We start from the raw sequence: 57671 nt of genomic DNA, 5'->3' as shown, positions 1-57671 counted from the left end.
GATCATGCGCAGCGCGGTGGACTTGCCGCAGCCCGAGGGGCCGACGAGCACCATGAACTCGCCGTCCTCGATGTGCAGGTTGAGGTCGTCGACGGCCTTGACGTCGCCCCCGTAGACCTTGTCGACGCCGTCCAGAACGATGTCGGCCATGGATCGTGCTCCGTTTCCGCTGGGGGTGGCGGAGCGCGCCCTCGTGGCTGATCAGGGACCTCCGGCCACCGCTTTTGAAGTTGATCGAAAAAGCGGCTATCGCTGATCACATCAGACACGATCTTGATCAAAATGTCCATGGGGGCGCCGGTTTCGGTCCGCTCCCGGCACACCCCGACCCCAGGTCACCCAACTGGCGTGCGTCCGGCAGGTGCGTTAGCCTGTCCGACGGTTCGCCACGTTCTCCCCATCCTCCACTCGGCTGCGTGGCCACGACACGGCTTCGTAAGTTGAACCACCGGGTCGGGGAGTCTGGGTAACCTGACGACCAGTCCAGCACTGGACGGACCGGTTCTGCGGCCCCCGCTCGTCCGATTGGATGCTGCACCACGTGCCAGGTGCGGTTGGGATCGGGTGAGGGGCGGAGTACCGCGACCGGGCGGGGGGTTGGACCCGGAAAAGGCCCGAACATCCAGTAGACAACGGTTTTCCGAGCTCGCCGCCGACGGGACGGAGCCGGTCCGAAGGGTGGCTCGGGCCTTTTCCGCGTCCCCCCATACCCCCCATATGCTGGTCGGCGCACCCCGTCCGCCAGCCGAAAGCGAGCGCGCCACGTGGCCGCCGAGTACACCGGGTCCGACAGCGTCAGCGAGACCCTCCACCCCCCGGCCGAACGCGCCGAAGAACCCGCGAGACCCTCCCTGGGAACCGTCTTCCTCCCCGGGCACCACTGGGGCCGCTACGACCTCCTCTGGCGCGTGCTCGCCGCCCTCGGTTCCGGCCTCGCCCAGCTCCTCGCCCTGCCGCCCTACGGCCAGTGGTGGCTCGGTCCCCTCAGCGCCGCCCTCCTCTTCTTCGCCGTCGCCGGGTCCCGGCCCCGCCGCGCCGCCTGGCTCGGCGCCCTCGCCGGCGCCACGCTCATGGTCCCGCTGGTCAGCTGGCAGGACATCTTCGGCGTCGACGTGTGGCTGGCCATCGCCGCCGCCGAGACCGTCTACTTCCTGCCCATGGCGATCGGCCTGGCCCTGGTCGGCCGACTGCCCGGATGGCCGGTGTGGACCGCCGCCCTGTGGGTGGCCCAGGAGGCCGTGCGCGCCCGCTGGCCCCTGGGCGGATTCCCTTGGGGCAAGCTCGCCTTCGCCCAGCCCGACACCGCCTTCTCCGGATACGCGGCCCTGGGCTCCTCCGCGCTGGTCTCCTTCGCCGTCGCCCTGACCGGCGCCCTGCTGCTGTGGACCCTCCTGCGCACCGTCGCCGCCCGCGGCCGCACCCGGCTGTTCGCCGGAAGCATCGGCCTGGCCGCCACCGCCGCGATCGTGGCCGGCGGGGTCCTGGCGCCCGCGATCGGCCGCCCCGCCGTGGACGAGCAGGTCACCGTCGGCATGGTGCAGGGCAACGTCCCCAACGTCGGGGAGATGTCGGTCCTGGGCGAGCGCATGCAGGTCCTGGAGAACCACGCCGACGGGGTGCACGAGCTCGCCGACTCCGTCCGCGAGGGCTCGGTCCCCGAACCCGACATGGTGCTGCTGCCCGAGAACGCCAGCGACATCGACCCGTTCCGCGACCCCGCCGCCCGCGAGACCATCGACGCGGCCGCGGACGACATCGGGGTCCCGATGCTGTGGGGCATCAGCAGGTTCAACGACGACGGCACCCGCCACGTGCAGAGTGTGGTCTGGGACCCGGAGGAGGGCCCCGGCGACCACTACGACAAGCGCTACCTCGTGCCCTTCGGCGAGTACATCCCCTACCGCGACTTCTTCACGCAGTTCGTCGAGCGCCTCGAACAGGTCAGCTCCGATGCGATCCCGGGAACCGAACCCGGCGCCCTCGACGTCGCCGGCACCACCCTGGGCGTGGGCATCTGCTTCGACGTGGCCTTCGACCGCCCCGTGCGCGAGGCCGTCGACGCCGGCGGACAGATCATCGTGATCCCCACCAACAACGCCAACTACAACTTCACCGGCCAGTCCGACCAGCAGCTGGCCATCACACAGCTGCGCGCCGTCGAACACGGCCGCCCCGCCGTGGTGACCAGCACCAGCGGCATCAGCGCCGTCGTCGCCCCCGACGGCACCGTCGAATACCGTTCGCCCGAAGCCGAACCCGACGTCCACGTCGCCGAGGTCACCGCCATGGACGGGCCCACCGTCGCCACCCGCCTGGGCGCGGGCCCCGAAGCGGTCCTGGCCGGACTGGGCCTGGCCGCCGTGGCCGGGGCCGTGGTCGCTACCCGGCGCCGTGCGGCCCGCGCCACAGGCACCGCGGCCGTACCGGACGCGTCGAACGGGTAGGACGACCCACGAGGGAACCATGTGCGGCCCGGGAGCGTTCTCCCCGCAGGGAGGTCCTCCCGGCCCCGCCGATGATTGGATGGATTCGCGATGCCGCTGCTGACAGTGCTGGCGCTCATGGCACTGCCCTTCGTCGAGGTGTGGCTGATGATCGTGGTCGGCGGCTCGATCGGAGTGCCGTGGACCCTCGCCGCACTCGTGTCCCTGATGATCCTGGGTGTGGCCGTGCTGCGCCGGGCCGGGACCAAGGCCTTCCGCGACGCCGACGAGGCGATGCGCACCGGCCAACAGCCCCGCGGCGGGCTGCTCGATCCCCTCATGCTCATGGCCGGCGGTGTCCTGCTGGTGATCCCCGGCTTCCTCACGGCCGCCCTCGGGCTGCTGCTCGTGCTGCCCTTCACCCGGCCGCTCCTGCGCTGGGTGTTCGTGGGCTGGGCCGAGCGCCGCATGCGCCGGATGCAGGACCGCATGGAGGAGCGCATGGCCGACCAGGGCATGCGCGTGCCCAGCCAGGGCCCCGCGAGCCCGTTTGGTGCCCGCCCCGGCGCCGACCCCTTCGGCTCGCGTCCCGGCGGCGGGCCCGCCCAGGGGCAGGACCAGAGCGAGGAGCCGCGCAGCCCTCAGGAGGGCCGCGTCATCAAGGGCCAGTTCGAACCGGTCGAGGACGACGACAAGAACTGACCCCCACGAACCCCCGGGGAGGCGCGCCCCCGGGTCCACGACGGGCCCGCCGCGGAGAGGTATCCGCGGCGGGCCCGTTCTCTGTCTCCGGGGGCCGGCCGAACAGCGGCCCCGGGTGCCTCACACGGTCTCGGCCTCCGCCTCGGCCCGTTCCTCCGCACGCCGTTCGGCCTCGCGCCGCGCCTCGGCCCGCGCCGTCATCCGGTCGTCGACCACCCGCACCACCGTGATCGCCGCGATCGCCACACCCGCGACGACCAGGGCGGTCACCACCTTGGCGGGCTCGCTCACGTCCAGCGCGAAGAACCACTGCCCGGCCGGGGTCACCATGGCCAGGGTCAGCAGCCCGGCCATCGATGCCACCAGCACGACCTTCCACCACACGTACGGTTTGGCCACCAGCAGCAGCACCCACAGCGTCGTCGCGCACAGCGTGATGACCACGGCCGTGCGGTCGGCGTCGGTGGGCACGCTCTGCCCGCCGAGCACCAGCAGATAGGTCGTCACCGCCGCCAGGCCGGCGATCGCCCCCGAGGGGATCGCCAACCGCAGCGTGCGTGTGACGAAGCCCGGCCGCGCAAGGTCGGTGTTGGGCGCCAGTGCCAGGAAGAACGACGGGATCCCGAACGTGACCGCGTTGATCAGCGTGGCGTGCCGAGGGAAGAAGGGGTAGGAGACCGCCAGCAGCCCCACCACCGTCGCCAGCACCATCGTGTAGACGGTCTTGGTCAGGAACAGGCTCGCCACCCGCTCGATGTTGCCGATGACCCGGCGCCCCTCGGCCACCACCCGCGGCAGCACCGCGAACCGGTTGTCCAACAGCACCAGCTGCGCGAGCGACCGCGACGCCGGGCTGCCGGAGCCCATCGCCACACCGATGTCGGCCTCCTTCAGCGCCAGCACGTCGTTGACCCCGTCACCGGTCATCGCCACCGTGTGCCCGCGGTCGCGGAGCCCGCGCACCAGCTCGCGCTTGCGCTCGGGCGTGACCCGGCCGAACGCGGAGGCCTCCTCCGCGCGCCGGGCGAGCTTGTCCGGGTCCTCGGGCAGCTCGCGCGCGTCCACCGGGTCCTCTGCCCCCGGAAGGTCGACCTCGCGCCCGACCGCACCGACCGAGGCCGCGTGGTCGCCGGAGATGATCTTGACGTCCACGCCCTGGTCGGAGAAGTAGTCCAGGGTCGGGCCCGCGTCCTGGCGCACCTTCTGGTCCAGCACCACCAGCGCCACCGGCTGCACGGTGCCCGGCGCATCGTCGGAGTCCACCCGGACCGAGGCCCGCGCCAGCAACAGCACACGCAGGCCCTGGGCGCCCAGGCGGGCCGCCTCCTGCGCGGCCGGGGAGTCCGGATCGGCGAGCACGTCGGTGGCGCCCAGGACCCAGTGCCGCTCGCCCTCCGGGGTGGCCACGCTCGCGCCGCTCCACTTGCGCGCGGACGAGAACGGCGCCACCGCGGTGACCGTCCAGTCCGGCACCTGCCGCCCGGAGGCCTCGCAGCCCTGTGCGATCGCGGCCATGCTCGCGTTGTGGTCCGGGTCGGCCGCCGCCAGCGCGGTCAGCACCGACGAGGGGTCGTCGGCAGCGACGCCCCGGTGCCCGCCCAGGTCGCGGATCTCGGCGAGCTTCATGCCCACCTCGGTCAGCGTTCCGGTCTTGTCGGTGCACACCACGTCGACCCGGGCCAGGCCCTCGATCGCCGGCAGCTCCTGCACCAGGCACTTGTGCTGCCCCAGCCGCACCACACCGACCGCGAAGGCGATGCTCGTCAGCAGGATCAGGCCCTCGGGGATCATCGACACCAGCGCGGCCACCATCCCGCGCAGGGCGTCGGCCAGCGGGCCGGTCATCTGCCCGTTGGCCGCGGGGGCGTCCATGGCCACGTGCCCGCCCATGAACAGCTGGCTGTAGATCAGCAGCGCACCGATGGGGAACATCGCGTACGTGATCCAGGCCAGCATCCGGTCGATGCCCGAACGCAGCTCCGACCGCACCAGCGAGAACCGGCTCGCCTCCTCGGACAGGCGGGCGGCGTAGGCGTGCCGTCCCACCTTCGTCGCGCGGAACCGTCCCGTACCGGCCACGACGAAACTGCCCGACATCACCGTCTCGCCGGGCTGCTTGACGACCGGGTCGGCCTCACCGGTCAGCAGCGACTCGTCGACCTCCAGGCCGCCCGACCAGGTCACCACGCCGTCCACGACGATCTGGTCGCCGACGCCCACCTCCAGGACCTCGTCGAGCACGATGTCCTGTGTGGCCACCTCCACCGTTTCCCCGTCGCGCACCACCCGGGGCCGGGCCGCGTTGACGATCGCGAGCTTGTCCAGGGTGCGCTTGGCCCGCAGCTCCTGGACGATGCCGATCAGGGTGTTGATCAGGATGACCAGCGCGAACAGGCCGTCCTGCACGGGCCCGATCACCGCGATGATGGCGAACAGCACCGCGATCATCGCGTTGATGCGGGTGAAGACGTTGCCCCGCACGATCTGGCCCACCGAACGGCTGGCCCGCACCGGCACGTCGTTGGTGCGGCCGGCGGCGACCCGGTCGGCGACCTCGGCGGCGCTCAGCCCGTTCTCGGGGGGAGGCCCCGCCAGGTGCGGGGGAGCGGCCCCTCGGACCGCATCGTCCACGGCACGCAACGACCCGGGCGTCCCCGTCGGCCCGGTGCTCGGGGCACCGTCGTCGCGATCGGCATGTTCGGGCACGCACACTCCCCGGTGAGTACGAGATGAGGATGTCCGAGGGCGGTCCGGGCCGGTGGGACACCGGCCGGTCTCCGCCCCATGACGCCTTGGTCACAAGGTGGAACACAAGGGTAGAGGACCTCACGAGTGCACCGGCGCCCCCGCGCGTTCCCCGGCACACGTTGCGACGTACCTCCCCACAGCACGCACCCCGCCCGTAGAGTGTGCCCATGTGCACCGTCGTCGTCGGTTTCGATCCCCAGGCGCACACACCCCTGGTGGTGGCCGCCCTGCGGGACGAGATCCGCTCGCGCCCCTGGGACCGGCCCGCCCACCACTGGCCCGAGCGGCCCGGGCTCGTCGGCGGACGCGACCGCCTCGCCGGTGGCACCTGGCTCGCCGTGGACCCCGCGCGCTCGCGCACCGCCGCCCTGCTCAACGGGTGGCCCTGGGACGGCAGCATGCCCTGGGAGGGCTCCTATCCCGCCAGCCGCGGCGACCTGCCCCTGATCGCCCTCGCCGGCCAGGGGCGCGACCCCCTCCAAGGGCTGGACCTGACCCGCTACGCCCCCTTCCACCTGCTCGACGCCGACCCCTACCGCGCCACCCTGCACAGCTGGGACGGGCGCTGCCTGGACACCCGCCCCCTGCCCGTGGGCGTGGCCACCGTCGTCAACACCGGCCTCGACCCCGCCGACCCGCGTTCGGTACGCCACACACCCGAGTTCGCGGCCACCCGACCCGACCCCGACGACCTGTCCGGCCTCAGCGACCCGGAGAGCATCTGGGGCGCCTGGCCCGCCCTCATCACCCGGGCCGCACACGAGCCCACCCGTTCGGCCGGAACCGACGACAGCGGCGACCCCTCCGGCCTCATCGCCCACGCCGACCTGGGAGACGGCCAGGTCTGGGCCACCGGGTCGGTCACCCTCGTGGCGGCCGACCGCGACACCGTCCGCTACGCCTTCACCTCGGATCCCGCCGACCCCGCCGCCTGGGAAACGGTCGACGTGCAACGCCCCGCACCCCACCGCTGAAAGCCGACCGAAGGTCCCGTGTAGGCGCGATGGGACAGGGTGAGGTGAACGCGGAGGCCGAGGCGTGCGTCAGACCGCATGACCCCGCTTCGGCGGTGACCGACCCCCGATTCGTGAGGAGACCCCCGTGAGCGCCGAACCCGTCCGTGACCTCCAGGCCGCCGCCGTGGCCACCACCCACCCCGCCGAGCTGACCGGACGGTGGGTCTACCTGCGCGACACCGGGGCCGGTGTGCTCACCGGCGCCGACCGCTCCCGCGACGGCCGCTGGCACTGGAGCCTGCGCACCCCCGAGGGCCGAGCCGAAGGCACCGGTTACCCCCACGCGGCCCCGCTGAGCCGCCACGCCCTGCCGCGCACCCGCCGCGCCCGCCACCAGCTGCGCGCCCTGTGCGCGGACCTCGCCGAGTACGCACCCGAGGCCACCGCGGAGCGGGACCTCGCCGAGCACGACCTCGACCTGCTCGAGCTCGAGCTGACCGCCCAGCCCTGAGCGCCTCCCGCCACCGGGGACGTTCGGCGCCCGGCCCCGGTGGTACGCCTCTCGGCCCCCTGTGAGCGGCCACGTATAAGGACCGCGTAAACCCTCTGTGTGAACACAGCGTCTCCAAGGCGACGGAACGGCCGTCGACGGCGCGGGCACGCGCATCACGTGTCACACCTGCAGGGGGACACCATGGACGGCAGACGCGGTGCACTCGTGGAGATACTCGAGAGCGGGGCCTACTGGCTCTTCTACGTGGTCTCCGTGTGCGGTGCGCTCCTGCACTGGAACTCGGGCAACGGCCTCCTCGCGGCCCTGTGCGCCTTCGCCGCCGTCAGCGGCGCCCTGCTCATCGCCCGCACCCACCCGCGCCCGCTCGCGCACGGCTGAGCCCCGGCGCCACCGAACGCCGAACCCCGTCGCGCAAGCGCTTATTCCCAGGCCCTCTGGGGTGAACATCACCGACCCCGGGCCCCGCACCCAGGGGGTTCGTCCTGGGGTCGTCCGGATAGGCTTTCGGGCATGCGTTCATGGTCTGCGCCTGACATCGTCCCCCTGCCGGGTACCGGCGGTCCCCTCCGACTCCACGACACCGCGAGCGAGCGCGTCGTGACCACGGAGCCCGGACCCACGGCCGGGATGTACGCCTGCGGCATCACCCCCTACGACGCCGCGCATCTGGGCCACGCGTTCACCTACCTGGCCTTCGACCTGGTCAACCGGGTCTGGCGCGACGCCGGACACGAGGTCGACTACGTCCAGAACACCACCGACATCGACGACCCGCTCCTGGAGCGCGCCGCCGCCACCGGGGAGGACTGGCGCGACCTCGCCCACCGGGAGATCGACGTCTTCCGCGCCGACATGGCCGCACTGCGTATCCTGCCGCCCTCCTCCTACGTGGGCGTGGTCGAGTCGGTCGACCTCATCAGCGACCTGGCCGTGCGCCTGCGCGACACCGGGGCCACCTACGAGATCGACGGCGACCTGTACTTCTCGGCGGCCGACGCGCCCCACCTCGGCGAGCTCGGGCACATGGACCGCACCGAGATGCTCGAGCTCTTCGGTGAACGCGGTGGCGACCCCGACCGTCCGGGCAAGAAGGACCCGCTGGACTGGCTGCTCTGGCGCGCCGAGCGCCCCGGCGAACCCGCCTGGGACAGCCCTCTGGGCCGCGGGCGCCCCGGCTGGCACATCGAGTGCAGCGCCATCGCCCTGGACCGGCTCGGCCCCGCCTTCGACCTCAACGGCGGCGGCAGCGACCTCATCTTCCCGCACCACGAGATGGGCGGCGCCGAGACCCGATGTGCCACGGGCGGACCCAACGCCCACACCCACATGCACGTCGGTATGGTCGGCCTCGACGGCGAGAAGATGTCCAAGTCCAAGGGCAACCTGGTCTTCGTCTCCAAGCTCCGCGAACAGGGCGTGGACCCGGCCGTGATCCGCCTGGCCATGCTCGACCACCACTACCGCACCCCCTGGGACTGGACCGGCGCCGAGATCCCGAGCGCCACCGCCCGCGCCGACCGCTGGCGCGCGGCCCTGGCCCTGGACTCCGCGCCCTCCGCCGAGCCGGTCCTGGCCGCCGTGCGCGCCGCCCTGGCCGAGGACCTCGACTCCCCGGCGGCCCTGCGCGCCGTCGATGCCTGGGCCGAGGCCGCGCTGGCCGAGGGCGGCACCGACACCGGCGCCCCCGCCCTGGTGCGCTCCACCATCGACACCCTGCTGGGCGTGGACCTGGGCCGCTGAGCCCTCCCGCGACGAGCACACGCGCGGCCCGCCCCGGAGACCGGCTCCCGGGGCGGGCCGTCGCATGTGGCCACCTGTGGCCACGATTTCACGCGTTGTGCTGAAGCGCGCCCGCGGACGTGGTGGGATGAGGGCATGAGTACCCCCACACAGCACAGCACAGCCGCCGCGCTCGTCTCGGACTTCGTCACCTCGGGGGAGGCGCTCGGCGACCGGGCCGATCTCGCACGCTTCATGCGCGAGCACGGCCTGGTCACCGAAGGGGCCATCCCGATCACCCTCGCCGATCTGGACGAGGCCGTCACACTCCGGGAGGGTCTGCGCGAGGCCCTGCGCGGGCCCGACGGCGACCCCGAGGCCGTCGCCCGCGGGCAGAAGGTCCTGGACGGCCTGCGTGTGACCGTGCGCATCACCCCCGAACCGGAGGCCGCCAGTGTGCTGGCGCCGGCCGTGGTCGACGAGGTCCGGCGCGGCCTGGCCCGCGTGGCCGGGGCCTGGGCCACCGTCCTGGCCACGGGGGAGTGGCGCACGCTGCGTCCCTGACACGAGTCCCCGCACACGCAGGGCCGCCCGCGGCGCTCTTCCGCGGGCGGCACTGTGTTCCTCCGGTCAGTCCGTCGCCTCAGCGCAGGGTCTTGAGGAACCCTTCCCAGCGCCGGGTGATGTCGTCGAGGCCGTAACGCTGCGCGGAGACCAGGGCGTTGTCACCCATCCGCTCGCGTTCGGCCGGGTCCTCCACCAGGCTCAGCATGGCCTTGCCCAGGGCGTCCACGTCCTGCGGGGGCACGAGGAGCCCGTCGTGGCCGTGCTCGATGATCTCCCTGGGCCCGTGCGGGCAGTCGAAGCTGACCACCGGCACACCCACGGAGAAGCCCTCCACGATGGTCATGCCGAAGCCCTCCACCCGGGAGCTGATGGCCAGGACCGAGGCCTGCGACAGGGAGCCGAGCACGTCCTTGGTCTGGCCCATGAGCTCGACGTTGTCCTCCAGGCCCAGCTGCTCGATGGTGCGGCGGATCTTCTTCTCCTGGTCACCCGAACCGTAGATGCGCAGCCGCCACTCGGGGTGCTTCTCCACCACGTGGGTGAAGGCCTTCAGGAGCTTGGGGTATTGCTTGACGGGGGACAGGCGCCCGGCCGCGGCGATCGCCGGCTCGCTCAGCGCCGAACGCGGCCGCTGCTCGGCGTCCAGGGGGTTGGGCATGACCACCAGGCGTTGCTGAGGCACGGCCGTGCGCTCGGCGTAGGCCTTGCGGTCGGTGTCGGTGAGCACGCTCACGCCGTTCAGGCGGGGGTACAGCCGGGAGATCGCCTCGGCCACCTCGGCCGTGTGCTCGTTGAGGTTCAGGTGCTCCTGCCCGATGGTGCGCACACGCTTGGGCGCCCAGGAGGCGATGAGGAGGTTGATGCCGGGGCGGGTGCCCATGACCACGTCGGCGTCGGTGGTGCGCAGGTACCGGTGCAGCGCCGCCACGGCCTCGGGGGTGTAGTTGCGGTTGCGTGCGCGCTCGGACTCGGGAACGATCTGCTCCGCCCGCCGCGACCACCAGAACCGTGCCAGGTCGCCCGGTTTGTGCTCAGGCTCGGGCGCTCCGGGACGGGCATCGCTCAGAGGGATGATCCGTACACCCTCGGGAAGCCGGAAGAACGTGTCCTCCCGCTTGCGCGCCAGACTGACGATCTCCACCTCGTGGTTGCGCGACAGCCCCTCGGCGAGGTTGTAGACGGTGCGAACGGTGCCACCCATGGTGTACCCGTTGGCGATGACGAAGGCGATCTTCACGCCGGCCCCCCGGCCACGCCCCTCGCGGTTGGGCGGGTCTTCCGTCCTGTTTCCCGGGAACGGTCCATGCGGAGCGGGATGCGCGGCCGGCGTGATCCCCGTCCACACGCCTGTGCCGTCGCTGATGGAACCGGTTCCTCGGTCCGCGAGCTGGGCCCGACACTACCCAGTCGAGAGTAAGGCGTGCATAATACTTTCACCCGGGCATATCTTATGCCCGGGGCCGGAACCGGGCTCCGCCCCGGCACCGGGATCAGCTCTCGTCGCGGCGGCGCAGGTAGCGCTCGAACTCGCGCGCGATCGCGTCCCCGGACGCCTCCGGGAGGTCGGCGGTGTCCTTGGCCTCCTCCAGGCCCCGGACGTAGGCCGAGATCTCCTCGTCCTCTGCCGTGAGCTCGTCGACGTTGGTCTCCCAGGACACCGCCTCCTCGGGCAGTTCACCCAGGGGCACCCGGACCCCGGAGAAGTCCTCGACCCACGCCAACAGCGCCAGTGCCGCCTTCGGGCACGGCGGCTGGGCCACGTAGTGCGGCACCGCCGCCCACAGCGACACCGTGTCCAGGCCCGCCTGAGCGAAGGCCTGGTGCACCACGCCCAGGATCCCCGTGGGGCCCGAGTAGGTGGTCGCGTCCAGCCCGTGGCGGGTCCCCAGCTCGACCGGGGCGGCCATGCCCGTGACCGGTACCGGCCGCGTGTGCGGTGCGTCCGCCAACAGCGAACCCAGCATCACCACGCGTGTCACACCGAGCTCGCGGGCGATCGCCAGCAGGTCGGCGGCGTAGGAGCGCCACCGCATGTTCGGCTCGGGTCCGTCGACCAGGACCACGTCCCGCCCCTGGTCCGGTGGGGAGGCCAACCGCACCCGTGTGGTGGGCCACTCGATCTCCTCCACGGCACCGTCCACGACCGACATCCGCGGTCGCGCCACCTGGAAGTCGTAGTAGTCGTCCGGCGTGAGCGCGCACAACTGGCGCGCCCCCCACTGGTTCGACAAGTGGTCCACTGCGAGGCTCGCGGCCTCGCCGGCGTCGTTCCATCCCTCGAACGCCACCACCATGACAGGCTCGACAAGCTCCCGGACGAGCTTGATCATCGTGGCCCCTTCCTGCACGCGGACCCGTCCACCCTATGGGCTGGTGCCCTCAGCGGGAAACCGTTCCACGCACACGGTACGAACGCCGCATCCCACACCGGGTGGGACACGCGTCCCACGTGCTGAAACGCACGATGTTGTACGCTCACCGCTGCGACCGAGAGCGGACACCGCCGTCCCCTCGCACGACCCGTCCACAGCGCCGTCGGTCGACCCAGTGCCGCGGATCACGGGGGCCACCTCGGGTCGCCGCGGTGCCGGAGAGCTAGAGTGGCCGAATATGAGAGATCGCCCCACCTTCCGTGAAGTACTGACCGAACGTGTCGTCGTCGCGGACGGAGCGATGGGCACGATGCTCCAGGCGTACGACCTCCCCCTCGACGAGTTCGAGGGTCACGAGGGCTGCAACGACATCCTCAACATCACCCGTCCCGACATCGTCCGCGAGACCCACGCCGCCTTTCTTGCCGTGGGAACCGACTGCATCGGGACGAACACGTTCTCCGCGAACTACGGAGGACTCGTCGAGTACGGCATCGAGGACCGCAGCCACGAGATCGCCGAGGCCGGAGCACGGCTGGCCCGTGAGGCCGCCGACGCCCACGCCACCCCCGACCACCCCCGCTACGTCCTTGGGTCCATGGGCCCGGGAACCCGGCTTCCCACCCTGGGCCACGCCCCCTACAGTCATCTGCGCAACTACTACGAGCAGTCCGCGCTCGGCCTCATCAGCGGCGGCTCGGACGCGATCCTGATCGAGACCAGCCAGGACCTGCTCCAGGTCAAGGCCGCGGTCGTCGGCGCCAAGCGCGCACGCAAGAGCCTGGGCCAGGACGTGCCGATCATCGCCCAGGTCGCCATCGAGACCAACGGTGCGATGCTCATGGGTTCGGAGATCGGCGCCGCGCTGACCTCCCTCGAGCCGCTGGGCATCGACGTCATCGGCATCAACTGCTCCACCGGGCCCGCGGAGATGAGCGAGCACCTGCGCTACCTCTCGCACCACGCGCGCGTGCCGATCTCCTGCATGCCCAACGCCGGCCTGCCCAAGCTGGGGGCCAACGGCGCCTACTACGACCTCTCCCCGGAGGAACTGGCCGAGGCCCACGACACCTTCACCGGCGAGTACGGGCTGAGCCTGGTCGGCGGCTGCTGCGGCACCACCCCCGAGCACCTGCGCGTGGTCGTCGAGCAGGTCCAGGGCCGCGGCGTCAAGAACCGCAAGCCCCTGGCCGAGCCCTCGCTCTCGTCGCTGTACCAGAGCGTGCCCTTCCGCCAGGACGCCAGCTACCTGGCCGTCGGCGAGCGCACCAACGCCAACGGGTCCAAGAAGTTCCGCGAGGCGATGCTCGCCGAGGACTGGGACACCTGCGTGGACATCGCCCGCGACCAGATCAGCGACGGCGCCCACCTGCTCGACCTCAACGTCGACTACGTCGGCCGCGACGGTGCGGCCGACATGCGTGAGCTCGCCTCCCGCTTCTCCACCAACTCGACCCTGCCGGTCATGCTCGACTCCACCGAGCCGGCGGTCATGGAAGCAGGGCTCGAGGCCCTCGGCGGCCGCGCGATCATCAACTCGGTCAACTACGAGGACGGCGACGGCCCGGACTCGCGTTTCAACCGCATCATGAGCCTGGTCGCCGAGCACGGTTCCGCCGTGGTCGGGCTGTGCATCGACGAGGAGGGCCAGGCCCGCACCGCCGACTGGAAGCTGGACGTGGCCACCCGGCTGATCGAACAGCTCACCGGCGAATGGGGGATGCGCACCGGTGACATCGTCATCGACTGCCTCACCTTCCCCATCACCACCGGGCAGGAGGAGACCCGCAAGGACGGCATCGAGACCCTCGAGGCCATCCGGCGGCTCAAGGAGCGCTACCCCGAGGTGCAGACCACCCTGGGGCTGTCCAACCTGTCCTTCGGCGTCAACCCGGCCGCCCGCATCGTGCTCAACTCGGTCTTCCTGCACGAGGCGGTCCAGGTCGGGCTGGACTCGGCCATCGTGCACGCCTCCAAGATCGTGCCGATGAACCAGATCCCCGACGACCAGCGCGAGACCGCTCTGGACCTCATCTTCGACCGGCGCACCGAGGACTACGACCCCCTGGCCAAGTTCATCGACATGTTCCAGGGTGTGGACGCCGCCGCCATGAAGGAGTCCCGCGCCGAGCGGCTGGCCGCGCTGCCCCTGTGGGAGCGCCTGGAGCAGCGCATCGTCGACGGCGACGCCAACGGCATGGAGGAGGACCTCCACGAGGCCCTGGCCGACAAGCCGGCCCTGGACATCGTCAACGACCACCTGCTCGCGGGCATGAAGGTCGTCGGCGACCTGTTCGGTTCCGGTGAGATGCAGCTGCCGTTCGTGCTCAAGTCGGCCGAGGTCATGAAGGGCGCCGTCGCCGTCCTCGAGCCGCACATGGAGAAGAACGAGGACGACGAGGGCAAGGGGCGCATCCTCCTGGCCACCGTCAAGGGCGACGTCCACGACATCGGCAAGAACCTCGTGGACATCATCCTGTCCAACAACGGCTACGACGTGGTCAACATCGGCATCAAGCAGCCGGTGAACACCATCCTGGAGAGCGCCGAGGCCGAGCGTGCCGACGTCATCGGCATGTCCGGTCTGCTGGTCAAGTCCACGGTCATCATGAAGGAGAACCTCGAGGAGATGAACTCCCGGGGCATCTCCGAGCAGTACCCCGTCCTGTTGGGCGGGGCGGCCCTGACACGCTCCTACGTCGAGCAGGACCTGGCGGAGGTCTTCGACGGGGAGGTGCGCTACGCCAAGGACGCGTTCGAGGGGCTCAGCCTCATGGACTCCATGATGGCGGTCAAGCGCGGTGAGGAAGGGGCCAAGCTCCCCGAGCTGCGCGGACGCAAGACCAAGCGCGGCGCCACCCTGAAGGTCACCGCGCCCGAGGACATGCCCTCGCGCAGTGACGTGGCGACCGACAACGCCGTGCCGGAGCCGCCGTTCTGGGGCTCGCGCATCAGCAAGGGCATCCCGCTGGCCGACTACACCTCGTTCCTCGACGAGCGTGCCGTCTTCATGGGCCAGTGGGGCCTCAAGGGCGCCCGCGGCGGCAACGGACCCTCCTATCAGGAGCTGGTGGAGTCCGAGGGCCGTCCGCGCATGCGGAGCTGGCTGGACCGCATCCGCACCGACGGCCTCCTGGAGGCCGCGGTCGTGCACGGGTACTTCCCCTGCTACAGCGAGAACGACGACCTGGTGGTCCTGGACGAGGACGGGAAGGCCGAGCTCGAGCGCTTCACCTTCCCGCGCCAGCGCCGCGACCGCCACCTCTGCCTGTCGGACTTCTACCGGCCCAAGGAGTCCGGTGAGCTCGACGTGGCCGCCTTCCAGGTCGTGACCGTCGGTTCGGCGATCAGCCGGGCCACCGCCGAGCTCTTCGAGAAGAACGCCTACCGCGACTACCTGGAGCTGCACGGGCTCTCGGTCCAGCTCACCGAGGCGCTGGCCGAGTACTGGCACACCCGGGTGCGCGCAGAGCTGGGCTTCGCGGGCGAGGACCCTGCCGAACTGGCCGCGTTCTTCAAGCTCGGTTACCGGGGCGCGCGTTTCTCCCTGGGTTACGGGGCCTGCCCCAGCCTGGAGGACCGCGCCAAGATCATGCGGCTGCTGGAGCCCGAGCGGGTCGGCGTCACGCTCTCGGAGGAGTTCCAGCTCGTCCCGGAGCAGGCCACCGACGCGATCGTGATCCACCACCCGGAGGCGACCTACTTCAACGTCTGACCGGCCCACGCCTCCACCACGGGGTCCCCGGGCTCGCCCGGGGACCCCGTTCGTGCGTCCGGGCCCCTCCCGGGGACCCCGGGCTGTGGGGCAGGTCGCAGAGCCCGTGTCCGTACCGTGGAAAGACCGTTCCCACACACACGAGGGGAGACCGCGGCGCCCCCTTCCCGACCGGGAGTCCGGGCGGCCGCAGCACTTATGAGCGAACCGAGCACCCTGAGCCCGCACGCCGCCGAGCCCGCGCCCGCACGCCGCCTGCAGGCCGTCCTGCTCGACATGGACGGCACCCTCATCGAGAGCGAAGGGCTCTGGAACGAGGCCGAGGCCGAACTGGTCGCCGAGCTGGGCGGCCGGTGGACCGACGAGGACCACCAGCGCAACGTCGGCAACGCCGCCGTGCCCGTGGGCCGCTACATCATCGAGCTCACCGGGGCCCACCACCTCACCCCGCGAGAGGTGGCCACCAAGCTCTACGACCGTTTCCGCGGCAAGCTCGCCGGCGGGGCCGAGGTGCGCCCGGGCGCGGCCGAGCTCGTGCGCACGCTCGCCGGATCCGAGGTTCCGGTGGTGCTGGTGACCTCCACCGAGCGCGAGCTCATCGAGACGGCCCTGGGCCGCATCGGGCTGGACCTGTTCGACGACTCCGTGGCCGGCGACGAGGTCGGTGCGAACAAGCCGCACCCGGAGCCCTACCTGACCGCTGCCCAGCGCCTGGGCGTGGATCCGGCCCGGTGTGTGGCCGTGGAGGACTCAGCGGTGGGTGTGGCCTCGGCCGCCGACGCCGGGTGTGTGACCGTGGCCGTGCCCAACCACGTGGAGATCCCCCCGCGCGACGGTGTGGTCGTGCGCGAGAGCCTGGTCGGCGTCGACCTGGACTGGTTGGAGTCGCTGGTCTCGGGCGACTGAGGCGTGCTGGGCGTCCGGGAGGGGCTGGGCGGCCGCGCCGGCGGTGGGTAGCGTGAGAGGGACCCCGGGCCCCGGCGCCGGTCCGGGGCGGCGACTCGGGGAAGCCTCAGGGGTCGGCCGGATGTGCGCGCGGGCGCCGGATGGGAGACTGGTGCCATGAACTCGGATATGGCGACACTCGGTCTGGCCCTGGGAGCCGCACTCGCGTTGGTGGGCTTCGTCATCGCGTTCTTCCTCTGGCGCAGGAAGGGGGCGGCCCACGGCCTGCGGGCCCTGTCCTGGGCCCTGGTCCCCCTCGCCGCGGGGCTGTTGGGCCTGATGCACTCGGTGATCGTGTTCGTCAACAGCCTCTTCACCATCGTGGCGACGATGGTCTTCAACCCGATCGTGTGGGCCGGCACCGCCCTGGCCGGGCTGGCCGTGCTCCTGTACTTCGTCTCCGGGTTCATGAAGGCCCGGGGCATGGGTGTGAAGCAGCGCGGGGCCAAGGGTTCCTCCGGCGGGGGCGGCACCCCCGAAGCGGGCGGTGCCGCGGCCCCCACCCAGGTGTCCGGGGGCCAGAGCGCTTCCGGTGCAGGGGCGGGCTCCTCGGGCGGGGGAGACGACATGGACTTCGGCGACATCGAGGCCCTTCTCAAGAAGCGCGGTATCGAATGACCCAGGGCTGACCCGGCCGGCAGCACGGCGGCGGTTTCCGCGAGAGCGGGGCCGCCGCTTCTTGTATATCGGGCCCCGTGCCCCCCATAACGCTTCCCATAAGACCCGGGCCGGGGGCGCACCTGAGTTGAGCTGGGGGAGAGCCGTGAGCCGCCCTGACACGCAGGTCATCCGATGAATGTGAAGTCTGTTCACGTTCAGTGACCTTTCGTGCCTTTTTCGATTGTTCGTCACGATTGAGCTACATAGCCAGAAAGTGGACGATCTGTGCAGCCGGGCGCAGTAAATTTGGCGCTGTGTAACAGCCAGGGCGGCGCGAACGCCCGGCCGTGTTCAGTTCCCCCGTGACCCGGACCCGGCCCCGTCCGCGCACCGCGCGCGGTGGAAACCCCGTCTCCGCGCCCGGCCGACGCCCGCCCCCGCCAGTGCCGAGACCCGGCCGGCCACCGTAAGGCGTCCTCACAGGAACCCCCGAGGAGCCCTGACGCCACACGTGTGCCGCGACGGCCCCGGCCGGAAGCATGAGTGGAGAGTGGTGGCCTGATGAGCGCGCGCTCACGTGCCCCTGAGCCGGCGGAGCAGTCCGACAGCCCCGCCGGTGCCGACCCCGGCGCGAAGGCCTCCCCGCAACGCGGCGGCCCGGACACCTGGTCCCTGAAGCAGATCGCCTGGCAGCGCCTGCGCCGCGACAAGGTCGCGATGGTCTCCGGCGCCGTGGTCGTGCTGCTCATCCTCGCCGCGCTCCTGGCGCCCCTGCTGGTCAAGTGGTTCGGGCACCCGCCCACCCAGTTCCACCAGGACCTCATCGACCCGGTCCGCCGCGTGCCCTACGTCGACCCCGACAACCCCGAGCTCGGCACCGACCCCTGGGGCGCCATGAGCGGGCAGCACCTGCTCGGCGTGGAACCCACCACCGGTCGCGACCTGTTCAGCCGCATCCTCTACGGCGCGCAGATCTCCCTGCTCGTGGCGTTCCTGTCCACCCTGGTGTGCGTGGCCCTGGGCACCGTCATGGGCATCATCGCCGGCTACGTCGGCGGCTGGGTCGACACCGTCATCAGCCGCGCCATGGACATCTTCCTGGCCTTCCCGCTGATGCTGTTCGCGATCGCCCTGGTCGGCGTCATCCCCGACGGCGTCTTCGGCCTGGAGGGCAACGGGCTGCGCATCGGGGTCATCGTCTTCATCATCGGGTTCTTCAACTGGCCCTACATCGCACGCATCGTGCGCGGCCAGACGCTGTCGCTGCGCGAGCGCGAGTTCGTCGAGGCCTCCCGCAGCCTGGGCGCGAGCAACACCCACATCCTCGTGCGCGAGATCCTGCCCAACCTGGTGACGCCGATCATCGTCTACTCGACGCTGCTGATCCCCACCAACATCCTCTTCGAGGCCGCGCTGAGCTTCCTCGGGGTCGGGATCAACCCGCCCACGCCCAGCTGGGGCAAGATGCTCGCCGAAGCGGTGCCGCTCTACCAGCAGGCCCCGTACTTCATCATCATCCCCGGCCTGGCCATCTTCGTCACCGTCCTGGCGTTCAACCTCTTCGGTGACGGCCTCCGCGACGCCTTCGACCCCAAGACCTCGGACTGACGCCGACCCCCTCCGGGCCGAGTCCGGTCCAGGCCATCACATCCCCTGTTCAGAGAGAGGCAGTTCCCCGATGAGGAAACGCACCCTCGGATTCGTCGCGGTCGGCGCGGCGGCATCCCTGTTCCTGAGCGCCTGCGGCGCCGCCACCGAGAGCGGCGACAACGAAGGCGGCTTCGACCTGGGCTCGACGGAGGTCGTCAACCCCTCCGAGGAGCAGGGCGGCACCCTGCGCTACGCCATGGCCGCGGACTTCGACTCCACGGACCCGGGCGACACCTACTACGCCTTCAGCTGGAACTTCTCCCGCTACTTCGCCCGGACGCTGCTCGACTTCAGCCCCGAGCCGGGTGAGGCCGGCAACGAACTGGTGACCGACCTCGCCGTCGACCTGCCCGAGCCCAACGACGACTTCACCGAGTGGACGATCGAGATCCAGGACGGCCTCACCTACGAGGACGGCACCGAGATCGTCGCCGAGCACATCAAGTACGCCATCGCACGCTCCAACTTCGGCGGCGGCACCCTCTCGCACGGCCCGGACTTCTTCGCCCAGTTCCTCGACCAGGACGACATCGACGTCTACGAGAACGGCGCCGACCCGCTCGAGGGCTTCGACTCCATCGAGACGCCGGACGACCACACCCTGCTCTTCCACCTCGAGGACTCCTTCTCGGAGTTCCCCTACATCCTCACGCAGCTGCAGACCGCCCCCGTGCCGCCCGAGGCCGACCGCGGCGAGCTCTACAGCGAGAACGTGCTCTCCTCCGGCCCCTACAAGTTCGACGGCTCCTACGAGCCCGGTGTGGGCCTGAACCTGGAGCGCAACGAGGAGTGGGACCCCGAGACCGACCCGATCCGCCCCGCCCTGCCCGACCGCATCGAGGTCGAGCTCGGCGTCAGCAAGGACGAGGTCGACGAGCGCCTGACCAACGGTGAGCTCGACGTGGACCTGGAGTCCAACGGTGTCGGCACCTCCATGTACGGCCGCCTCGTCGACGACGAGTCCGTCCAGGACAACCTGGACAACCCCATCGCCGGGTCGCTGCGCTACGTCAACATCCACGCCCCGATCATCGACGACCTCGCGTGCCGCCAGGCCATCATGTACGCGGCCGACCGCGAGAGCATGCACCGCGCCTGGGGCGGCGACATGGGCGGCGACATCGCCACCAGCCTGCTCCTGCCCGACCTGGCCGGCGCCGACACCGACCTGGACCTCTACCCGTCCGAGGACGGCACCGGCGACCTCGAGGCCGCCGAGGCCAAGCTCGAGGACTGCGGTGAGGAGGACGGCTTCAGCACCACCATCGCCGTCCGCGACACCAGCGAGCGCGACATCGACACCGCCGAGGCCCTCCAGGAGTCCCTGGCCCGCGTCGGCATCGAGGTCGACATCGAGCAGTACCCGGCCGCCCAGTTCTTCGGCCAGTACGCCGGCTCGCAGGACTTCGTGCGCGACAACGAGATCGGCCTGAGCGTCTCCGGCTGGGGCGCCGACTGGCCCACCGGTTACGGCTTCGCCTCCGCCATCACCCACGGCGAGAACATCCAGGAGACCGGCAACTACAACACCGCCGAGCTCGACGACCCCGAGATCAACGAGCTGTGGGACCAGTCCCTGACCACCGAGGACCCGGACGAGCGCGCCGACCTCTACGGCCAGATCGAGAAGCTGGTCATGGAGAACGCCGCGATCCTGCCCGCCGTCTTCGACCGGTCGCTGTTCTACCGGCCCGACGACCTCACCAACGTCTACTTCCACCCCGCGTTCATGGGCTACGACTTCATGGCCCTGGGCGTGGACCGGGACCAGTAGCCCTACCGCCTGAACTGATACGAGAAGGCAGGTGAAGGCGGCGGGGCCCACGGGCTCGCCCCCGCGGGTACCCCGCCGCCGTCCGCGATGCTGACCTACATCCTCCGGCGCCTCGGAGCGGGGCTGCTGCTGCTCGCCGTCGTCACGATGGTGACCTTCTGGATCTTCTACGTCCTGCCCCGGTGGGCGGGCGTCACCCCGCAGGGCATGGCCGCCATGTACGTGGGCCGTGCCCCGACCCCGGAGGCGCTCGCGGCCACCGTCGACCGGCTCGGTCTGGACCAGCCGGTGGCCGTGCAGTTCGTCGAGTTCGTGCGCGGCCTCCTGTTCGGCCAGGAGTTCACCTTCGGCCGGGAGACGGTCGAGTGCGCGGCGCCCTGCCTGGGTTACTCCTTCATCACCAACTCCCCGGTCCTGCCGCAGATCCTGGACCGGCTGCCCGTCACGATGTCCCTGGCCGCGGGCGCGGCCGTCATCTGGGTCATCGGCGGTGTGACCGTCGGTGTGGTCTCCGCCGTCAAGAAGGGCAGCGTCTTCGACCGCATCGCCATGTCCACCGCGCTGGTGGGCGTGTCCATGCCCATCTACTTCACGGGTCTGCTGGCGTTGGCCTTCCTGGTGCACCAGTGGGGCCTGTTCCCCGTCTCGCGCTACGTGCCCCTCACCGAGGACCCCGTCTCGTGGTTCCAGGTGATGCTGCTGCCCTGGATCACCCTGGCGTTCCTGCACGCGGCCCAGTACGCGCGCCAGACCAGGGCGGGCATGCTCGAGACGCTCAACGAGGACTACATCCGCACCGCGCGCGCCAAGGGGCTGAGTGAACGCAAGGTCATCTTCAAGCACGCGCTGCGCCCCACGCTCACCCCGATCGTGACCATCCTGGGCCTGGACATCGGCCTGGTCATGGGCGGCGCGATCCTCACCGAGAAGGTCTTCTCCCTCAACGGTGTGGGTGCCTACGCCATCGACGCCATCATCAGCAACGACCTGCCCGTGGTCATCGGCGTGACGCTGCTCGGCGCGGTCTTCGTCGTGCTCTGCAACCTGGTCGTCGACCTGCTCTACCCGATCGTCGACCCGCGCGTGCGCATCAACGCCTGACCGCGGGCGCGTGACGCCGCACCGCACCCACCGGCCGGGACCCCTGCCCCGGCCCCCGATCTCCCGCCTCGAACGAAGGAAACCTGACATGGCCTCGACCGGACCGGCAGCGACCGCCCCAGACGCCGTCGTGCGCGTGGACGACCTGCGGGTGAGCTTCCCGATCATGGACGCCGACGACGTCCACGCGGTCAAGGGGCTCTCCTTCGAGCTGCCCGCCGGGGGAGCCCTCGGCATCGTGGGGGAGTCGGGGTCGGGCAAGAGCGTGACCTCGCTGGCGCTGATGGGTCTGCACCGCGGCAGTCGGGCGCGGATCTCCGGTTCCGTCGAGGTCGCGGGCCAGGACGTCAACGCCGCCAGCGACAAGCAGTTGCGGGCGATGCGGGGCAACGACATCGCGATGGTCTTCCAGGACCCGATGCAGTCCCTGCACCCGCAGTACACGATCGGCAACCAGCTCGTCGAGGCCTACCGGGTCCATCACCCCAAGGCGGGCCGGGCCACAGCCCGCGCCCGTGCGATCGAGTCGTTGGAGCGGGTGGGGATCCCGGAGCCGGCCAAGCGCATCAACTCCTACCCGCACGAGTTCTCGGGGGGTATGCGCCAGCGTGTGGTGATCGCGATGGGGCTCATGTGCGATCCGAAGGTGTTGCTCGCCGACGAGCCGACCACGGCTCTGGACGTGACGGTCCAGGCCCAGGTGCTCGACCTGCTCGACGAGCTCCGCCGCGACCTCGGGATGGCGCTCATTCTCGTTTCGCACGACCTGGCGGTGGTGGCCGGTTCGGTGGACGAGGTCGTGGTGATGCGCCACGGCGAGGCGGTCGAGCGCGGCGATGTACGCCGGGTGCTTGCCGAGCCGGAGCACGCCTACACGCGAGCGCTGTTGGACGCGGTTCCGCGCGTGGAGGTCTCGCGAGCACAGCGCCGCGCCCAGGACCGCGCCGACCGGGTCGAGCGCGACAAGGCCGCCGGGCGCATCACCGAACCGGGTGAGTTCGCCGCGTTCACCCCCTCGGGCACGACCGACGGGGACACACCGCTGCTGCGCGTGCGCGACCTGTCGCAGCGGTTCAAGGTGCGCGGTGGTCTGTGGGGGCGTTCCAGTGACTTCTGGGCGGTCAAGGGCGCCGGCTTCGACCTGCACAAGGGCCAGACGCTCGGTGTGGTGGGCGAGTCGGGGTCGGGCAAGAGCACGTTGTCGCGGATGGTGATGCGGCTGTTGGAGCCGACCGAGGGCACGGTGGAGTTCGAGGGCCGCGACATCACCCATCTGTCGGAGCGGGCGCTGCGGCCGTTGCGGCGCGACATCCAGATGGTCTTCCAGAACCCGTACTCCTCGCTCAACCCCCGTGTCACGGTCGGCGACGCGATCGGCACGGCGCTGCGGGTGCAGGGCGAGCGCAACCGCGGTGAGATCCGCAACCAGGTGTGCGAGCTGTTGGAACGGGTCGGGTTGGAGTCCGGGCACTACAACCGGTTCCCGCATGCGTTCTCGGGCGGGCAGCGCCAGCGGATCGCGATCGCGCGGGCGCTGATCCTCAAGCCGAAGCTGATCATCTGCGACGAGCCGGTCTCGGCCCTGGACGTGTCCACCCAGGACCAGGTGCTGCGCCTGCTGTCGGAGCTGCAGGACGATTTCGGGCTGACCTACATCTTCGTGGCCCACGACCTGGCTGTGGTGCGCCAGGTCAGCGACCGGGTCGCGGTCATGCGCAAGGGCGAGATCGTGGAGATGGGCGACAGCGACACCGTCTACGAGAACCCGCAGAGCGACTACACCCGTTCCCTGCTGGCGGCGGCCCCGGTGCTGGACGCCGACGAGTCCCGGCGCCTGCGGGCCGAGCGCGTGCAGGGCCGCGCGCAGGAGCAGGCCACGGTCTGACCCGAATCACACCCCCGAGGGCGGGGCCGCCGATCCGGTGGCCCCGCCCTCTGCTGTTGTCGGCCGTAGCGGGCTTCCGGGGATCCGGCCGACCGGGGGTCGTCACGGTGTGTGGCTCATGGGTCGCCGAACGAACTCGGCGACTGGACTAGGAATGAAAACGGTTATCGTATCCTTGTAAGGGTCGGACACCGAGACCCAGGAGGCACACATGGCACGCAGCGAGACCCGTCCCGTCATCAAGCTCAGGTCCACCGCCGGGACCGGCCACACCTACGTCACCCGCAAGAGCCGCCGGAACACACCCGACCGCCTGCGCCTGAAGAAGTACGACCCCGTCGTGCGCCGCCACGTCGAGTTCCGAGAGGAGCGCTGAACATGCAGCAGGGGATCCACCCCGAGTACCGCCCCGTCGTCTTCCGCGACCGGGCCGGTGATTTTTCCGTCCTGACCCGCTCCACCGTCACCAGCGACCGCACCGTCGAATGGACCGACGGGCAGACCTACCCGGTCATCGACGTCGAGATCTCCAGCGCCAGCCACCCCTTCTACACGGGTGCCGCGCGGGTCGTCGACACCGCCGGACGTGTGGAGCGCTTCAACCGCCGGTACCAGAAGCAGCGGTAACCACCCGCCGGGGCGCGGCACCACCGCGCCCCACCGAACCCCGAACGACCCCCGAACGACCCCTGAGAGGACCGCCGTGGCCGTCCCCAAGCGCAAGATGTCGCGCGCCAACACCCGCACGCGCCGCTCCCAGTGGAAGGCGCAGCGCCCCGAGCTGGTCACCGTCCACCTGCAGGGACGCGAGTACCGCGTTCCGCGCAACCTCGTCCCCGCCTACCGGCGCGGCCTCATCGACCCGCCGGCCTGAACCGGGCGCACGCCACACCCCTGCCCACCGCCGCCGGACGACCTCCGGCGGCGGTGCTGTGGCCGGGCAACGGGCCGTACGAAACACCCCCGCCCCATGTGCCCGAAACCCCACCGGTCGGGCAGGCTGGGACCCGTGACAACCCGAACCCACACCGAACCCGGGGCACCGGACACCCCACCGGTCGCACACGTGCCACGCAGACCCGTCGACCTCCTCGCGGGCGCCTCCGGACTCCTGCTGCTGGCCGCCGTTCTGGCCACCGTGCGCCTGGCCACCGACCCCGGACAGGCCGCCGACCCCGACGGCCTGCGCGCCCTGGTCCCCTCCAGCCTGCTCTTCCTGGTGGCCCTGGGCGCGAACCTGCTCATCATCCTCCTCTTCTGCGTCAGCGCCCTGCGCGCCCTCTTCCTGCGCCGCCTGCGCGACTTCACCCGCGCGGCCACCGCGGGGATCGCCGCCTACGGGCTCGCCTCACTGGTCAACGCCGCCCTGGCCACCCTCGTCGGCCCGGGCGAACCCACCCTCACCGGGGCGCCCGGGGACGTCTTCACCAGCGCCAGCCTCGGTTACGTCGCCGCCGCCATCGCCGTGGCCCGCACCCTGCCGACCGGGCTGCCGCGCGTGCGCGCCTGGCTCTGGGGCGCCGCGGCCACCGCCACCGCCTGCGCCATCCTCGCCGGGGTCACCAGCTTCCTCGCGCTGCTGGTCACCGTCCTGGTCGGCTTCGCCTGCGGGTTCCTGGCGCTGTACGCCGTCGGCACCAGCGGCGCACCCACCGACCTGGTCGCCCGCGCCCACGGCGAGCTCGTGCGCTTCGGGATGCCCGCCGACCTCATCACCCCCGCCGGACACGACCACGACGGCAACCCCCGGTTCCTCGCCGACCTGGCCGACGGCGCCCGCGTGGAACTGTCCGCGCTCAGCTCCGAGAACACCACCGGGTTCTGGCTGCGCCTGCGCGACCTGCTCTTCCTGCGCGGCCCCGTCGCCCCCCGCATGCTCTACGGGGTCCGCCGCCGAGCCGAGCACGCCGCCCTCATGGGCCACACCGTGCGCCGCGCCGGGGTGCGCACCCCCAGGGTCCTGGGCGTGGGCGAGATCGGCCCCGGAACCGTGCTGCTCATCCGGGAGGTCGTGGCCGCCCGCCCGCTCGACGCCCTCCCCGACGCCGAGATCACCGACCACCTCGCCGACCGCTGCTGGAACCTCCTGGAGACCCTGCAGCGCCACCGCATCGCCCACGGCGACCTCAGCGGTTCCACCCTCGGCCTCACCGACGACGGCGACCTCGTCCTGACCGGCGTGGACCGCGGCACCATCGCCGCGCCCCAGCTGCGCCTCTCCCTCGACGCCGCCGCACTGGTCACCCTGCTCGCCCTGCGCATGGGGTCCGACCGCGCCGCCGACGCCGCCGTACGCGCACTCGGGGTCACCGACACCGCCGCCCTGCTGCCCTTCCTCCAACCCGCCGGCATGCCCTACGCCCTGCGGGCCCGACTGCGCTCCGACCGCGGCCTGCTCGCCCGGCTGCGCGACCACATCGTGGCCATGGCCCCCGAGGCGCCCGCCGCACCGGCCCGCCTCGAACGCATGCGCCCGCGCACCGTCGTCAGCGTCGTCGTGGCCACCGCCGTCGGGCTCGTCCTGCTGTACCAGCTCACCGGGGTCGACCTCAGCACCATCGCCGGAGCGGACCTGGGATGGGCCGCGGCCGCGCTGGCCATGGCGACCGTGTGCATGGTCGCCGCCGCCATGGTCCTCATCGGCTTCGTGCCCCTGCGCCTGCCCTGGTGGCGGACCCTGGCCGTGCAGTACGCCGCCTCCTTCGTGCGCATCGCCGCACCTGCCGGGCTGGGGTCCATCGCGATCAACACCCGTTTTGTCATCAAGGCCGGGGCGCCCGCGTCCCTGGCGCTGTCCGCCGTCGGGCTGAGCCAGGTCGTGGGGTTCCTCGTGCACGTGCCCCTGTTGCTGGTGTGCGCCTACCTGACCGGGACGTCCTACTGGACCGGGTTCACACCCTCGCCCACGGTGGTCGTGCTGTGCCTGGCCGCCACCGCCGCCATCGGTGCCGTACTGCTGCGGCCGCGCATGCGCAGGGCCGTCGGCGAACGGGTGCGGCCCTACCTCAGCGGGGTCCTGCCGCGGCTGCTCGACACCCTGCAGAGCCCGAGCGGACTGATCCTCGGACTGGGCGGCACGCTGCTGCTGACCGTCGGGTTCGTGCTCTGCCTGCACTTCTCCGTGCTGGCCTTCGCCCACCCGGGGGAGGAGATCGGCCTGGTCGCCGTCGCCGTGGTCTTCCTCGCCGGCAACGCCATCGGTTCGGCCGCGCCCACACCGGGCGGGCTCGGCGCCGTGGAGGCCGCGCTCATCGGCGGGCTCACCGCCGTGGCCGGGGTGCCGGCCGCGGTCGCCCTGCCCGCGGTGCTGCTGTTCCGCCTGCTCACCTTCTGGCTCCCGGTGCTGCCCGGGTGGGCGGCCTTCTCCCATCTTCAGCGCAAGGAGGCCATCTGAGCCGGGGCGGGCGCGAGCGGTCGGGCGCCGGGTCCCGGAGCGCCGGAAAACCCGTTGCCTCCCGCACGGGCGCTCTGCTGCACTGTGGCGACCCGAGACGAAGGAGAGAGGCCATGATCCCCGGCCACTGGAGGGCCCACCACCGCGACGAGGACGGCGAGGTGCTCGGCTACCTGCGCCCCGAGGGCGAGGGCCACGTGCCCGTCACCCCGTTCGGCCACGCCCTGGAGGGTCCCCAGAGCGAGGACGAGGCCCGGGCCGCGCTCGACAGCCGGGGCCTGACCTACCTCGCCGACCCGTGGCTGCTCACCCTGCCCGGCCGTGAGGAGCCCGTCCAGGTGCGCATCCTCGAGGTCTCGCCCCGCCGCATGCGCGTCGCCAACGCCGACTACGGCTACGACGAGGTCGACATCGGCCACGTCTTCGAGGTCGACGTCCCGGCCGAGGGCATGCGCCCCGCCTGACCGGGAGCGCCCCTCCGGGCCCGCGTCCGTGGGCACCCGCGGCGGTCGGTACGGTGGCCACCACTGCACCGACCGCCGCAGGAGGAGACCGTGCCGACACTGGACCCCATCCCCGTGACCCTCATCGACGGGCGCGAGACCACGTTCGGGGAGTGGGCCGGACAGGTCCGCCTCGTGGTCAACGTCGCCTCGCGGTGCGGGTTCACCCCGCAGTACGAGCAGCTCGAGGAGCTCCAGCGGCGCTACGCCGACCGCGGGTTCACCGTCGTGGGCTTTCCCAGCAACCAGTTCCTGCAGGAGTTCGGCGGTGACGACAAGATCGCCGCGTACTGCTCGGCCACCTGGGGCGTGACCTTCCCGATGGCGAGCAAGGCCAAGGTCAACGGCCGTGGAGCGCACCCCCTGTTCGCCGAGCTCACCCAGGCCCCCGACGCCCAGGGCAAGGCCGGCAAGGTCAAGTGGAACTTCGAGAAGTTCCTCGTGCTGCCCGACGGCGCCGTGCACCGGTTCCGCACCAGCACCCGCCCGGACGACCCCGAGGTGGTCGAACTCATCGAGAAGTCCCTGCCCGAGCAGGCCGGCTGAGGCCGGGGCCCGCCTGGCGGCCGGCCCGGGAACAGGACGGCCGCCGGGGTCGGGTCACAGCAGGTCGGCCGGGGTGTCCAGCACCGTGCTCTCACCCGAGGCCACCAGGTCGAACTGCGGACCGGTGCGCGGGAGCTCGTGCCGGAAGAAGTACCGCGCCGCCGAACGCTTGCCGTCGTAGAACGTGCCCTCCTGCCCGTGCGCGGCCACCGACTGCTCCAACCACATCCACGCCAGCACCACGTGCCCCACCGCTTCCAGGTAGGCGGTGGCGTTGGCCAGCGCGGACTCGGGCGCGCCCTGCGCCCAGGCCGCGGCGGCCGTCTGCGCCACGCGTTCCAGCGCCGCGTCCAGCAGCTCGGCGTGCTCGGCCTCCGCGCCGCCCAGGGCCCGCGCACGCTCGACCGTCCCTCGGGCCTCCTCCACCAGCAGCGACAGGCGCTTGCCTCCGTCCTGCACCGCCTTGCGGCCCAGCAGGTCAAGCGCCTGGATGCCGTGCGTGCCCTCGTGGATCGCGTTGAGCCGGTTGTCGCGGTAGTGCTGCTCCACGTCGTACTCGCGCGTGTACCCGTACCCGCCGTGCACCTGGATCGCCAGGTCGTTGGCGGCCACACACCACTGCGAGGGCCAGCTCTTGACGATCGGCGTCAGCACGTCGAGCAGCAGCTCCGCGCGCTCGCGCACCTGCGCGTCCGCGTGGCTGAGGGTGTCGTCGACCAGCCGGGCGCTGTACAGCACGAGCGCCATCGCCCCCTCGACGTAGCTCTTCTGGGCCAACAGCATGCGGCGCACGTCGGTGTGCTCGATGATGGGCACCTGCGGCCGGGCCGGGTCCTTGGCGGTGACCGGGCGGCCCTGCACCCGCTCGCGCGCGTACTCCAGCGACTTCAGGTACCCGGTGTAGCCCACCGCGGTGGCGCCCGCGCCGACGCCGATCCGGGCCCCGTTCATCATGTGGAACATGTACTTCAGGCCCTGGTGGGCCTCGCCGACCAGGTACCCGACCGCGCCGGGCCGGCCCTGCGGGGTGTGGGCCCCCTCGCCGAAGTTGAGCAGCGCGTTGACGGTGCCTCGGTACCCCATCTTGTGGTTGAGCCCGGCCGGGACCACATCGTTGCGCTCGCCGGGGGAGCCGTCGGGTCCGGGGAGGTACTTGGGCACGATGAACAGCGAGATGCCCTTGACCCCGGGCGGGCCGCCGGGGAGCTTGGCCAGCACCAGGTGGACGATGTTCTCGGTCAGCTCGTGGTCGCCGGCCGAGATCCACATCTTGTTGCCGAAGAGGCGGAACGCACCGTCCTCGGCCGGTTCGGCGCGGGTGGTGATGTCCGCCAGGGAGCTGCCCGCCTGCGGTTCCGACAGGCACATGGTTCCGGTCCACCGGCCCTCGACCATCGGGCGCACGTAGGTGTCGATCTGCTCCTGGGTGCCGTGGGCCAGCAGCAGCCGGGCGTTGCCGGTGGTCAGGAACGGGTACGCGGAGGTGCCCAGGTTCGCGGCCTGGAACCAGGCGCTGCAGGCGCTGGAGACCACGTGCGGGACCTGCGCGCCGCCCACGGACTCGGGCATGCCCAGCGAGCTCAGCCCCGTCTCGGCGTAGACCTTCAGGGCCTCGCCGACCTCGGCGTTGACGTGCACCTGGGCGCCGTCGAAGTGGGGTTCGTCGGCGTCGTTGGTCTTGTTGTGCGGGGCGAAGTGGTCGGTGGCCACACGTTCGGCCAGCTCCAGGGCTCCGTCGAAGGTCTCGCGGGAGTGCTCGGCGTAGCGGGGGCGCTCGGTCAGCTCCTCGGTGCCGAGCCATTCGTAGAGCAGGAAGCTCAGGTCGCGTGCGGACAAAAGGTTGGACGCCACGGGGTTCCTCCAAACCATCGTGAACCGACTGGTCGGTATGCTATCTGACGCCGTGTCCCGGGTCACCCCGGAGGCGCCGCGGAGGATGCAGACGCAGTTGGGGCGGGCGGAACCGCCCCCTTCGGCAGCGGGGGAGCGAGCGTTCCTCGGCTCGGCCCCGGACCGCCCTGTTCCGGGGCGGGTTGGTTATGCTCGGGGGCGCCGCGCCCGCGGCGGGGGAGCACCGGCGACCCGGCCGGGGCGCACCGACCCCAGCCACCGACGACCGAGGCGCACCGCATGACCCACCCCGAGCCCGCCCGCAAGGTCCTGCTCCTGAACGGGCCCAACCTCAACCTCCTGGGCACCCGCGACCCCGCCCAGTACGGCACCACCACCCTCGCCGAGATCGAGGCCCGCGTGGTCGCGCTGGGGGAGGAATTGGGGGTGGAGGTCGTCTGCGCCCAGCGCAACGGCGAGGGCGACCTCGTCGACCTGATCCACGGCGCGCGCGGCTGGGCCGGTGTCGTGATGAACCCCGGCGCCTACGCCCACTACAGCATCGCCCTGCGCGACGCCGTCGACGCCGTCGAGGCCCCCGTCGTCGAGGTCCACATCTCCAACATCTACGCACGCGAGGCCTTCCGCCACACCTCCGTGACCGCGCCCGTGGCCGCCGGCTACATCGCCGGCTGCGGCACGTTCGGCTACGAGCTCGGCCTGCGTGCCGTGCTCCAGCGCGACCAGGAGCGCCGCGCCGGCTGACCCCGGGGCCGGTGCCCGGTGGTGTCGCTCTACGGGGCGACGCTCTCCGGGGCGTGCTGGGCGAAGTACCGGGCGCAGAAGGAGGCGAAGGCGTCGATGTCCGGGTGGCGGCGCTCGGCGTGCCAGGTCAGGGCCACGTCGACCCGCGGGGAGTCCTCGACGGGCAGGTAGGCCACCTCCGGGTGGGAGCGCCCGTACACCGTGGCCGAAGCGGTCACCCCCACGGCCTCACCGAGCGCGATACGGGTCAGCCACTCGTCCGTGTTGGCCACCGCGACCCCGTGCGCCGCATGGCCGCGGCTCTCCCACAGATCCAGCGTCACCGTGGGCGCGGTCCGGCACAGGGCGACCGGGTGCCCGGACAGCTCGGCCAGGTCCACCGACCGTCGCCGTGAGAGCGGGTTCGAGGAGGCGACCGCAGCGACCAGGCACTCCGTGAACAGAGGGTGGGAGACCAAACCGTCGGGTCCCCGGTCCCCGGTCTCCAGGCCCCTGACAACGGCGGCGTCGAGGCGGCCCCGCACGAGGTCGGCGCGGGGATCCTCCGGACGGGCGACCTCGACAGGCGTCGCCGAGTGGTCCCGCCACGCGCGCAGGAGCGGCACGGTGTGCTCACCGAGCCCCGCCCAGGCCAACCCCAGCCGCAGGGGTCGGGCCGGCTCCTCCCGCGCCCGGGCCACGGCGGTGTCCAACCGTCCGAGCACACCGCGTGCGTCCTCCGCGAAGCGCAGGCCCGCCCGGGTGAGGGCGAACTCCCGCGTGGTCCGCTCCACCAGGCGGGCCCCCAGGGCCTCCTCCAACTGCGCGATCGTGCGCGAGAGCGTGGGCTGTGTGGTGCCAAGAACGGCGGCGGCCGTGGTGAACGTGTCGCATTCACCGAGGACCACCAGTGCACGCAGATGACGCAGTTCGACACTCATGCGTCCAGCGTATGGGCGGCCGCAAGAACGTATTTCTCTTTTTCCTCCAGAATGCCTAGAGTCCGAGCCATGAAGATCATGGTGGTAGGAGCATCAGGAAAGGCCGGAAAGGCGACCCGCGAACTCTTGTCCCGGCGCGGGCACACGATCGTGACGGTGGGTCGGAATTCCGGCGACATCCGCTGCGACATCTCCCAACCCGAACAGCTGAGCCAACTCTGGTCGCGCGTCGGCCGGGTCGACGCCGTGGTCAGCGCCGCGGGGGACGTGCCGTACGCGCCGTTGGAAAAGCTCGGCCCGGACGATTACCGGTCGGCCTTCGACCAGAAGGTGCACGGCCAGATCGACCTGGTCCGCACGGGCCTTCCGTATGTCGCCGAGCGCGGGTCCTTCACCCTCATCACCGGGGTCACCGCTCGGGATCCGATCCTTCAGGGAGCCGCGGCGGCCATGGCCAACGGCGCGGTCGAATCCTTCGTCCGCGCCGCCGCGGTGGAGATCGCCCCGCAGCGCATCAACGCGGTGAGCCCCTCGGTCTTCACCGAGAGCCTGCCCGACTACGGGGACTACTTCCCCGGCTTCGCCCCGGTCGATCTGGCCGAGGTCGCCCGCGCTTACCAGAAGTCCGTGGAAGGGGCTCGGACCGGAGAGGTCATCATCCCTGCATGAATCCGTCCCGCCCGGCCGCCCTCGCTGCGTTCGCCGCACTCGGCCTCGCGCGGGGGCGGTTTTCTGCTGTCGGCGGGGTCAGATGCGCGTAACGATCTCCTCGACGACCTGGGGCAGCTGATCCTCGAGGTAGAAATGCCCGCCGGGCATGACCCGCATGTGGAAACCGGCCGCGGTCTCCTTTTCCCACGGGCCGACGGAATCGACCGGAACGCGCGGGTCACGGTCGCCGGCCAGGGCGACGACCGGGCAGTCGAGCTGTTCTCCGGGCGTGTATTCGTATCCCTCGAGCATGAGGAAGTCCGCGCGCAGCGCCGGAAGGGCGAGTTCGAGCAGCGCGGGGTGCTGCAGGACCGGTGAAGTGCCCTCGGACAGCAGGCGCAGATCCTCGGTCAGCGCCGCGTCGTCGGCCCCGCGGGCCGAGGGCGTTCCCGGCGGCGGCCAGGGCAGCGAGGGGGCCTGGGAGGCCGAGGCGAACAGGGCCGCAGGGCGTCGGCCCTCCCTCTCCAGGCGCCGCACGGCCTCGAAGGCCAGAACGGCACCCATGCTGTGCCCGAAGAACGCGAGGGGAATCCCCTCGTCCGCCAGTGGTGAGAGCTCTTCCACCACGGTCTCCACGAGTGCGTCGACCTTTTCGAAGAACGGTTCGCGGTAACGGTCCTGGCGCCCCGGATACTGCACGGCCCGTGTTTCCACGCCCCGTTCCGCCAGCCCTTTCGAAAGGGGGTGGAACGCGCTCGCCGAACCGCCGGCGTGCGGAAAGCACACCAGGCGCGCCCGCGGTTCCTGCGAGGGGTGGAAACACCGTGTCCACTCGGTCATCGACTCCTGCCTCCTGCCGTCCTGTCCATGTGTCCCAGGTCACCGTCGAGCCCGGATTGACACCGGGGCCCGGGTGGGTCTTAAGGTAAGCCTTGCCTAAATAAGGCAAGCTTTGCCTTGCCAAGTCAGTCATGGTGTCACACAGGAGGCGTTGAGCGTGGATGGGACCGGCGGTTCGGTAGGGCTCGTCATCGGAGCGGCGAGCGGTGTCGGACGGGCGGTCGCCACGGACCTGGCCGCACAGGGAACCCGGGTCGCCGTCGCCGACGTCGACCCCGCAGGCCTCGCTGAGACCGTCCGACTGCTGGAGGAATGGGGGCACAAACCCTCCGCCCACACCGTCGACGTCACCGACACAGCCCGCGTCGAGGAGCTCTTCGACGAGGCCGAGGAGGCCTGCGGGCCCCTCACCGCCGTGGTGAACGCGGCGGGCGTGCTCTCCACCGGCCCCGTCACCGAGTGCACCGACCGCGACTGGGACCGGATGCTCGCGGTCAACGCCACGGGTGTCTTCGCCGTCGGCCGGGCCGCCGCGCGCCGGATGGGTCCCCGCGGCGAGGGCGCCCTGGTCACGGTCGCCTCCAACGCCGCGGGCGTCCCCCGGTCCGGGATGGCCGGCTACGCGGCCTCCAAGGCCGCCGCCGTCGCCTTCACCAAATCCCTCGGACTGGAGTTGGCCCCCTCCGGCGTGCGCTGCAACATCGTCTCGCCCGGCTCCACCGACACCCCGATGCTCAGGGCCATGACGCCCGACACCGGTGCACTCGTCCAGGGGGACCCCGACCGGTTCAAGGTCGGCATCCCCCTCGGGCGCCTCGGCCGGGCCGAGGACGTCGCCGAGGCCGTGCGCTTCCTGCTCTCCGACGCCGCCCGCCACATCACGATGCACGAGCTGTACGTGGACGGCGGCGCCACCCTGCGCTGAGCGCCACCCTGCGCTGAGCGCCACCCTGCGCTGAGTCCGCCCCTCCGCCGATCCCGGCAGTCCCCCCACGCGGCCCCGCCTCACCTCGCACCGCACGCGCGTGCCACGAACACAGAAAGGCCCCCACGCATGCCCCAGCGCACCGTCGCCCCCGCTGCCACAGCGGACGACCTCCTCACGGCCTACCGGCCGGGGGACTCGTTCTTCTCCACCTCCACCACGGCCCTCCACGGGACCGGTGCGCTCGCCACCGCCGACCGGCTCGACGACATCCCCGCCGTCCTCGCCGAGGCCGGGGGGAACGCCGTCGCCGTGGGCGCGGTCCCCTTCGACGCCACCCGGCCCGCCCACGTGGTCGTGCCCGAGACCGTCCAGTGGTCGCCGTCCCCGTCCCGGGAGAGCGCCGCCAACACCCGCTGGGACGCCCTGGCCGGCACGTGGAGCCTGACCGCGCACCCCGAACCCGAGGCGCACGTGGCCGCCGTCGAGCGCGCCGTCAAGGCCATGGCCGAGGACCCGGGGCTGCGCAAGGTCGTGCTCGCCCGCTGCCTGCGTGCGCAGAGCACCGAGGACGTCGACGTGGCCACCGTGCTGGCCAACCTCCTGCGCCGCGACCCCACCGCCTTCGTCTTCGCCACCAACCTGCCCGAACGCGGTGACGGGGTGCGCACCCTCCTGGGCGCCAGCCCCGAACTCCTCGTCTCCAAGCGCGGCGGGCGCGTGGAGTCCAACCCGCTCGCCGGATCGGCGCCGCGCAGCGCCGATGCCACCAAGGACCAGCGGCGCGCGGTCGGCCTGCTCACCTCGTCCAAGGACCGCCACGAACACGCCGTCGTGGTCGACGCGGTCGCCGACGCGCTGTCCCCCCACTGCCGCAACCTCACGGTGCCCACCGAACCCGAACTGGTCAGGACCGCCACCATGTGGCACCTGTCCACCCGGATCAGCGGGGAACTCACCGACCCCGACGTGCCCGCGCACCGGCTCGCCGCCGACCTGCACCCCACGCCGGCCGTCTGCGGCAGCCCCACCGGCCGGGCCTTCGACACCATCACCGGCCTGGAGCCCTTCGACCGCGGCTTCTACACCGGTGCGGTCGGCTACACCGACGCCGCCGGCGACGGGGAGTGGGTCGTGACGATCCGCTGCGCCGACGTGGCCGGGCGTTCCCTCGACCTCTACGCGGGCGGAGGCGTGATGCCCGAGTCCGAACCGGAGGCCGAACTGGCCGAGACCTCGGACAAGCTGCGCACCCTGCTGCTGGCCCTCGGAGTGGACGGAACCGCCTGAACATGAGCACCACCGACCCCCGCACCCCCGCGCCCGGAACCGCCAACGGCACCCGCCGCCCCGGACCGGTCGCCGCCGGCGACTGGACCCCCTGGCCCGAGGGCCTCGCCGAGACCTACCGGCGGGCGGGGTACTGGACCGGCGAGACCTTCCCCGCCTTCCTGCGCGACCGCGCCGCCCGGTTCTCCGAGGCGACCGCCGTCGTCGACGGGGACACCCGCTGGACCTACGCCGAACTGGACCGCCGGGCCGACTCCCTGGCCGCCGGCCTGGACCGGCTCGGTGTGGCCGAGGGCGACCGCGTCGTGGTCCACCTGCCCAACACCGCGGCGCTGCTCGAGGTGGTCTTCGCCCTGTTCCGCCGCGGCGCACTGCCGGTGTACTCGCTGCCCGCCCACCGCAGGAGCGAACTGGTCCACCTGGCCTCCACCGCCGAGGCGGTCGCCCTGGTCACCACCGACACCCACGCCGGCTTCGACTGCCGCCCCATGGCCGCCGAGGTGCGCGAGGAGGTCCCGAGCCTGGAACACGTCGTCGTGGCCGGCGACCCGGGCACCCCGGAACGGGGCACCGTCGCCCTCGAGGAACTGCGCGCCGAGCCCGACCCGCTCGCCCTGGCCGACCCCGACCCGGGCGAGGTCGCCTTCTTCCAGCTCTCCGGCGGCACCACCGGGCTGCCCAAGCTCATCCCCAGGACCCACGACGACTACCTCTACTCGGTCCGGGCCAGCGCCGACATCTGCGCGCTCGGCACCGACACCGTCTACCTGGGCGCCCTGCCGATCACGCACAACTTCCCGATGAGCTCGCCCGGGTTCCTCGGGGTCCTGCACGCGGGCGGCACCGTCGTGCTCTCACCCGACCCCAGCCCGGCCACGGCCCTGGCCCTGATCGAGAAGGAACGCGCCACCCTGACCTCGGTCGTGCCACCGGTGGCCATGCTCTGGCTGGACGCCGTCGAGCGCGGATCCCAGGCCGAGCGCGACCTGTCGTCGCTGCGCGTGCTCCAGGTCGGCGGCGCCACCTTCCCCGAGGAGGCCGCCCGCCGGGTCACCCCCGTCCTGGGATGCGCGCTGCAGCAGGTCTTCGGCATGGCCGAGGGCCTGGTCAACTACACCCGCGACGGCGACCCCGACGAGGTGGTCACCGCCACCCAGGGCCGCCCGATCAGCGCCCACGACGAGGTCCTGATCGTGGACGAGCACGACGTCCCCGTTCCCGACGGCGAACCCGGACACCTGCTCACCCGCGGCCCCTACACCATCCGCGGCTACTACCGGGCCCCCGAACACAACGCCGCCGCCTTCACCGCGGACGGTTTCTACCGCACCGGCGACATCGTGTGCCGGTACCCCTCCGGCAACCTCGTCGTCGCGGGCCGGGCGAAGGACCAGATCAACCGCGGCGGCGAGAAGATCGGCGCCGAGGAGGTCGAGAACCACATCCTCGCCCACCCGGCCGTGCACGACACCTCCGTGGTCGCTCTGCCCGACCCCTACCTGGGCGAACGCACCTGCGCCTACATCATCCCGCGCGGAGCCGCGCCCACCCGGAGCGAGATCCTCGCGTTCCTGCGCGAACGCGGGCTCGCCGCCTACAAGATCCCCGACCGCGTCAGCTTCGTCGACTCCTTCCCGGCCACCGCGGTCGGCAAGATCTCCAAGCGCGACCTGCGCGGCACCACCGACCAGTCCGGAGCACAGTGATGGCCCTGCCCACCATCGACCCCTACCCGCTGCCCACCGCCGACGAGCTCCCCGACAACCGCGCCCCCTGGACCGTCGACCCGGCCCGCGCGGTCCTGCTCGTGCACGACATGCAGCGCTACTTCCTGCGCGCCTACCCCGAGGGCGCCCAGCCCGTGGCCGGGGCCACCGCCAACATCGCCGCCCTGCTCACCGCCTGCCGCGCCGCCGGGGTCCCGGTCGTCTACACCGCCAAGCCCGGGGACATGACCTCCGAACAGCGCGGCCTCGAGGTCGACTTCTGGGGCGGGGGCATGCGGGCCGTGGACGAACACACCGAGATCGTGCCCGACCTCGCCCCCGAACAGGACGACCTGCTGCTCACCAAGTGGCGCTACAGCGCGTTCGCCCAGACCGACCTGGCCGAACGCATGGCCGCCCAGGGACGCGACCAGATCGTCGTCACCGGCGTCTACGCCCACATCGGCTGCCAGCTCACCGCCGCGGACGCGTTCATGCGCGACATCCAGGCGTTCATGATCGCCGACGCCCTGGCCGACTTCGGACCCGACCAGCACCGCGCGGCCCTGCGTTACGCGGCCGGACGGTGCGGCGCCGTCTTCACCACCGAACAGGCCCTCGGCGCGCTCCGGGCGGCCCCGGTACCCGCCGGCAACTGACGTGTCCGTCCTCCGGCCCCCGAGGGCCGACCCCCACCCCGAAGGAACCACCGTGTCCAGCAACGACCAAGACCCCACCGTCCACGACCTCGTCGGGGTGGGGTTCGGCCCCTCCAACCTCGGCCTGGCCATCGCCCTGCACGAGCGCCGCGCCCAGGGAACAGCGCCGCAGCTGTCCGCCGTCTTCCTCGAGAAGCAGGACACCTTCGGCTGGCACCAGGGCATGCTCATCGAGGACGCCACCATGCAGGTGTCCTTCCTCAAGGACCTGGTCACCACCCGCAACCCCTCCAGCGACTTCAGTTTCCTGTCGTTCCTGCAGCACGTGGACCGCCTGCACGACTTCATCAACCACAAGACGCTGTTCCCGCTGCGCCAGGAGTTCCACGACTACATGTCCTGGTGCGCCGGCCGCGTGCAGGACCAGGTCCGCTACGGCCAGGAGGTCGTGGAGGTCCTGCCGGTGCACTCGGGTGAGCGCGTCACCCACCTGGACGTGGTCTCCCGCGACGCCGCGGGCGAGCGCACGGTGCTGCGCGCCCGCAACGTCGTCTTCGGCCCGGGCCTGCGCCCCCGCATGCCCGAGGGCGTGGAGCAGTCCGCGCGGATCTGGCACAACGAGTACCTGCTCACGCGCCTGAACGAGCTATCGCCCAAGGACGACCCCCGCTCCTTCGTGGTCGTGGGCGCCGGGCAGAGCGCCGCGGAGGCGGCCGACCACCTCCACCAGCGCTTCCCCCGGGCCCAGGTCCACGCCGTCCTGTCCCGGTACGGCTACAGCCCCTCGGACGACAGCCCCTTCGCCAACCGCATCTTCGACCCCGAGGCCGTGGACGCCTTCCACTCCGCGCCCGAGGACGTCAAGCGCAAGCTCATGGGCTACCACGGCAACACGAACTACTCCGTGGTCGACCCCGACCTCATCGGTGAGCTGTACCGGCGCCACTACATGGAGAAGGTCCATGGGAACCAGCGTCTGCACCTGCACAACACCTCACGGGTGGCCGGCCTGACCGAGAGCCCCGAGGGTGTGGCCGTGGTCGTGGAGGACCTGGTCACCGGTAAGCAGACACCGCTGCCCGCCCACTACGTCGTCTTCGCGACCGGCTACGACCCCGCCGACGCCCGGCCCCTCCTGGGCGGGCTCGCCGAGAGCCTGGCCACCGCACGCGACGGGCGCCCCGCCGTGGACCGCGACTACCGGGTCGTCACCGACGACACCCTCACCTGCGGCCTCTACCTGCAGGGCGGTACCGAACACACCCACGGCGTCTCCGCGTCGCTGCTGTCCAACATCGCCACCCGGGTCGCCGAGATCGTCGACTCCGTCGCGACCCGTACCGCGGACCGCTGAACCGCCCCCGCAGCAGCCGATCGACGAACGAAGAGGAACCAGCGCACACCATGGCCGATCCGGTGACCACACGAACAGCTCTGACCGGCGCGCAGACCGGGGTCTGGTACGCCCAACAGGTCCTGCACGGCACCCCCGCCTACAACGTCGGCCAGTACGTCGACCTGCCCGGTGACATCGACCCCGCGTTGTTCGAGGCCGCATTGCGCCGGGCCGTCCGGGAGACCGAGACGCTGCGGGCCCACATCGTGGCCGAGGACGGGGCGCCCGGGGCAGAGGACGGGGGCACCCCCGTCCAGGAGATCCGGCCGGACCCCTCCTGGGACCTGGAGGTGCTCGACCTGCGCTCGGCCCACGACCCCCGGAAAGCCGCCGAGGAGTGGATGCGCGAGCGCATGTCCACCCCGGTGTGGGGGACGGGCCGCCTGCTCTTCACGTTCGCGCTGCTGCGCGTGGCCGACCACCACTGGATGTGGTTCCAGCGCTACCACCACATCCTCGTCGACGCCTACGCGATCACCATGGTCAACCGGCGCGTGGCCCAGATCTACAGCCACGGGAACGGGGAGAGCACACCGCCGCCCCGCACCCGCACCCTCGCCGAGGTGGTCGCCGAGGAGCAGGACTACGCCGGCTCCGACCGCAAGGCCCGGGACCGCGAGTACTGGACCCGCACGCTGGAGGGCCGCCCGGAACCCGCCGTGCTCGGCACCGTGCCCTCGGCCTCGCCCGACGGCAGCCGCCGGGAACACGGCACCCTCGGCGGGGACGGGTTCGCCGCGCTGGGCCGCGTCGCCGGGGCCGCCGGCGCCAACTGGGCCGAGGCCCTCATCGCCGCCTTCGCCGCCTACGTCCACCGGGCCACCGGCCACCGCGACGTCGTGATCGGTGTGCCCGCCATGGGCCGGCTCGGGTCGGCCGCGCTCAGCGTGCCCACCATGGTCGTCAACATCCTCCCGCTCCGCGTGCGGGTGGACCCCGACAGCACCCCCGCCGACCTCGTGCGCCGGGTGAGCGCGCGGCTCGGCGAACTCCGCACCCACCAGAACCACCGCGCCGAGGACATCCGGCGCGACCTCGGGCTCGTCGGCCGGGAGAGCGGGCTGTACGGGCCGGTGATCAACATCAAGGCCTTCGACGACGACCTGCGCTTCGGCGACGTGCGAGCCGAAGCCCGCACCCTCTCCGAGGGCCCGATCGACGACCTGTCCCTCACCGTGCACCCGGACCGCGCCACCGGCGGGCTCCGGTTCGAGTACAACGCCAACGCCGCGGGCCACACCGCAGAGGACCTGCGTGGGCGCGCCGCCGAGTTCTCCCGCTTCCTCGACGGGTTCAACGGATCCGACCCCGCCGGCACCACACCCGTCGGCCACCTGGACACCGTCTCCGACGAGGAACGCCGGGCCCACCGGGAGATCGACCGGGCCGCCGTGCGCGACCTACCGACGGCCCCCGTGACCGAGCAGATCCGCGCCCGGGCCCGCCAGGCCCCCGAGGCCGTCGCCGTGTGCGCGGAAGGGCAGCAGCTCACCTACGCCGAGCTCGACGAACGCGCTGACCGCCTCGCCGCGCACCTGCGCGCACGCGGGGCCGGCCCGGAACGCACCGTCGCCGTCGCCCTGCCCCGCGGCGCCGACCTCGCAGCGGCCCTGGTCGCCGTGCCCCGGACCGGTGCCGCCTTCCTCCCCCTGGACCCCGACTTCCCGCCGGACCGCATCGCCTACATGCTCGAGGACGCCGGCGCCCTGGCGCTCCTGACCGACCGGGAACTCGGAGCCCGCCTGCCCCAGGGCACACCCCGGCTGCTCGTCGAGGAGTCCGCCGAACCCGCCCCGGAGCAGGAACGCCCGGCCCCCGGGCCCGTGACCGGCGACGCGCTGGCCTACATCCTGTACACCTCCGGCTCCACCGGCCGCCCCAAGGGCGTGGCCGTACCGGAACTGGGCCTGCGCAACTTCCTCGCCGACATGGGCGCACGCGTCCCCCTCGGCCCCGGCGACCGGTGGGCGGCCGTCACCACGATCGGCTTCGACATCTCCCTGCTCGAGGTGTACCTGCCGCTCCTTTCCGGCGCGACCCTCGACCTCGTCGACCGCGACACCACCCGCGACCCCCGGGCCCTGGCCGCCCACCTGGAACACGGCGGCGCCACCGTCATGCAGGCCACCCCCACGCTGTGGCGCTCCCTGGCCGACGAGGCCCCCCACGCCCTGGACGGGCTGCGCGTCCTCGTCGGCGGCGAGGCCCTGCCGCCCGACCTGGCCCAGGACCTCACCGCACGCGCCGCCGAGGTGACCAACCTCTACGGGCCCACCGAGACCACCATCTGGTCCACCGCAACGACCGTGCTCCCGGGCGAGGCCGTGCACATCGGCCGGCCCCTCGCCAACACCGGCCTGCGCGTGCTCGACCCCTCCCTGCGCCCGGTGCCGACCGGGCGCCCCGGCGACCTCTACATCTGCGGCCACGGTCTGGCCCGCGGCTACGCCGGACGCACCGGCCTGACCGCCGACCGCTTCGTCGCCGACCCCTTCGGCCCGCCCGGCAGCCGCATGTACCGCACCGGCGACCTCGTGCGCCGCCGCCCCGACGGAGCCCTGGACTACCTCGGCCGCACCGACCACCAGGTCAAGATCCGCGGGTTCCGTATCGAACTCGGCGAGATCGAGACCGCCCTCGCAGAGCTGCCCGAGGTCGGGCAGGGCGTGGTCGTCGCACGCGAGGACCGCACCGGCGGCCCCGCGCTCGTGGCCTACGCCGTCCCCGCCCCGGGACACACCCTCGACACCGGCGCCGCACGCGCCGCCCTGGCCGACCGGCTGCCCCACTACATGGTCCCGGCCGCCGTCGTGGCGCTGGACTCCTTCCCCCTCACCGAGAACCGCAAGATCGACCGCAAGGCCCTCCCCGAACCCGGCCTCGGCCCGGCGCACACCCACGGGGACGAACCCGCGGACGCCGACGAGGAGGTGCTCTGCGCCCTGATGGCGGACGTGCTCGGGCTCGAACGCGTGGGAACCCGCGACGACTTCTTCTCCCTGGGCGGGCACTCCCTGCTGGCCGCCCGCCTGGCCAACCGGGTACGCGACCGCTTCGGCCGCGACATCGCCCTGCGCGTCGTCTTCGGGGCCGCCACCGCCGCCGGCCTGGCCGAACGCCTGCGCAGCGCGGAACCGGTGGGAGGCGCCCCGGCCGCCCGTCCGCGCCCGGCCCGGCCGCCCCTGTCGCCCGCCCAGCGCAGGCTCTGGTTCCTCGAGAAGCTCAACGGCCCCAGCCCCGTCTACAACGTGCCCGTCGCCCTGCGGCTGCACGGCGACGTCGACGCGGACACGCTCGCCCTCGCCCTGCACGACACCGTGCTGCGGCACGAACCCCTGCGGACCGTGTACACCGACGACGGCGACGGGGCCTTCCAGGACGTCCTCCCGGCCGAGTCCCTGCCCGAGCTGTTGGAGGTGGCCGAGGTACGGGAGAGCGACCTCGTGGCCGCCATGAAGGAGCGCGTCCACCGGGCCTTCGACACCGCCGCCGAGGTGCCCCTGCGCGCCACCCTCTTCCGGACCGGCGACCACGAGAGCGTCCTGCTCCTGGTCGTCCACCACATCGCCACCGACGAGGGCTCCGAACAGCCGCTCCTGCGCGACCTGGACACCGCCTACCGCCACCGCGCCCGGGGCGAGCGCCCCCGGTGGCCCGAACGCGGGACCGACTACATCGACCACGCCCTCGCGCAGTGGGAACGCCTCGGTTCCCCCTCCGACCCCGACAGCGCCGCGGCGCGCCTGGCGGGGGAGTGGCGTACCGCGCTGGCCGGGGCGCCCGACCGGATGCACCTTGCCGCCGACCGGCCGCGCCCGGCACAGCCCGACGGTGCGGGCGCCGTGGCCCCCTTCCGCATCACACCGCGGACCACGGCCCGGATCAGCGAGTTGGCCAGGAAGCACGGGGCCACCGAGTTCATGGTCCTGCACGCCGCCCTCGCCCTCCAGCTGAACCTCCTCGGCGCGGGCGACGACATCACCGTCGGCACACCGGTCGCCGGCCGGGACGAGACCTCCGCACACGACCTCGTGGGCCTGTTCCTCAACCTCGTGCCGCTGCGCATGGACGTCTCCGGTGACGTGACCTTCGAGGACCTGCTGCAGCGTGCGCGCACCGCGGACACGGCCGCCTACGCCCGCGCCGGGCTGTCCTTCGACCAGATCGTCGAGGCCGCGTCCCCCGCCCGCGAACCCGGCCTGCACCCGCTGTTCCAGGTCATGCTCAGCCACCAGCGCGAACCCGGCGGCTCGCAGGACCTCTTCGGCGCGCGTGTGGAACCCCAGCGGGTCGAGACCGACGTGGCCAAGGTGGACCTGGAGTTCACCGTGGTGGAACTGCCGGGCTCGGAGGAGCTCGTCGGTGAACTGCGCTACGCCACCGCCCTGTTGGACGCCGCAACCGCCCACCTGCTCGCCGAACGCTTCGGGCACCTGCTGGAGACGCTGCTCGCCGACCCCGCGCGCCCGCTCGCCGAGATCGACCCCCGCACCGGGGAAGAGACACAGCGGCTCACGCGGGCGAACGCCACCGACACGGCCGTGACCCCCGCGTTGCTGGGCGACCTGCCCGGCGCCGCGGCCGCGTGGGACCGCCGTGTCGCGTTGGTGGACTCCGACTCGGGCGCGGTGCTGGACCACGCCGAGTTCCGCTCCCGGGTGAACCGGCTGGCGCGCGTGCTGGTCGCGCGGGGCGTGGGACCGGGCGAGGTGGTCGCGGTGGCCCTTCCGCGCTCGGCCGACCTGGTCGTCGCGCTGCACGCGGTCGTGGTCGCCGGCGGCGCCTACCTCCCCCTGGACCTGGACCACCCCGAGGACCGGCTGCGATTCGTGCTGGAGGACGCAGCGCCCCGGACCGTCGTGACCACGCCCGAGGCCTCCGGCGCGCTCCCCGGCGGGACCGACGGCCTCCTGGTCCTGGACACACCCGGGACCGCTGCACTGCTCGCCGACACCTCCGGCGCGGAACTGTCCCAGGACGAACGCCTCGCACCGGTCCACCCCGACGACCTGGCCTACGTGATCTACACGTCGGGCTCCACGGGCCGCCCCAAGGGGGTCGGGGTCTCGCACGGGGCGATCGTCAACCGGCTGGACTGGATGCAGCACCGCTTCCCGCTCAGCGGGGACGACCGTGTGCTGCAGAAGACCCCGTCGGCCTTCGACGTGTCGGTTTGGGAGTTCTTCTGGCCCTTCCGTGTCGGCGCCGCCCTCGTGGTGGCCCCGCCCGGTGCCCACCGCGACCCGGCCCGCCTCGCGCGGGTGATCCGCGAGCGGCAGGTGACCACGTGCCACTTCGTGCCCTCGATGCTGCGGGTCTTCCTGGACGAGCCCACGGCCGCCGACTGCACGGGCCTGAGCAGGGTCTTCGCCTCCGGGGAGGGCCTGCCCACGGAGACGGCCGAGCGTTTCGGCCGCACCCTGCCACGTACGGGGCTGTTCAACCTCTACGGCCCGACCGAGGCCGCGGTCGACGTGACCTGGTTCGACGCCTTCGACGACACCGGGCCCGGGACGGTACCGATCGGCCGCCCCGTGTGGAACACGCGTGTGTACGTGCTCGACGGTCTGCTCCGTCCCGTGCCCGACGGGGTGGCCGGCGACCTGTACCTGGCCGGCGCACAGCTGGCCCGGGGTTACCGGGGCCGGTTCGGCTTGACCGCTGAGCGCTTCGTCGCCGATCCCTTCTCGGCCGAGGGCGGGCGCATGTACCGGACCGGGGACCTGGCCCGGTTCCGCGACGGCGTGCTGGAGTTCGCCGGCCGATCTGACTTCCAGGTCAAGGTGCGGGGCCAACGCATCGAGCTCGGCGAGATCGAGGCCGCGCTGGCGGCCGCCCCCGGGGTCACCGGCGCGGTCGCCTCGGTCGCCGAGAACGCCTCGGGCGAACAGGTCCTGGTCGCCCACATCAGCGGCCCGGAACAGGACCCCGACGGCTCCTACCCCCGGGTCCGCGAGGCGGTCTCCGAGGCGCTGCCCGAGTACATGGTGCCCTCCGTCCTGGTGGCGGTGGAGGAGTGGCCGCTGTCCCCGAACGGCAAGCTCGACCGCTCCGCCCTGCCCGCCCCCGGCCTCGGGGACGGCGCAGGACAGGGCCGCCGGGCCGGCACCCCCGTCGAAGAGGCGGTCTGCCGCGTCTACGCCGAGGTGCTGCACCTGCCCGAGGTGGGCGCGGACGACGACTTCTTCCGTATCGGCGGCGACAGCATCTCCTCGATCCAGGTCGTCAACCGCCTCCACCGCGAGGGATGGGCCCTGGAGGTCGCCGACGTGTTCAGCGCACGCACCCCGGCCGCCCTGGCCCGGGCCGCCACACCGGTCGACCCCGGCCGGGAGGCGGCGCAGACCTTCGGCTCGGACCTCTCGCCCTGGGGCGAGCTCCCGCTGACCCCGATCGGCCACTGGCTGCTCGGGCGCGGCCAGCACATCGACACCGTCACCCAGCGCCAGGTCGTGGCCACACCAGCAGGTCTGACCCAGGACGTGCTGACCGCCGCGCTCGCCGACGTGCTCGACCGCCACGACGCCCTGCGCCTGTGCCTGAACCGGTCCGCAGACGGGCCCGTGCTGGAGATCCGGCCCCCGGGATCGGTCCCGGCCGCCGACTGCCTCAGGCGTGTGGCCGCACCCGCGGCTCCGGGCGGTGTCCCGTCCGCCGAGGTGGCCGGCGCGGCCGAGACTGCCGCCCACGAGCTGGACGCGGACGCGGGCGTGCTCCTGCGCGCGGTCTGGTTCGACGCCGGGGAGCGGGGCACCGGGCGTCTCCTGCTGATCATCCACCACCTGGCCGTGGACGGGGTCTCCTGGCGAGTACTCCTGCCCGACCTGGAGGCCGCGGTCCGGGCCCGCTCCGAGGGGCACACCCCGGAGCTCTCTGCCCCCGGAACCCCGCTGCGGGCGTGGGCGTCGGCTCTGGAGGACGCGGCCACCACACCGCGTTGGACCGGCCAGCTGCCCTACTGGCGGGGTGTCCTCGCCGGGGCGGACCACGGCGGCCGGACCGGGACCGAGGCCCTACCCGCCCCCGACCCCGGCCAGGACACCGTGGGTACGTCGCGCACCGTCACCGGCCTGCTCGACGCCGCCACGACCGAGGCCGTGCTCGACCGCGTCACCGACGCCTACAGCGCACGCCCCGACGACGTCCTGCTCAGCGCGCTCGCCCTGGCGGTCCAGGCCTGGCGCGAACGCACCGGGCACCCGGCCGGCCCGCTGCTGGTCGACGTCGAGGGCCACGGCCGCGAGGACCTGGTCGAGGGTGCCGACCTCTCGCGCACCGTCGGCTGGTTCACCAGTCTGTACCCGCTCCGACTCGACCTGGGCGGCCCCGGCACCGGCCGTGTGGACGTGCACGAGGCGTTGGCCGGAGGGCCCGCCGCCGGTCAGGCGCTCAAGCGGGTCAAGGAGATCCTGCGGGCCGTGCCCGACGGGGGTGTGGGCTTCGGCGTGCTCCGGTACCTCAACCGGGACACCGCGCACGAACTCGCCGAAGGGCCCCGCCCGGGCCTGCTCTTCAACTACCTGGGCCGCATGCCCTCCGCCTCGGGCAAGGACTGGGAGCTCACCGAGGAGACCTGGGACGTGCCCCTGGAGTTCGAACCGAAACTGCCCCTGACCCACGGCCTGGCGCTCAACGCGGTGGCCGAGGACGGCCCCGACCGCCGGCGGCTCCGCGCCCGGTGGACCTTCGCCGAACGGCTCTGGGACGAGGAACGCGTACGGGCCCTGCTCGACGGGTGGTTCGAGGCCCTGCGCGCCCTGGTCACCCACACCGGATCCGACGGCGCCGGGGGCCACACACCCTCCGACTTCGCCATGGTCGACCTCCAACAGGGTCAGGTCGACCAACTGGAGGCCCTGCTCCGACGACGCCGCTGACCCCCGCGGCCCCCGCACGACACACACGACCCGAACGGACAGGACAGACATGGCTTCGCCAGAGCGCGCCCTGGAGGACGTCCTCCCCCTCACCCCGTTGCAGGAAGGGCTGCTCTTCCACGCCGGCAGTGACCGGGACGACGTCTACACGGTGCGCACCACCATCGGCCTCACCGGGCCGCTCGACCCCGACCGGCTGCGGGCCGCCTGGGCCACCGTGCTCAGCCGGTACCCCAACCTGCGTGTCGGTTTCTGGTACGAGGACCTGGACCGCCCAGTCCAGTTCGTGGCGCGCGAGGCCACCGTCCCGGTCCGGCCGGTCGACCTGAGCGCGGCCACCCCCGAGGAGACCCGGGACGAGCTCGCGCGCATCGCAGAGGACGAGGACCGGACCCCCTTCGACCTCACCGTCGCCCCGCCGCTGCGCTGCGTCCTGGTGCGGCACAGCGCGACCGAGCACACCCTGGTGCTGACCAACCACCACATCGTGCTCGACGGATGGTCGATGCCGCTCCTGGTCCGCGAACTCATGGAGGCCTACTCCGCCGACGGGGACGGGGACGGCCTGCCGCAGGCACCCGCCTTCCGCGACCACCTCGCCTGGCTCGCCTCGCGCGACACCGACGCCGCCGAGGACGCCTGGGTCCGGGCCCTGGACGGGGCGCCGGAGAACACCGACGTGCTCGGGCGGCCTCAGGAACGCACCGCGGGTCCGGCCGGGGAGGGCGCCCGGAGCCGCCGGGCCGAGCTCACCCTGACCGAGGAGGAGGCCGCGGACCTGGCCTCGGCGCCCGCACACACCGGGGCGACCCTCAACTCGCTCGTCCAGGCCGCCTGGGCGCTCGTGGCCTCCCGGCGCACCGGCAGCGGCGACGTGGTCTTCGGCGCGGCCGTGTCGGGCCGCTCCACCGGGGTCCGGGACGCGCAGTCGATGATCGGGCTGCTCATCAACACGGTGCCGGTCCGTGCCCGGCTCGACCCCGCCGAGAGCGGTGCCGGCCTGGTGCGCCGTCTCCAGGACGAACAGGGCGCCCTCATCGCCCACCACCACCTGGGTCTGGGCCGCATCCAGCGCGCGACGGGCACCGGGTTCGACTCCCTCCTGGTGGTCGAGAACTATCCGCTCGACCCGGAGCTGGGGGAGCGGTCCTTCGCCGGCGTGAACGTGCGCGACGTCGACGTGCACGACGCCACCCACTACCCCCTCACCCTCGTCGCCCTGCCCGGCGGTGAACCGAGGTTCGTGCTCGGCCACCGCACCGACGTGTGCGGCGAGCAGGAGGCGCGGACCCTCCTGGAGGAGTTCCGGAGCGCCCTCCTCGGCCTGGTCCGCTCTCCCGAGCTCCGGCCGGCCGAACTGGCGCCCGCCTCCGAGCGGGAGACCGCCGCGCTCGAGGAGGCCGGCCGCACGTTCGTGGCCATGGCGCCCGGGCTGCTGGGCGACCCGACCGGCGCCGGGGCAGCGGTTTCAGACGGCCCGGCCCTGATCGACCCGGAAGCGGGGACCGAGCTCGACCACGCGCAGTTCCGCGCCCGGGTGAACCGGTTGGCCCGCGAACTGGTCTCGCGCGGGGTAGGGCCCGGCGAGGTGGTCGCGGTCGCCGTGCCGCGCTCGGCCGACCTGGTCGTGGCACTGCACGCGGTCGTGGTCGCCGGCGGCGCCTACCTGCCGCTGGACCTGGAGTACCCGCAGGAGCGGCTCCGGTTCGTGCTGGAGGACGCCGCGCCCCGCCTCGTCCTGACCACCGGCGAGGGTGCGCGGTCCCTCCCCGGCGGGGGCGGAGAACGCCTGTACCTGGACGCCCCGGCCACGGCCGAGCTCCTGGAACGGAGGTCCGGCGCAGAACTGTCCCAGGACGAGCGCCACCGCGTACTGCACGAGGACGACCTCGCCTACGTGATCTACACGTCGGGTTCCACGGGCCGTCCGAAGGGCGTGGGGGTCTCGCACGCGGCGATCGTCAACCGGTTGGAGTGGATGCAGCACCAGTTCCCCCTCGGTGAGGACGACCGCGTGCTGCAGAAGACCCCGTCGGCCTTCGACGTGTCGGTGTGGGAGTTCTTCTGGCCCTTCCGCGCCGGTGCGGCCCTGGTCGTGGCCCCGCCCGGTGCGCACCGCGACCCGGCCCGACTGGCGCGGGTGATGGATGAGCACGCCGTCACCAAGTGCCACTTCGTGCCCTCGATGCTGCGGGTCTTCCTGGAGGAGCCCTCCGCCGCCGACTGCGACGGCCTGCGCGCGGTGTTCGCGTCTGGGGAGGCGCTGCCCTCCGCGGCGGCCGAACGGTTCTTCGAGGCGCTGCCCGGCGCGGACCTGTTCAACCTCTACGGCCCGACCGAGGCGGCGGTCGACGTTACCTGGGCCGACGCGTTCGTGGACGCGGGCCGCGGAACGGTGCCGATCGGCCGCCCGGTGTGGAACACCCGCGCCTACGTGCTGGACCCCTTCCTGCGCCCGGTGCCGGACGGCGTGGCCGGCGACCTGTACCTGTCCGGCACCCAGCTCGCCCGCGGCTACCGGGGCCGCCCCGGCCTGACCGCCGAACGCTTCGTCGCCGACCCGTTCGCCGGCCGGGGCGCCCGCATGTACCGCACGGGGGACGTGGCCCGGCTCCGCGACGGTGTCCTGGAGTTCGTGGGCCGTTCGGACGCGCAGGTCAAGGTGCGGGGCCAGCGCATCGAGCTCGGCGAGGTCGAGGCGGCCCTGGCAGCCGTCCCGGGCGTCACCGGCGCGGTCGCCGCCCTCGCCGGGAACGCCTCCGGCGAGGACGTGCTCGTCGGCTACATCAGCGGTCCCGCCGCCCCCGACACGGCCCGCGAGCACATCGCCCGGTCCCTGCCGGGCGCCATGGTGCCCTCGGCCCTGGTGGCGGTCGGGGAGTGGCCGCTGTCCCCGAACGGCAAGCTCGACCGTTCCGCCCTGCCCGCCCCGGACTTCGGCGCCGGCGCCGGGCGCGGGGGAGGGCCCCGCACCGACCTCGAACACACGGTCTGCGCCGCCTTCGCCACGGTGCTCGGGCTGGAGGAGGCCGGCACCGACGACGACTTCTTCCGCCTCGGCGGCGACAGCATCAGCGCGCTGCGCCTGGTCACCGAGATCGCCGGGCGTGGGCTCGAGGTCAGTGTGCACGACGTCTTCACCCACCCCACCCCCGCGGGTCTGTCCCGGGCCGGCCGGCGGCCCGAGCAGGAACCCGCCGGGGCCGGCGGACCGGAGCCCGAGGCCGAACCCGAACCGCTGATCTCCCTGGGCGCCGACCAGATGGCCCTCCTGGCGGACCTGGGCCGGGACCCCGAGTAGCCCCGTCCGCACCGCCGCCGCACCCACCGCAGACCCAGCCCCACCGAACAAGGAGCCCAGGACCGTGTCCCAGCCCGCCTCAGCGACCCTCGAGGACGTCCTCCCGCTGGCCCCCCTCCAGCAGGGCCTGCTCTTCCACTCCCTCGACGACGACCAGCGCCTGGACGTCTACACCGTCCAGCACGTGTTCGAGTTCGACCGGCCCGTGGACGCCGGCGTGCTCCGGGCCAGTGCCGACGAGATGCTGCGCCGCCACCCCAACCTGCGGGCCGGCTTCGCCCACGAGGGCATGGAGCAGCCCGTCCAGTTCATCCGGCCCGCCATGCCCGCCCACTGGCGCGAGGTGGACCTGAGCGGCCACGAGCCCGCCGAACGCGACCGCGAACTCACCCGCATCCGCCGCGAGGAGCGCGAGCGCCGCTTCGACCTCACCCGGCCCCCGCTGATCCGCAACGTGCTCGTGCACTGCGGGCCCGGCCGGACGGTCCTGGTCGAGACCCACCACCACATCCTCATGGACGGCTGGTCCGGGACGCTCTACATCTTCGAGCTCCTGGAGCTCTACCGCGCGGGCGGCGACGGCAGCAAGCTCCCCCCGGCCCGCCCCTACCGCGACTACCTGGTCTGGCTGTCGCGCCAGGACATGGACCGTGCCGCCGGCGCCTGGCGCGAGGCCCTGCGCGGGCTGGACGCCCCGACCCTGGTTGCCCCGCCCGACCAGGGGCGCCGACCGGTCATGCCCCGCTCGCTCGAGGCGACGCTCGACCCGGAGACCGCCCAGGCACTGACCACCGTCGCCCGGCGCATCGGCGTCACCCCAAACACGCTCCTGTACACCGCCTGGGCCCTGACCCTGCGCGCTCAGACCGGACGCGACGACATCGTCTTCGGCAGCACCGTCTCGGGGCGTCCCCCGGAGATCCCCGACGTCTCCTCGATCATCGGCCTGTTCTTCAACACCATCCCCGTGCGCATCGACCCGCGCCCGGACGAACGCCTGCTCGACCTGTTCGCGCGCGTGCACGAGCAGCAGACCGCCCTGCTGCCGTACCACCACGTGAACCTCGCCGAGATCCAGCGCCAGGCCGGCCTGGGCACCCTCTTCGACACCCTGTACGTCCTGCGCAACACCCCCAAGGACGCCTCCCAGGTCCGTGAGCTGGAAGAAGCGGTGGGGCTGGAGAGCGTGTCGGCCGCGGACGCCACGCACTACCCCCTCACCTTCGTCGTGGAACCGGGCGAGACCACCGCGGTCTCCCTCGCCTACCGCCCCGACCTGTTCGACGACACGACCGTCCAGCGCCTCTTCGACCGCGCCCTCGCGGCGATCGGCGAGCTCACCCGCGACCCCGAACAGCGCGTGGCCGACCTCGACCTGCTGTCGGAGGAGGAGAACCGGGCGGTGCTCGTCGAGCCCAACCGCACCGAGCGGGACCTGCCGGCCGACCCGATCACCCGGATCCTGGAACGGACCGCCCAGCGCGTCCCCGACCGGACGGCCCTGGTCTTCCACGGCCGCCGCGTATCCTTCGCCGAGCTCAACGGCCGCGCCAACCGCATCGCCCGGCTGCTCGTCGAACGGGGCGTGGCACCCGACACCAGCGTCGCCCTCGGGGTCCCGCGTTCGGTCGACGCCGTGGCGGGACTGTTCGCCGTGCTCAAGGCCGGTGCCGGATACGTGCCGCTCGACCTGGACCACCCCGAGTCCAGGCTGGCCGACATGCTCGCCGAGGCCGCGCCGCCGGTCGCCCTGGTCGACGAGGGTTCGGCCCCCAAGGTCCCGTACCCCGAGGGCACGGCCGCCCTCGTGCTGGGCCAGGCCGGCACCGAGGCGGCCCTGGAAGGGCTCTCGACCGAGGACCTCACCGACGCCGAACTCCTCGGCCCGGTCACGCCCGACACCCTGGCCTACACCATCTACACCTCCGGATCCACCGGCCGGCCCAAGGGTGTGGCGGTGCCCCTGCGCGGCCTGACCAACATGCTGGTCAACCACCAGGAACGCATCTTCGACCAGGTCATCGCCGAACAGGGCGGACGGGTCCTGCGCATCGCGCACACCGTCTCCTTCTCCTTCGACATGTCCTGGGAGGAACTGCTCTGGCTCGTCCAGGGACACGAGGTGCACCTGATGGACGAGGAGATGCGCCGCGACTCCGACGCCCTGACCTCCTACTGCGCCGAGCACAGCATCGACGTCGTCAACGTCACCCCCTCCTACTGCGGCCAGCTCATCGAGGACGGCCTGCTGGAACAGGACGGCAGGCACGTTCCTGGCCTGGTCCTGCTCGGGGGAGAGGCGGTCTCCGACGCCGTCTGGCAGCGCCTCCGGGAGGCCCCGGGCGTGCTCGGCTACAACCTCTACGGGCCCACCGAGTACACGATCAACACCCTCGGGGGAGGCACGGAGGACAGCGGAGCGCCCACCGTGGGCGCGCCCATCCACAACACCCGCGTGTACGTGCTCGACCCTGGCCTGGCACCGGTCCCGCCGGGGGTGCCCGGCGAGCTCTACGTCTCCGGCGCCGGGCTCGCACGCGGATACGCCGAGCGCCCCGGTGCGACCGCCGACCGCTTCGTGGCCGACCCCTTCGGCCCGCCCGGCACCCGCATGTACCGCACCGGCGACCTGGTGCGCTGGGGCGAGGACGGACTCGTGGACTTCCTCGGCCGGACCGACGACCAGATCAAGATCCGCGGCCACCGGGTCGAACCCGGCGAGATCGTCGCGGTCCTGGAATCGCACCCCGACCTGTCCCAGGCAGCGGTCCTGGCCAGGGAGGACACCCCCGGTGTGCGCAGGCTCGTGGCCTACCTCGTGCCCAGGACCGGCGGGGCCGAGCGCCTCGACACCGAGGAGGTGCGCAGCGCCCTGGCCGCGCGCCTGCCCGACCACATGGTCCCCAGCGCCCTGGTCCCGGTGGAGCGCCTGCCGCTGACCGTCAACGGCAAGCTCGACCAGGCCGCCCTGCCCGCCCCCGAGTGGCGTGCGGGTGGCGGACGGGCCCCGGCCAACGAGGAGGAGCGCACCCTCTGCGCCCTCTTCGCCGAGGTCCTCGGCCTGGACGAGGTCGGTGTGGAGGACGACTTCTTCGCCCTGGGCGGCCACTCCCTGCTGGCCATGCGCCTGGTCGGAAAAATCCGGGGCGCCTTCGACACCCGGCTCCGGGTCGGCGAGGTCCTCACCGCGGCCACCCCCGAAAGGATCGCCGCGCGCCTCCTGGGCTCGGAGGCCAACACCGACCCGCTGGCCACCGTTCTGCCCCTGCGCGCCGGCGGGGATCTCCCGCCCCTGTTCTGCCTCCACCCCGCCGCCGGGTTCAGCTGGTCCTTCGCAGGCCTCACGCCCTATCTCGACACCGACCGGCCGGTCTACGGCGTGCAGTCGCCCGGCCTGCGCGGTCGGCACGGGGTGGCCACCGACCTCGACGGGATCGCCGAGTACTACCTGGAGCGGATCAGGTCGGTCCAGCCCCGCGGCCCCTACCACCTGGTCGGTTGGTCCTTCGGCGGTCAGGTCGCACACGCCGTCGCCACCCTCCTCCAGCAGCGGGGCGAGGAGGTCGCGCTCCTGGCGGTCATGGACACCTACCCGCTGGACGGCGAGCGGCGCTCCCGGGAACTCTCGGCCGGTCCTGAGGAGCTCGAACAGGAGGCGTTGCGCTTCCTGCTCGCCACCTCCATGCGCGATGTTCCGGACGACTTCGCCCCGCCGTACGCACGGGCCGAGGTCACCGAGTTCATCCGGGAGGGCGAGGGGATCTGGGGCGACCTGGACCCGCAGACCCTCGACGCGGTCGTGGACACCTACCGGGAGAACGCCGAGCTCATGACCCGTGCCACCTACCGCACCTTCGACGGCGACCTGGTGTTCTTCACCGCGGCCGGGACCCCGCGCGAGGACGTGGACCACCGCGCCTGGGAGCCCTACGTGACGGGCCGGGTGAGCGACCACCGCGTCAACGCCTCCCACGACGCCCTCACCGGGCCGGCCGCGCTGACCGAGGTCGGGCCGGTGCTGGCCGAGGCGCTGGAGCAGACCCCCGGGATGCGCGACGAAAAAAAGTAAGGCTAGGCTTGCCTCATCATCCCCCGTTCCCCGACAGGAGATCCCCTATGACCGACACCGTGCTCCTGCGCTCGACGAGCGTCCTGGCCGCCCTCGCGCTCGGGGCCGCCGCCTGCACCGGATCCGGTTCGGACGACGCCGGCGCCGATGCGGCCGGTGAGACCCGGACCTTCGAGGGCGACCACGGCGAGGTCGAGATCCCCGCCGTCCCCCAGCGGGTGGTGGCCCTGTCCTACGCCGCCCAGCCCGCGGTCGAACTCGGCGGCGACGTGGTCGGCGTGCACACCGACGACAACTGGGACGAGAAGATCCACCCCGACGACGTCGACACGATGACCGGTCTGGAGCAGGTCGGGGCCACGGACGAGATCAACTTCGAGGCCGTGGCCAACCTCGAACCCGACCTGATCGTCGTCGCCTGGCCCGCGGACGGGTGGGAGAACGTCCCCCTCGACGACCTCGGGGAGATCGCCCCGACCGCCACCATCGGCCTCGGCGACCCCGACTCCTGGAAGGAGGTCGAGGCGCAGGTGGCCGACGCGGTCGGGGTCTCCGACACCTACGAGGACGTCGAGGCCGAGTACGACACCCGCGTCGCCGAGCTCGGCGAGGAGTACGCCCCCGTCCTGGAGGAGACCGACTTCGCCTTCGTCCGCTCCTCCGAGGGCACACCCGGCGCCGGCGCCGGGCAGGTCCTGCAGGAGTTCGGCCCGGCCTGGAACACCTCCATCGCCACCGAGGTCGGCCTCGACTTCATCGGCGAGCAGAACGAGGCCTCCCACCAGGCGTGGGCGGCCTATCACCCCCTGGAAGAGATCGACCAGCTCTCCGGCGCCGATGTGATCCTCACCGAGGCCCGGCCCGACGGCGAGGTCCCCGGACCCACCGCGGACCTGCTGGACCAGGACGTCTTCGAGTCCCTGCCCGCCGCCCAGGACGACCAGGTGCACCCGCTGTCCTGGAGCGACGCGACCACACACAAGTCCGCGCTCCTGACCCTGGACAGCCTCGACGAGGTCCTGGACCGGATCGACCCCTGACCCCTCCGGCGGCACCGCGCCCGCGGTGCCGCCGGGCCGACCACCCGAACCGGCCCGCACAACGGGCCCGACCCTGAACTGGAATCGCATGCAGCAGGACACCGACCCCGCCCGGCAGGCGCTGACCCCCGAGGCCGTCCGCGCCCACGCCGCCGAGGCTCTGGGGATCCCGCCGGAGGAGATCGAGGAGGGCGTGAGCCTGCTCGACCAGGGCATGGACTCGATCCGCCTCATGAGCCTGGTCGAGAAGTGGCGCGAGTACGGGGTCGAGACCGACTTCGTCGCCCTGGCCGAGGACCCCACCCTCCAGGCCTGGAACAAGCTCCTCACCACCGGCTGAGCACCACCCGACCCGCCACACCACGCACCCGAGGGAGACCCACCATGAGCAACCCCTTCGACGACACCGACGGCGCCTTCCTGGTCCTGGTCAACGGCGAGGACCAGCACTCGCTCTGGCCCGGCTTCGCCCGCGTCCCCGAGGGCTGGACCCCCGTCCACGGCCCCGTGTCCAAGGACGAGGCGCTGGAGTACGTCGACACGCACTGGACCGACCTGCGCCCCCGCAGCCTGCGCGAGGCGAGCGCCTGATCCGCCCGGACCACCGGGAAACGCAGTCACCCACCGGTGGAGGACCCGGTAGCGCCGGGCCTCCACCGACCACCCGTGAAGGACCCCCGTGAGACTCTCCCAGCTGATGGTCGACATCAGCCCCCTCCGGACGAGCCCCGAGTTCAGGATCATCTTCGTCGCCCGGCTCATCTCCATCTTCGGACTGGGTTTCGCGGCCGTCGCCCTGCCCATGCAGGTCTACGGGCTCACTGGGTCCTCACTCCTGGTGGCGACCGTGCACACCACCAACGCCGTCAGCGTCCTGACCGGCACCCTCGTCGGCGGGATGCTCGCCGACCGCGGTGACCGGCGGCGCCTCATCGTCATCGGCCGCGGTGCCGCCGTCCTGGCCTTCGGTGTGCTCGCCGCCAACACCCTCGTGCCCGACGAACCCTGGCTCTGGGTCATCTACGTGACCGCCGCCTTCAACGGGTTCTTCGGCTCCTTCAGCACCGTCGCCCTCCAGGCCGCTGCCCCCGGGTTCGTGCCGCGCGACAAACTCCCCGCCGCCGGGGCCCTGCTCGCCCTCAACGGCCGGCTCGGGTCGGTCCTGGCCCCCGCCCTGGGCGGTGTGGTCATCGCGTCGCTGGGCATGGGCTCCAACTACGTGCTGACCGCGGTGCTCTCCCTGCTCACCACCGTGCTCGTGGCGCGCCTACCGCGTTTGGAGGCCCCCGAGGAGGCACGCTCCCAACCGTTCCTGGCCGCACTGCGCGAGGGCGGACGGTTCGCCCTGACCCACAAGGTCGTCGGGCCCCTCCTGCTCCTGGGCCTGGTGCAGATGCTGTTCGCCGCCCCGCAGGTGCTCATCAACGAGTTCACCGACAAGGTCCTCGGCGGAGGCCCCGCGCTGGTCGGCATCCTCTACACCGCACCGGCCGTCGGCGCCCTCATCGGCTCGCTCACCAGCGGGTGGGCCGGACGCACACAGCGCACCGGCGGCCTCATGCTCCTCGCGGTCGGCCTGTGCGGGCTGGCCGTGCTCGGGTTCGGGGTCAGCACCTGGGCGCCGCTCGCCTTCTTCTTCCTGACCCTGCTCGGCTTCGGACAGGTCGTCGAGGAGATCCTGCGCTACGCCCTCCTGCAGTCCCACACCCCCGACCAACTGCGCGGACGGGTCAACGCCGTGTGGACCGCCCAGTCCACCCTCGGCAACTCCGCCGGCGCCCTCACCCTCGGCGCGCTGGCCCCCTTCATCGGCGCAGCCGGCGCCCTCATGGCCGGGGGAGCGCTCGCCATGGTGGGCGTGGGTGCTCTGGCCGCCGGCTTCGCCGGCCTGCGCACCGCGCGGGTCCTGCGCGACCCCGCCCCCGGCCCGGGGCAGCGGTAGCCCACCTCTTCGGGCATGGGCCGGGAGAGGGATGTGGGGCAAATGTGAAAAAAGTTGGCTCAACCGCGTCATGGATCGACCGCACCGGCGTCACCCGTACACCGAGCGGATGCAGTCCGGGGATCGGCCCCCGGACACTCGCGTCCGCCGACCGTGTACGAACGAGCCGAGGAAGACCCCTGATGCACGCGCAGGCCAACCGACGAGACCGGCGTTCCGGCCCATCGAAGCAGACGCAGGACCCATCCCTGCTGATCGGGCAATGGGTCCTGTTGCAGCAGGAAGGCCCTCGACACACGGGGTCCTCGTCCACGCAGCCCTCCTCCGCGTGGGAACGAACGGCCGC

42 protein-coding genes (2 of these 42 running past the window's edge) are annotated in these 57671 nt (G+C 72.3%); 35 read left to right on the top strand and 7 right to left on the bottom strand.

Annotation, left to right across the window (positions count from 1 at the left end):
• Positions 1-150 carry the 5' end (the start) of an ABC transporter ATP-binding protein gene (locus IDM40_RS02690; RefSeq protein WP_193120274.1) on the bottom strand. Its footprint begins 1059 nt before the window's first position, so 150 of the gene's 1209 nt are visible here — the first part of the coding sequence; the start codon lies at positions 148-150; the stop codon falls past the left edge of the window.
• Positions 151-764: 614 nt separating this feature from the next.
• Here IDM40_RS02690 and lnt point away from each other — a divergent pair.
• On the top strand, positions 765-2444 hold the full coding sequence (gene lnt / locus IDM40_RS02685) for an apolipoprotein N-acyltransferase (RefSeq protein ID WP_407939924.1): 1680 nt from the start codon (positions 765-767) through the stop codon (positions 2442-2444).
• Between the two features lie 90 nt (positions 2445-2534).
• Positions 2535-3125, top strand: a complete 591-nt coding sequence (locus IDM40_RS02680; RefSeq protein ID WP_193120273.1) for an FxsA family protein — start codon at positions 2535-2537, stop codon at positions 3123-3125.
• Positions 3126-3245: 120 nt separating this feature from the next.
• On the opposite strand, the gene IDM40_RS02675 is transcribed toward IDM40_RS02680, so the two are convergent.
• A complete protein-coding gene (locus tag IDM40_RS02675) occupies positions 3246-5831 on the bottom strand; it encodes an HAD-IC family P-type ATPase (protein ID WP_193120272.1) in 2586 nt (861 codons plus the stop codon).
• Positions 5832-6040: 209 nt separating this feature from the next.
• On the opposite strand from IDM40_RS02675, the gene IDM40_RS02670 reads away from it, so the two are divergent.
• From IDM40_RS02670 to IDM40_RS02650, 5 genes are all read left to right on the top strand, one after another.
• Positions 6041-6847, top strand: a complete 807-nt coding sequence (locus IDM40_RS02670) for an NRDE family protein (protein ID WP_193120271.1) — start codon at positions 6041-6043, stop codon at positions 6845-6847.
• Between the two features lie 127 nt (positions 6848-6974).
• Entirely contained in the window at positions 6975-7340 is a 366-nt protein-coding gene (locus IDM40_RS02665) for a hypothetical protein (protein ID WP_193120270.1), read from the top strand.
• A 183-nt stretch (positions 7341-7523) separates the two neighbouring features.
• A complete protein-coding gene (locus IDM40_RS02660; protein ID WP_193120269.1) occupies positions 7524-7721 on the top strand; it encodes a hypothetical protein in 198 nt (65 codons plus the stop codon).
• 132 nt (positions 7722-7853) lie between these two features.
• A complete protein-coding gene (gene mshC, locus IDM40_RS02655; protein ID WP_193120268.1) occupies positions 7854-9083 on the top strand; it encodes a cysteine--1-D-myo-inosityl 2-amino-2-deoxy-alpha-D-glucopyranoside ligase in 1230 nt (409 codons plus the stop codon).
• 135 nt (positions 9084-9218) lie between these two features.
• Positions 9219-9626 (top strand): ABATE domain-containing protein, encoded by a 408-nt coding sequence (locus tag IDM40_RS02650; protein ID WP_193120267.1) that lies wholly within the window; start codon positions 9219-9221, stop codon positions 9624-9626.
• Between the two features lie 79 nt (positions 9627-9705).
• Here IDM40_RS02650 and IDM40_RS02645 read toward each other — a convergent pair whose 3' ends face one another.
• Complete coding sequence (locus IDM40_RS02645; RefSeq protein ID WP_193120266.1) at positions 9706-10866, bottom strand: glycosyltransferase family 4 protein; 1161 nt, start codon at positions 10864-10866, stop codon at positions 9706-9708.
• Between the two features lie 253 nt (positions 10867-11119).
• On the bottom strand, positions 11120-11959 hold the full coding sequence (locus IDM40_RS02640) for a PAC2 family protein (protein ID WP_193120265.1): 840 nt from the start codon (positions 11957-11959) through the stop codon (positions 11120-11122).
• Between the two features lie 280 nt (positions 11960-12239).
• Between IDM40_RS02640 and metH the strand changes: the two genes are divergently transcribed.
• The 13 genes from metH (at position 12240) to IDM40_RS02575 (ending at position 28114) form a co-directional block, all read left to right on the top strand.
• Positions 12240-15716: a methionine synthase gene (gene metH / locus IDM40_RS02635; RefSeq protein ID WP_193120264.1), complete on the top strand. Its 3477-nt coding sequence runs from the start codon at positions 12240-12242 to the stop codon at positions 15714-15716.
• Positions 15717-15914: 198 nt separating this feature from the next.
• On the top strand, positions 15915-16622 hold the full coding sequence (locus tag IDM40_RS02630; RefSeq protein WP_193120263.1) for an HAD family hydrolase: 708 nt from the start codon (positions 15915-15917) through the stop codon (positions 16620-16622).
• A gap of 168 nt (positions 16623-16790) precedes the next feature.
• The gene (locus IDM40_RS02625) at positions 16791-17279 is read left to right on the top strand and encodes a cellulose synthase (protein WP_193120262.1); all 489 of its coding nucleotides are present in this window, start codon (positions 16791-16793) and stop codon (positions 17277-17279) included.
• A 543-nt stretch (positions 17280-17822) separates the two neighbouring features.
• Positions 17823-18869 carry an ABC transporter permease gene (locus IDM40_RS02620; RefSeq protein WP_193120261.1) on the top strand — a complete coding sequence of 349 codons (1047 nt, stop codon included), beginning with the start codon at positions 17823-17825 and terminating at the stop codon, positions 18867-18869.
• Positions 18870-18939: 70 nt separating this feature from the next.
• Positions 18940-20685, top strand: coding sequence for an ABC transporter substrate-binding protein (locus IDM40_RS02615; protein ID WP_193120260.1), 1746 nt, complete (start codon positions 18940-18942; stop codon positions 20683-20685).
• Positions 20686-20772: 87 nt separating this feature from the next.
• Positions 20773-21786 (top strand): ABC transporter permease, encoded by a 1014-nt coding sequence (locus IDM40_RS02610; protein ID WP_193120259.1) that lies wholly within the window; start codon positions 20773-20775, stop codon positions 21784-21786.
• A gap of 88 nt (positions 21787-21874) precedes the next feature.
• Positions 21875-23671, top strand: a complete 1797-nt coding sequence (locus tag IDM40_RS02605; RefSeq protein WP_193120258.1) for an ABC transporter ATP-binding protein — start codon at positions 21875-21877, stop codon at positions 23669-23671.
• Between the two features lie 211 nt (positions 23672-23882).
• Positions 23883-24047, top strand: a complete 165-nt coding sequence (rpmG, locus tag IDM40_RS02600) for a 50S ribosomal protein L33 (protein ID WP_193120257.1) — start codon at positions 23883-23885, stop codon at positions 24045-24047.
• 2 nt (positions 24048-24049) lie between these two features.
• Entirely contained in the window at positions 24050-24298 is a 249-nt protein-coding gene (locus IDM40_RS02595; RefSeq protein ID WP_193120256.1) for a type B 50S ribosomal protein L31, read from the top strand.
• 76 nt (positions 24299-24374) lie between these two features.
• Positions 24375-24545, top strand: a complete 171-nt coding sequence (rpmF, locus tag IDM40_RS02590) for a 50S ribosomal protein L32 (protein WP_193120255.1) — start codon at positions 24375-24377, stop codon at positions 24543-24545.
• Positions 24546-24641: 96 nt separating this feature from the next.
• Positions 24642-27065 carry a lysylphosphatidylglycerol synthase domain-containing protein gene (locus tag IDM40_RS02585; protein ID WP_216630246.1) on the top strand — a complete coding sequence of 808 codons (2424 nt, stop codon included), beginning with the start codon at positions 24642-24644 and terminating at the stop codon, positions 27063-27065.
• Positions 27066-27178: 113 nt separating this feature from the next.
• The gene (locus IDM40_RS02580) at positions 27179-27529 is read left to right on the top strand and encodes a hypothetical protein (protein WP_193120253.1); all 351 of its coding nucleotides are present in this window, start codon (positions 27179-27181) and stop codon (positions 27527-27529) included.
• Between the two features lie 90 nt (positions 27530-27619).
• Positions 27620-28114 carry a glutathione peroxidase gene (locus IDM40_RS02575; RefSeq protein ID WP_193120252.1) on the top strand — a complete coding sequence of 165 codons (495 nt, stop codon included), beginning with the start codon at positions 27620-27622 and terminating at the stop codon, positions 28112-28114.
• Positions 28115-28168: 54 nt separating this feature from the next.
• On the opposite strand, the gene IDM40_RS02570 is transcribed toward IDM40_RS02575, so the two are convergent.
• A complete protein-coding gene (locus IDM40_RS02570) occupies positions 28169-29965 on the bottom strand; it encodes an acyl-CoA dehydrogenase (protein ID WP_193120251.1) in 1797 nt (598 codons plus the stop codon).
• 279 nt (positions 29966-30244) lie between these two features.
• Between IDM40_RS02570 and aroQ the strand changes: the two genes are divergently transcribed.
• Positions 30245-30709 carry a type II 3-dehydroquinate dehydratase gene (gene aroQ / locus IDM40_RS02565; RefSeq protein WP_193120250.1) on the top strand — a complete coding sequence of 155 codons (465 nt, stop codon included), beginning with the start codon at positions 30245-30247 and terminating at the stop codon, positions 30707-30709.
• A 29-nt stretch (positions 30710-30738) separates the two neighbouring features.
• Here aroQ and IDM40_RS02560 read toward each other — a convergent pair whose 3' ends face one another.
• The gene (locus IDM40_RS02560; protein ID WP_193120249.1) at positions 30739-31629 is read right to left on the bottom strand and encodes a LysR family transcriptional regulator; all 891 of its coding nucleotides are present in this window, start codon (positions 31627-31629) and stop codon (positions 30739-30741) included.
• Positions 31630-31698: 69 nt separating this feature from the next.
• On the opposite strand from IDM40_RS02560, the gene IDM40_RS02555 reads away from it, so the two are divergent.
• On the top strand, positions 31699-32298 hold the full coding sequence (locus IDM40_RS02555) for a short chain dehydrogenase (RefSeq protein ID WP_193120248.1): 600 nt from the start codon (positions 31699-31701) through the stop codon (positions 32296-32298).
• A gap of 78 nt (positions 32299-32376) precedes the next feature.
• Here the strand turns inward: IDM40_RS02555 and IDM40_RS02550 are convergent, their stop codons facing one another.
• Positions 32377-33120 (bottom strand): thioesterase II family protein, encoded by a 744-nt coding sequence (locus IDM40_RS02550; RefSeq protein ID WP_193120247.1) that lies wholly within the window; start codon positions 33118-33120, stop codon positions 32377-32379.
• A 151-nt stretch (positions 33121-33271) separates the two neighbouring features.
• On the opposite strand from IDM40_RS02550, the gene IDM40_RS02545 reads away from it, so the two are divergent.
• From IDM40_RS02545 to IDM40_RS02485, 13 genes are all read left to right on the top strand, one after another.
• Entirely contained in the window at positions 33272-34045 is a 774-nt protein-coding gene (locus tag IDM40_RS02545) for an SDR family oxidoreductase (RefSeq protein ID WP_216630244.1), read from the top strand.
• A 129-nt stretch (positions 34046-34174) separates the two neighbouring features.
• Positions 34175-35335: an isochorismate synthase gene (locus IDM40_RS02540; protein ID WP_193120245.1), complete on the top strand. Its 1161-nt coding sequence runs from the start codon at positions 34175-34177 to the stop codon at positions 35333-35335.
• Between the two features lie 2 nt (positions 35336-35337).
• Entirely contained in the window at positions 35338-37041 is a 1704-nt protein-coding gene (locus IDM40_RS02535) for a (2,3-dihydroxybenzoyl)adenylate synthase (RefSeq protein ID WP_193120244.1), read from the top strand.
• Positions 37041-37700: an isochorismatase family protein gene (locus IDM40_RS02530; RefSeq protein ID WP_216630243.1), complete on the top strand. Its 660-nt coding sequence runs from the start codon at positions 37041-37043 to the stop codon at positions 37698-37700. The genes IDM40_RS02535 and IDM40_RS02530 overlap by 1 nt, the downstream gene beginning before the upstream one ends.
• 52 nt (positions 37701-37752) lie before the next feature.
• Positions 37753-39054, top strand: a complete 1302-nt coding sequence (locus IDM40_RS02525; RefSeq protein ID WP_193120242.1) for a lysine N(6)-hydroxylase/L-ornithine N(5)-oxygenase family protein — start codon at positions 37753-37755, stop codon at positions 39052-39054.
• A gap of 62 nt (positions 39055-39116) precedes the next feature.
• On the top strand, positions 39117-46973 hold the full coding sequence (locus IDM40_RS02520) for a non-ribosomal peptide synthetase (protein WP_193120241.1): 7857 nt from the start codon (positions 39117-39119) through the stop codon (positions 46971-46973).
• Between the two features lie 49 nt (positions 46974-47022).
• Entirely contained in the window at positions 47023-50274 is a 3252-nt protein-coding gene (locus IDM40_RS02515; protein WP_193120240.1) for a non-ribosomal peptide synthetase, read from the top strand.
• A gap of 64 nt (positions 50275-50338) precedes the next feature.
• On the top strand, positions 50339-54343 hold the full coding sequence (locus IDM40_RS02510) for a non-ribosomal peptide synthetase (protein ID WP_193120239.1): 4005 nt from the start codon (positions 50339-50341) through the stop codon (positions 54341-54343).
• Between the two features lie 47 nt (positions 54344-54390).
• Positions 54391-55383, top strand: coding sequence for an ABC transporter substrate-binding protein (locus IDM40_RS02505; protein WP_193120238.1), 993 nt, complete (start codon positions 54391-54393; stop codon positions 55381-55383).
• A gap of 88 nt (positions 55384-55471) precedes the next feature.
• Positions 55472-55723, top strand: coding sequence for a phosphopantetheine-binding protein (locus IDM40_RS02500; RefSeq protein ID WP_193120237.1), 252 nt, complete (start codon positions 55472-55474; stop codon positions 55721-55723).
• Between the two features lie 44 nt (positions 55724-55767).
• A complete protein-coding gene (locus IDM40_RS02495; protein WP_193120236.1) occupies positions 55768-55974 on the top strand; it encodes an MbtH family protein in 207 nt (68 codons plus the stop codon).
• 88 nt (positions 55975-56062) lie between these two features.
• A complete protein-coding gene (gene entS, locus IDM40_RS02490) occupies positions 56063-57325 on the top strand; it encodes an enterobactin transporter EntS (RefSeq protein ID WP_328806918.1) in 1263 nt (420 codons plus the stop codon).
• Positions 57326-57653: 328 nt separating this feature from the next.
• Positions 57654-57671, top strand: the 5' portion of a protein-coding gene (locus tag IDM40_RS02485) for a hypothetical protein (RefSeq protein ID WP_193120235.1). Its footprint extends 222 nt past the window's final position; 18 of the gene's 240 nt are visible here — the first part of the coding sequence; the start codon lies at positions 57654-57656; the stop codon falls past the right edge of the window.

Source organism: Nocardiopsis coralli (assembly GCF_014892575.1).
Taxonomy (GTDB): domain Bacteria; phylum Actinomycetota; class Actinomycetes; order Streptosporangiales; family Streptosporangiaceae; genus Nocardiopsis; species Nocardiopsis coralli.
Note: the sequence above shows the minus strand (reverse complement) of the source record. Positions and strands in the feature narration are given on the sequence as shown.

Coding starts and splice junctions, on each gene's coding strand:
- IDM40_RS02680 (WP_193120273.1), top strand. CDS start 2,535: ATGCCGCTGCTGACAGTGCTGGCGCTCATGGCACTGCCCTTCGTCGAG.
- IDM40_RS02670 (WP_193120271.1), top strand. CDS start 6,041: ATGTGCACCGTCGTCGTCGGTTTCGATCCCCAGGCGCACACACCCCTG.
- IDM40_RS02660 (WP_193120269.1), top strand. CDS start 7,524: ATGGACGGCAGACGCGGTGCACTCGTGGAGATACTCGAGAGCGGGGCC.
- mshC (WP_193120268.1), top strand. CDS start 7,854: ATGCGTTCATGGTCTGCGCCTGACATCGTCCCCCTGCCGGGTACCGGC.
- IDM40_RS02650 (WP_193120267.1), top strand. CDS start 9,219: ATGAGTACCCCCACACAGCACAGCACAGCCGCCGCGCTCGTCTCGGAC.
- IDM40_RS02640 (WP_193120265.1), bottom strand. CDS start 11,959: ATGATCAAGCTCGTCCGGGAGCTTGTCGAGCCTGTCATGGTGGTGGCG.
- metH (WP_193120264.1), top strand. CDS start 12,240: ATGAGAGATCGCCCCACCTTCCGTGAAGTACTGACCGAACGTGTCGTC.
- IDM40_RS02630 (WP_193120263.1), top strand. CDS start 15,915: ATGAGCGAACCGAGCACCCTGAGCCCGCACGCCGCCGAGCCCGCGCCC.
- IDM40_RS02625 (WP_193120262.1), top strand. CDS start 16,791: ATGGCGACACTCGGTCTGGCCCTGGGAGCCGCACTCGCGTTGGTGGGC.
- IDM40_RS02620 (WP_193120261.1), top strand. CDS start 17,823: ATGAGCGCGCGCTCACGTGCCCCTGAGCCGGCGGAGCAGTCCGACAGC.
- IDM40_RS02615 (WP_193120260.1), top strand. CDS start 18,940: ATGAGGAAACGCACCCTCGGATTCGTCGCGGTCGGCGCGGCGGCATCC.
- IDM40_RS02610 (WP_193120259.1), top strand. CDS start 20,773: ATGCTGACCTACATCCTCCGGCGCCTCGGAGCGGGGCTGCTGCTGCTC.
- IDM40_RS02605 (WP_193120258.1), top strand. CDS start 21,875: ATGGCCTCGACCGGACCGGCAGCGACCGCCCCAGACGCCGTCGTGCGC.
- rpmG (WP_193120257.1), top strand. CDS start 23,883: ATGGCACGCAGCGAGACCCGTCCCGTCATCAAGCTCAGGTCCACCGCC.
- IDM40_RS02595 (WP_193120256.1), top strand. CDS start 24,050: ATGCAGCAGGGGATCCACCCCGAGTACCGCCCCGTCGTCTTCCGCGAC.
- IDM40_RS02585 (WP_216630246.1), top strand. CDS start 24,642: ATGTGCCCGAAACCCCACCGGTCGGGCAGGCTGGGACCCGTGACAACC.
- IDM40_RS02580 (WP_193120253.1), top strand. CDS start 27,179: ATGATCCCCGGCCACTGGAGGGCCCACCACCGCGACGAGGACGGCGAG.
- aroQ (WP_193120250.1), top strand. CDS start 30,245: ATGACCCACCCCGAGCCCGCCCGCAAGGTCCTGCTCCTGAACGGGCCC.
- IDM40_RS02560 (WP_193120249.1), bottom strand. CDS start 31,629: ATGAGTGTCGAACTGCGTCATCTGCGTGCACTGGTGGTCCTCGGTGAA.
- IDM40_RS02555 (WP_193120248.1), top strand. CDS start 31,699: ATGAAGATCATGGTGGTAGGAGCATCAGGAAAGGCCGGAAAGGCGACC.
- IDM40_RS02550 (WP_193120247.1), bottom strand. CDS start 33,120: ATGACCGAGTGGACACGGTGTTTCCACCCCTCGCAGGAACCGCGGGCG.
- IDM40_RS02540 (WP_193120245.1), top strand. CDS start 34,175: ATGCCCCAGCGCACCGTCGCCCCCGCTGCCACAGCGGACGACCTCCTC.
- IDM40_RS02535 (WP_193120244.1), top strand. CDS start 35,338: ATGAGCACCACCGACCCCCGCACCCCCGCGCCCGGAACCGCCAACGGC.
- IDM40_RS02530 (WP_216630243.1), top strand. CDS start 37,041: ATGGCCCTGCCCACCATCGACCCCTACCCGCTGCCCACCGCCGACGAG.
- IDM40_RS02515 (WP_193120240.1), top strand. CDS start 47,023: ATGGCTTCGCCAGAGCGCGCCCTGGAGGACGTCCTCCCCCTCACCCCG.
- IDM40_RS02505 (WP_193120238.1), top strand. CDS start 54,391: ATGACCGACACCGTGCTCCTGCGCTCGACGAGCGTCCTGGCCGCCCTC.
- IDM40_RS02500 (WP_193120237.1), top strand. CDS start 55,472: ATGCAGCAGGACACCGACCCCGCCCGGCAGGCGCTGACCCCCGAGGCC.
- IDM40_RS02495 (WP_193120236.1), top strand. CDS start 55,768: ATGAGCAACCCCTTCGACGACACCGACGGCGCCTTCCTGGTCCTGGTC.